Here is a 57,671-nt window from a genome sequence, read left to right as displayed (position 1 = left end):
TCGTTTGTTCAGATGAAAAGGATGAGGTGTATTATGAACAATAGTCATTATTACAAATCTATTTTCCAGATGCAATATGTTCGACGTTGGCAGGAATATTCACCAAGACACCAGGACAATGCAGCCAGTCACAGCTTCCGTTGCGCTGCAATTGCCGTTCTCATTAGCATTATTGAGCAACGTTTGTTAATGAAAGCAATATCTCCTGCGGAATTAATAGGTAAAGCTTTACTTCATGATCTGAACGAGACAGTTACAGGGTCTATTAAATATGTAACAAAAAAAGAGAAGACACTGATTGCACATATCCAAAGACTTGAGAGTGAGGTCAATCAGCAGCTTGTCAGTCATTTATCAAAATCACTTCAATATTCCTTTACACAGTATATCGTCCAAGCCGAAGATGCGAGCTATACTGGAGGACTAGTTCGTGACATTGATTCCTTTGATGCGATGCTGTTTTGCAAGCGCGAAAGCGAGCTGCAGCAAGGAGGGTATTTTACAGCCCGCTACGAAGAGCTGAGAACGCAGCTAGTATCGAGCAGCTATGATTCGGTCCGTTGGCTGTTACATGCCATGGAGCAGGATCAAGGTGTCGCCCAATTTTTAGATTATATACTTAATCTTGATATGATCGAGCGCTGGGGTGGCAGCTTTAATCTCATCCCTGATAACGATGCAACGCATAGCTTCCGTGTAGCAGCTATTGCATTGTTTCATGCTCATCTGGAAAAAGAAAAATATAAGATCGAGGATATCAATTTATACAGTTTGCTCGGCAAATCGATCATGCATGATGTCGTCGAAGGTGTAAGTGGAGATGTTGCATCGCCAATTAAGCACTCCTCTGTCGATGTGAAGGAAGCCTTCGCGCAGTTCGAGGCTCAAGTTGCAAGAGATATGGTCAATGAGCTGCCTAGCTTTATGATCGAGGATATGATGGACTTTTTAGTCTATGCGAAGGACGACACCTACGAGGGACTACTCGTTGACATCGCAGATAAAATCGATGCACTCATTAAAAGCAATCTTGAGATACGTAACAATCCTCATTACGCGTCCAAATACGAGCAGCAGCTTACCCATATTCAACATCGCTATGAGAACCCATCGGTCATTTTCTTCCTTGCCTATATATTGCATGATTTGACCTTTGATCACGTGATGCGGTAATCATTGGTATTAAAGCAGTAAAGGGGACAAAAGCCATTCTAGCTTCTGTCCCCTCCTTGTTCATACATTTACTTTCTACTCTCGCGCAATTCCTTTGCATATTCGGAAACCCTCTGATAGAATGCTTTCCATTGCTTGCTTCCAGTCTTTGGCGGAGCTTCCTCCTGATCAGCATCGACCTGCACTGGCACTGAACTGATCTCTTCACTCGTTGCAGTATTCGCTTGCTCTATTTCCTTCAAGGCGTGCGCGATATGATTCGCTGCATGTTCCTCCTGCTTCTTCACGCGTACGTCACTCCTTCAGCCAATTGTTCCTTAGCGTAAACAAATCCTTTAGCTCATCTGTGCTCAGCTCGGTTATCCATTGATCTGACTGCTGTACAATTTGATCGTTAAGCTGCTGCTTTCCTTCGATCATTTCGTCAATTTTTTCTTCAAGCGTACCTATCGTTATAAATTTATGCACCTGCACTTGTCTTTTCTGACCAATCCGAAATGCACGATCCGTCGCTTGATTTTCTACAGCAGGATTCCACCAGCGATCAAAGTGTATCACATGATTGGCTGCAGTGAGGTTTAAGCCCGTTCCGCCTGCTTTAAGACTTAGTACAAAGGCAACATGAGGGAGCTCCTCATTTTGAAAAGCGGCAATCATATCGTCACGCTTTTGCTTCGGCACCGCTCCATGTAAATAAGGCACCTCTAGCTCGTAGCGCTGAGATAATATCTTTTGAATCTGCTCGCCCATCTCAATGTATTGTGTAAAGATTAGACAGCGCTCCTCCTGCTCGTATATATGGTCAACAATCTCGACAAGTCGCTCTAGTTTACTAGATCGCGTAATCTCCCATTGTCGTTTTGATTGCTTCTGTAATACAAGCGCTGGATGGTCACAGAGCTGCTTCAGCTTCGTTAATGAACCAAGAATTAATCCTCTACGCTGCATTGGCCCTTCTTTCTCCAGCCTATTCAGCAGATCACTAACGATGCCCTCATATAATGAAACCTGCTCTTTCGTTAACGGAATAAAGCTCTTGCTCTCCTGCTTCTCAGGTAATGATAGTGAGATGTTCGGATCCTTCTTCACCCTTCTAAGCATGAACGGCTTAACCCAGCGCTGGAGCGCTTCAATTTTTTTCGCATCCTTGTCACGCTCAATGGGTGCGATAACCGATTTGCGGAATTGATATAAACTGCCGAGATAGCCAGGGTTAATAAAGTCATAAATAGACCACAGCTCAGTTAGTCTATTCTCCATCGGCGTTCCTGTTAAAGCAATGCGATGCTTGGCATGAAGCTTGCGAATAGCGATCGCCTGCTTAGTGTACGCATTTTTTATGTTTTGCGCTTCATCTAAGCACAACGAATCCCAGCTGATTTGCTGTAATTCTTCACTGTCGATTTGTGCTAATGCATACGAGGTAATAACAAGGTCTGCGCCCCTTATCGAATCAAAAAATTGCTCCGCCTTCGGCCTTTTTGATCCATAATGCAATACAACATTCAGATGAGGTGCAAAGCGCTCTAGCTCTCTCTCCCAATTCCCGATGACTGAGGTTGGACAGATAAGCAGAGAAGGTGTATCCATTGCCTGGCCCTTTTCTTTTATTGATGCTAGATAGGCCATATACTGTATCGTCTTCCCCAAGCCCATATCATCAGCAAGCACTGCTCCAAGACCGTAGCTACGTAAAAACAATAGCCAGGATGAGCCTTGCTGCTGATAAGGCCTTAACTCACCTAAAAACAACGATGGCGTTTCCATGAGAGGAACTTCACTAACATTTTGCAGCTGCGATAGCCATCTCTTCAGATGATCATTAAGCTCAATCTCGGTTTCCAGCTCAAATTCTGCATCCTCATCAAGCCAATCCGCATGCTCGCCCCTCAGATGCATTTGAAGCACATCGCTGAACGTTAAACCCTTCTTTCGATGTACCTGCTTTAGCCATTTTTTAACTTGAGCAAGATCCTCTGTGCTTAAATAAACCCATTGGTCAGCAATATGAATAAGCTGACGGTTACTGGCCGCAATATTAAGAAAGTCCTCTTCGCTTAGTTCAGCATCACCAAGCGCAAATCGCCAATCGAATTGTACGATTTGATCAAGTCCGAACATTGGCTCCGCTGCGGAACCAACGGAGTGGCGAACCTTCCCCTTTATCTTCAATCGTCGGCTGCGTATGCCTTCCCACCATGCAGGTAGTATGACCTTGCAGCCGGCTGCTAGAAGCTGTTGGCTCGATGTTTCTAGAAATGTCCATGCCTCTTGTTCAGTCATTGGCTGCTGAAGGACACCGTACTCATCTACTAGTGGCTGCTCTCCCATAACCTCAGCATATCTAAGCCTCTCACGCTGCAGCTTATCTCCAAGTGTGTCCTTCCAATGGCTTGGCACACCAATGATGACTCCGTCTGCCTGCTCCATTAGCCAGCGTTGTTCAAGCTTATTATAGGTGAGGGTATACCACTGCTCGCTATCCGCATCATAGATTGAGGTTCGAAGCACCCAGCTTCCTGACCTGCCAAGCGGTTCATGCAATGCAATGGCAAGCTTATAAGGAAGGGTATCCTCCTTATAGCCGATTGCAGTAAGCCATTCCTCCTCATCTACAACCTTCGTTAGCAGCATGCCATCACCAACCTCATGGAGCAGAGCATTCCAGCTTTGCTTAACATTAGTCTGAACTTCAATTAATTCATTGATGACTAAACTAAACCACTGATTGACTCCCTCGAAGCCATAAGCTTTCGCCGACTCAAGACATTGCTCCCAGCTTTGCTGTTGATCTGGCGTAAATACTGCTCTCCAGCCTGGCTTCTCCGCGCTCCAAGTAGAAGCATCTGGCTCAAATCTTCCATGCTCCAAGCACTCAATCAATAGGTGTGACATATTTTTCAATAGCTGCAAACGCTCACTGTGGCGGAGCTTAACCATTCGCAATGAGCCAGGTGCAGCTAAAAATTCCAATGCTTGTAGAGGGCTAAGCCTTAAAATTGTTCTTCCATTCAGCTTGCTCTCATCGATGTCCGTCCCATACCATGTACGGGCATCCCAGCCGAATAAATAGCTTCTAAGCTGTCCATAAGGAGCTTCGCGCCAGCCATCTACACGTAAGACGACACCATAACCCTCTTCATTTGTACTCCATATCCCATCAATCGATAAAGACTGTAGTCCACTGCTTATTGTCATTACATTAGCTTTCCTTTCAATAGCTCCTCTTGAAATGCTCTCAACCGACTGTACTTTAACTGCATAGCTTCAAAGTACCGGTCCCAGGTCATCTGCTTACCTAATTGCTCATAAAGCGCTTGAAGCTTTTTCATATGTCGAGCAGCCGTTCGATATCCCTGTCTGTTTCTCGTATGAATAGCTGCTTCTACTGCTTGATGGTACATGGGTAGTACGACCTCTGGGGCATGCTTCTCAATGCTCTGCAGCTCATTGCCCTTAAAATCCTCTGGCTTCCTTCCCATATACATCTGTAGATCAGCCCAAGCATCATACTTACCATGAGCGGCATAATGCTCAGCAAGCGCTGAATAGGAATGTGGCAGGAGCATCAGCATGATGGCTTGCCATCGATCATCTTCAGGCTGCAGCTGGCTCGCTTTTCGGCAAAGTGCTAGAAATGGTCCAACCGAGCGCAGATGATTCCCATTAGTGAAATGTTGAAGCAGCATATCCATCCACAGCTGCACCTTATCCCATCGCTGCTCCAGCATTTTGCTTTCAACATACGGATAAATAAGTCTCTGCACTTTCTCAAACTGACATTGCTCTATATAGCTGATCGCTTCTTTATCCTCGCCAGCATACAGCTTGAGCGCTGCAAGTGAACCGTATAGCATATTACGCATATATGGCCCCAGTTCTGCATCAAGTCTACGAATGAATAATGTTATAAATTCATGCTCTTGATCAGCATTGCCGGCAAGCAAGCTTATTAAATGATAGTGTATATAATCCCACTCAATTGTCGGCTTTTCAGACTTCGCCGCACATTCATATACGAAGGCAAGCAGCTGTTTTACCCATGCAAGCTGAAAGGTTTGAAGCTCGCTGCTTTTAATCTCAGTCAGAAGGTCATTTAAATTGGAAATCCATGGCTCTGCAATTCGCTTAAAGGTCATTTCATGGTAATAACGACTAAAGCTGTCAGAAGCCTGCAAAGCACGTTCTCCTAGGTACAATACATACAAGGTAGACGCGCACCAATGCAATTGTTGAACCTCAAAGGGACTATCCTTAGCTAATCCTTTAATCGACGTTAGCGTTTGAGATAAGGGATGGAATGAATGCTTGCACTTTTTCCAGTCATCTCCATACTGCTCGTGCATAAGCCGAAACAGCTCAGCTGGGTTCGTATTCTGGTTGATCAGCAGCTCCGAATCAGATGGTTTAATGAACTTAGACGCTCTTGTAACACCGAGCAATTGAAAATAAGCCTGCTCAGCTAACACTTTCCCATTCTCAAGACCTTTACAGTATTGAAAAAACAAAGCTCCAATGTGCTCACAAAACTCACTATGATGACAGGTACAGCTGCTGTAGCGAATGTTTTCTGAATCAATGACGACAGCATGCAGTTCTATATCTTTTACAATTCCATTAATCATATTTTTTGAGTAAACCGTTATTTTTTGCACGGCTTCAGCCTGGAACAACTGCCACGCACGTTTCACGTTAGCGGCAAATCGCCCCTCCTGACATAGCTCATCAAAGGCAGTTAACAGCTGATTATACATTTGCACGCCTCTTGAGTCACCCCACTTCATATCTCTCCATTCTATCTATTATATCAAAAAAACGGGGCTACTATAATATTTCGGGAATGTTTTTATTTTTCTGCTTGATTAAATACTATTGTGATTAATTTCACTACTAAGATGCTATTGGTGTGATACTGGATACTATATGCAGGCTCATAAAAAAACGAGCACAGGTTATAGAATAAAAACCTGTGCTCGTTCATTCAATTAGTTTGTTTTCAACGGAATTCTAACTTCAAACACGATCGTCTCATCGTCAGGTGCACTCATTTGAATATCGCCCTTATACTGCTTCACAATACTTTCGATAATAGACAAGCCTAGGCCATGATGCTCTCCAAGCTTTGTGCTGAAGCCGCTTTTGAATAGCGGTAGATTTATTTTTTCTTTTGCGTTTTCACAATAGTTGCTAATTTTCAGGTGCAATGTATGCTGCTCTTCCCGTCCATAAAGCGAGATTTTCCGATCGCTCTCTTCGTATTTCAACACCTCATCAAAGGCATTATCAATCAGATTACCGAGAATACGATTAATATCTAACGCTTGTCCCGCTAGCTCCGTCAGCTTAACCGCCTTTACATCGTGCGTAAATTCAATATGATAAGCCTCAGCCTGAGATAGCTTGGATCGAATAAGAGCTGCTACTGCTGGATTGCCAATATTAATATAATCATTAATAAAATGAATTTCACCGGCAATCTCTGCCGCATATTTCTCTACTTCGTCATAATGCTTCAGCTTAATAAGTGAGTGAATCGTTTGTACCTGATTAATAAAATCATGCCGCTGAGAACGTATCGATTGAAACAATGCATTAATTTCTTCAATGTAGGTATCCTGAGCAACTTTTACTGCCTCTTCTCGTAAATTTTTAAAGTAATTCATGACAAGAATAACAGCAGGAAGCATAATGGATGTAATCAATATCGTCATTAAGGCAACACGAACGACACTTTCTCTCAAGCTTTCAGCGATATGCTCGTAGCTTGAAGTGATTACAAGAACGTAGCCTTCCATAGGCTGTCCTTCCTCATCCACCATTGCTAGACGCTCTTCTTCAACTGATACAGGAATAAACATCTTGTACGTGTAGGCTTTAGCAGTTCTCTCTGTACGTGTAATTCGTTCTCCACTATTAAACGCTTTTTTTACATCCAGCTCATCATGCTTAGATTTATAATTATAGCTGCCATATAGCACAGGACGCTGTACAATATGCTTTCGTTCACTCCCATCCTCTTCAATGGTCACTTGATCATTTGGGAATGTGAGCGGATTGACTATACTAATTTCCAAGAGTGATTCATTGGATTGTACGAGATCCTCAAACAATCGGTCGAGGCCAGTTAGCTCATTATACGTATTGACTGCTGTGTAATCTATATAAGGGTCTATCATGTAATTGGTTGTACCATCATAAAAGTAGCCCCATTTGTAAATATTCGTGTAATCCGTGGATGAAACCTCGTAGGGACCAGACCAGAAATTCGGCAATGACGTTCCAAGCCATTCTTCATCAATCGTTTTCATTTCGAATAATTCATGAAAAATACGATGCCAAGGATCCCACGATGCTGTGCTTTTATTAATTTGCTTCGGATCAGATGATTGATATAAGACAATGTCGTTGTTTTCCAGCTTTTTTAATAGTGTAATATGTGATAAGTCCAGTTCCTTAGCGAGTGCTTCAAGCTGCTCAGCTGTAATGTTTTCAACATCTTCATCCAGCGCGTACTTTGCTGCAATAGATGCCGCACGCAGCTCTCGACTGATCTGCTCCTCGAATAAGTCAAGTCCTACCCGTCTCTGCTCTGCAGCCTGTCTAACTTGTGCACTTAAAGAAATTAATTGCTGATCAAGCTCTTGTTGCAGCAGGTAACGAGTAATATAGAAAAATACTACATTGTTAACAACGACGAGTAGGACGATGCTGCTAATTGCAATTAACCATATATTTCTACGCATTGTGTCTCCTTCTGTATATAGCAATTAAACCCGTAAAGAACATAATACCATATTCCTAGTTATGTGGTCTGATAAATTGTTACTATCTTCGTATTATGGCTCAAAAACTACTAATATGACAAGCATATATTCAAAACAACACAAAAAATGAGAGCTTAATTAGCACAAGAATGTGCTAATTAACTCTCAAGCCTTGCATTCACATGGCAAATGATAGGAGTTAGAGAATCTGGCAAGAGCGACTAAATCTTCAGCTCTCCCAACTTAATTAACTCTACAACTGCTTGCGAACGACCTTTCACATTCAACTTTTGCATCACATTTGAGATGTGGTTTCGTACAGTTTTCTCACTAATGAAGAGCTGCTGGGCAATATCTCTTGTAGTTTTATCCTGCACGAGCAACTCAAATACTTCGCGCTCACGATGAGTTAATAGAAACTTGCTTTTATGGTCGTTGTCCCTCAATGTGTTTCAGCCCTCCTTGCCAGGGTGTTATGGTATACCAAGGTCAAGGGATACAGTCAACATATAATATGTCTCATTGAAGGGGATTGTTACCTATATAGAAAAAATAGGCTAGACAAATTACTGACGAAACACCCATTTTTTCGTTCCGATGAACTGAAACACTACAATGCATGCAGTCGCGACAAGCTTACTCGACAGCTCATGCCACTGTAGACCTTCAATGAGCAGCGTAATGAGCAAGCTTGAGAGCAGCAAAGACAACAGATTCCACAGCACAAAGCGTAGGATTACATCAAAAGCATGCTTTTCTCGCTGTTTTGTTCGAAAAGTAATCGCTCGATTCCATATAAAGCTGTTCAGCATCCCGGCAGCATAGGCAGCAATGTTCGCCAGCACATACACTACAGAAAGCTGCAGCAGCAGCCAGTATACGGCAATGTCTACTGCTGTATTCAGCACACCGATGATACTGAACGATAAAAATTGCCGAATCGCTTTATTCGGTTTTGTTTGAGCTTTCTCATTTACCATACCTTGTTCAGTCATCGTTCATCCTCTGATTTACGAGCATGATGCTCACTGTCTAGCTGCTGGCCTACCGCTTCACGCACAATATAAAGTGGACGATTTTTTGTTTCGTCGTAAATTCGACCGATATATTCTCCGATCACACCAAGCAAAATGAGGATGATCCCATTAAACAGCAGGTTTATCGCAACAATACTTGCCCAGCCCGCAGTTGTTGATTCGGTAAAGAGACGCTGATACAGGACGATAAGCAAGTATATAAAGCTGACAAATGAAATCGTAAATCCAATATAGCTAGCGATCCGCAAAGGCTTGTACGAAAACGATGTAATCGCATCAAGCGCGAATTTTAGCATACGCTTAAGCGGATACTTTGTAACACCTGCGTAGCGCTCCTCGCGAACAAATTCTACACTCGTCTGCTTAAACCCAATCCAGCTAATCAGACCTCGCACAAAACGATTTTTCTCTTTAAGCCCCTTCAGTACATCGCAAACCTTCCGATCTATTAAGCGGAAATCACCTGTATCGCTTGGGATATCTACACTTGTTAACGCGCGCAGCGTGCGATAAAACAGCATAGCCGTCGTCTTTTTGAACCAAGTTTCTCCCTTGCGTTTTATTCGTTTACCGTATACAACCTCGTAGCCCTCACGCCATTTGGCAATCATGTCCAGCATAATCTCTGGTGGATCCTGCAAATCAGCATCAATGATAATTATTGCATCGCCCTGGGCATAATCCATCCCTGCAGTAATGGCGATTTGATGACCAAAATTACGTGAAAAGTCGATGAGCACAATTTCCTTATGCTTACGAGACAGTTCTCGAATCATGTCTGCCGAACGATCCTTGCTACCATCGTTTACAAAGATCAGCTCATAGCGATCACCTGTTGAATCCATTACCTCTTTTAGCCGTTTAAATGTCGTTCCGATTACTTCCTCTTCATTGTACATCGGTACGATTACACTAATAAACGCATGTGACATCATTAGACTCCTTCGCTCAAGTTTGTTCTAAAATAACCATGAAGGGAACCAGCGCAGCACATGAACAATATAGTCCTCTGAAGCTGGCATTCCTGAAAGCACAGGATAAAACATAGCAAACAGCACGACAGCTGCAGTAATGTATCCTAAACGCACATTTCGGCTCCATTTAAATTTCTCCTCAAGCAACTTAAATACATACATGATGCTAACAATCATGAACGGAACCATAGCAAAATAATGATATAGGAAAGTTTCGCGGGGTACGAGCATCCATGGTACATATTGCGAGAAGTACGCAATAACTAGCATGATTGCACCTTGATCCTTCCTTCTAATACTTATTACAGTCGTAGCCAGCATTGTAAACAAGCCTGACCACCAAATAAGTGGATTACCAAATGCTGCAATGGTAGAGCGCATTCCTTCCATAGGCGCGGAATCAAGGTAATACCACACCGGCCGCTTCATAAATGGCCACTCCCACCAGGTTGAGGAGAATGGATGTGACGAAACAAGATTGCTATGGTAATTGTACATATTTACTTGATAATCGATTAGCGCTTTCAGCGTGTAGCCGCTCTCCAATGGCTTAAGCACAGGAATATTCGCCAGGGCGTAGATACTAAGCGGAATTGCGATATAAAATAGTAAGCAAATCGTTATCGTAGAAATCGTGTACGGAAAAAATCTAGCACGTATTGCTTGCGCATGAGCGATTACGTTCTCTTCTAGGCTGTTCCTGTTCTGTCCATGAAGCAGTACACCGGCACTTCGAAACTCGAAGTAGCGCTGGAGCAGCGTGATAGCCAGCATCACTGCAAGGCCTGCCCCCCCATAGAACACGATCCATTTGGAGGCGATACCGAAACCAAAAAACAATCCCGCTAAGCCGAGTGGAATAAAGGTTTTGCGTAGCCTATCTCTGTAAAAATTCATGCTCGCATAGCGTTGCATGAAGTAAAACATAAGCATAATGAACAGTACAGCATACACATCAATCGTAGCAATACGCGTCTGCGTAAAATGCATGAAGTCTACGGCATACAGTAGCATTGCCCCCACGGCATACCCGCTTCTTCGCAGAATCGCTTTAGCCATTAGATAAATGATCGGAAGCATAAGCGCACCACATATCGCACCAACGATTCGCCAGCCAAAAGGACTTAAACCAAATAACTGTACACCTAAAGAAATCAATATTTTCCCAAGCGGTGGATGCGTGCTTTCATAGGCTTGTATGCCTTCCACATGCTCGTATGCCGTTCTGGCATGATAAATCTCATCAAAATAGCTGCCAACACTATACGTATGATGGAAAGGCACAATGCTTTGCTCATCAATCAGATGGCTTGCCGCTCCGCGGGCTGCACCTTGAGGCTCATATGCTGTTGATACTTGTACAGGCAGCGGGGTTTGCGAGCCTACCTCGAAAAAGCCCATTTCATGTAAACTAAAACCAAGCTTAACAGGCTGAAGCTTTACATAGCGTGCAGCAACCTGTACATCCGCTTCTTTCCACAAAAATACAGCAACATGATCATGTATTAAGGTTTGCTCGTCGGTCCAGCTTGCCCCGTCGTTTGAAAAAGAATATCGATATTCGCCATCCCCCACACCGCCGAAGGAGATCACTCGCTGAAGCTGCTTGGATTCTCCAAGGTCAAACACGATAGTATCTTCAATGGTCGCCGGCTGCCACACTGTTTTCGGTCCGTTGGTGCTACCAAGGTTAATCAACGATATTATCGTGTAAACAGCCGTCACACTTGCCACGATAATCCAATCCTTACGAGTCATACCGATATTATACCAAGCACGATCCTTCTGCTGCGAATCTGTAGAGCTAGCTGAAAGCACACGCTCCAGAGCATGCTGATGATGCTCTCGCTCATGACGTACGAATAGCTTGAACACCCGCTCCTTCACATAGAGATCGTAACCAACATAGAGCAGCACGAAAGTCATTACAAGATTTGCAACAGAGCATAGAATTGCGACTCCGTCATATGGAATAAAGGTTGTCGTCTTGCTGGCTTCAAGTACGACATATAAATTCAATGTGTTCGTAAATGTAAAGCCATAGCTTAAGTAGAGTAGTCGTCGATCCTCACTCTGTATAAAAGCCATAACGAGCAGAGCGATTGCTGCAAACATATAACGCTCATGCATTTTGGTTACAAACATAAAGACGATAATAAGTAAAGCTGCAGCTATAAAGTACGATGAGGATGATTTTGCTTTACTGCGAATTCCGATAAATGCAGCGTAGGCAACCGCAGCAAAAATAGCAATCATTCCATAGAATCCAAGCGTAGCACCAGCTGCTATATGCTCAGTTGAGACCCAATTAAGGTTAAACAGCATGTATGTATTGAATGCATTCAAAGTGGCGTAGGCATAGGACGATAATGTACCGCGATAGAGGTCTATAAGCTGCCATAGTCCTCCGCCCTTAAGAAATAGAGGCAATGAAAGCAACAAAAACGTACCAAAGCCCCATGCAGCACACGTTATTACCGCTTTCCAGCGCTTTTTATAGAGTAGAACGAGCAGCACAATTGGCATAAAAATAAAGGCTTGCGGCTTAGTTAACGCTGCAAGAGCAAAGATGACGGATGCTTTACCTAGTCTCCCATCTGTATAGAGACCAACACTAATGATAATAAGAAAAGTGAAAATAGAATCTACCTGTCCCCATACGGCGCCATCAAGTAATACGACAGGGTTGAACAGATAAATCATCATTAATCCGAACGAGACTGGGAACGAAAGCTTTTTATTTGCTTGCTTGTATATATAGTAGGATGCACACAGATCAACAATGATCGTTGGAAGCTTGTACAGGATAAGAAATGCTGCACTGCCATATGTTATTCCGAACAGCTTCTGCACTGCAGCAACAATATATAACACGTACAGATAGCCAGGAGGATAATCAAGAAAGAAATCACCATGGTAAAGATTAAGTAATCCTTCATTAAAGGCATAGTTACCCCAATAATGAAACAAGTTCAAATCGTTCACGTAGCCTTCATTGAACGCTGCTAATAATAGCCTTATCAGTAATCCAAGTATTAATGCTCCGCTTAATAGCATTCTTCGTTTCATTAGCCATGCTTGGTCAACCAGCTGTTGATCTCTGAATAGCATGTGATGAACGGTTACTATAAACAAAGAGTAAAGTCCAATGACCATTAACGGAACGAGGATCGAAACATGCGGCTCCGCTTCGGATTCCTGTGCAAAGACAGGCAATGCAATCCATAAACTCATAAGAACGAGAATTGAGGCTGCTATCATTTTGGTGGGCCTGTAGCGCAGCAAAGCAAGGAATGATGGCTTCATGAATATGACTCCTTTTCGCATGTACTTGTTAAACAATAATAATATACCATATATTGTTATCAACTAAGAAAATATAAAGGCGCAGCAACCGTTTATTTCCATTCGTTCAAGCAGTGGTTGCTGCGCCTTTATGATCCGTCCTTCGTGAGCTTTACAGCTTTATTGACGTTGGTATAATACCCGCTTGTCTGCAGGCTTTGTAAATAATGACGACGAGTGGTCCAAGAAAGACTCCGATTACGCCGACAAGCTCCAAGCCTACATATAAGCTTATAAGAACTGACAAGGCGCTAATGCCAACAGAATCTCCCAGCACCTTCGGCTCCACAATTCTTCTGAACACCGTTATTACGATAAATAATAGCAACAGACCGATTCCTGTAAATATATCCCCTACAAAAATGCAGTAGATCGCCCACGGTACTAACACTGAGCCTGTTCCAAGAATAGGCATAATATCGACGATAATAATTAATAGTGCAATAGCCAGCGGATATTTCACTTGCAGTACAAGTAATCCTACTAGAGAAATAATATAAGTAAGCGCACTTAGAATCAATTGCGAGCGTAAAAACCCGAAGATTGAATTTCTAAGACTTTCAAGCACTGAATTAACTTTATCTCTCGATCCTTCATGGAAAAACGATAGCACCGATTGCTTTAGGGTATTCAAGCTAAAGCTAAACATATATACGGCAACGATAAACACAATGAAAAAAATAAACAGGCTCGGTACACTAGATATTACGCCGCCCAGTCTGCCGGATAAACCCATCGCTTGTTTTGTCAGCCAATCGAGCAGCGACATCACATATTGTTCGATCGATTCAACCGATTCAGGCGGAAGGTTTTCATACGTTTTACGCAGCTGAGATAACCAGTCATTAGCAAATACACTTAAATTAGAGAAATAGCGAGGCAGCTTCTCCACGAAAGCAATCACTTCATTGAGCACCTTTAGACCAATTAAAAACATTAGCCCAAGCAAACCGATTGTAAACAGCGTGCAGGTTATAATTGCAGAAACTAGGCGATTTAATCGAAGCCGTTTTATTAGAAATAAATTGACAGGCTCTAAAAATATCGCAACGACGAGAGCCAATAAAAACGGAGCTCCTGCTGTAAAAGACAAATACAGCAAACCAAGTGCAACTGCAACGGAAAGCATTGCGCGAACGGTCAATAGATCACTTCCTCACTATTTATTCTACAATCGCTTGACGTGCTAAGAAATCAACATCTTTATAATACATATCCTTAACTAGCAAATTCGGTCCACAGCAGGCTACTGCTGGACAATGACAATTGACGCTTTGTGCCAACTTATGCATTTGCCACTGATCAAAGATATCATCCAAGTTAGAATCATATATACTTCCGAAGGAAGGCACATCTGAAAAATCAGTTACAAAAACTTCTCCTGTAAATAAATTTACATTCAAACGGTTACGACCATCCGGATCATTGCGCACCGTAACATTTTTTTCGTTAGCCAATCTTGCAAGCAGCTTGCGTTCCTCTGAGTCCGAGCTGCAATGGTAGAATGGAAGCGTCCCAAACAGCATCCATACGCTTTGATCTCTTGTTTCCAGCAATTGCTCAATCGACTTGCGCATTTGCTCCTTAGATAATACAGGCAAATCCTTTGCAAATGAGCTTGGATACATCGGATGCACCTCATGGCGCTGGCAGCCCATCTCCACGATAAGCTCATGAATACGTGAAATTTTGTTATGTGTACGATAATTAATCATAGATTCAGCAGACACAAGCACCCCTGCATCGCTTAACCGCTTTGCATTATCAATCATTCGCTCATACAGCTTCTGTGCAACCTCTAATGGTACAGGATGCCCAGATTTGGCAAATCCAACCTCATGAAAGTCTTTTGCTTCCGTATAATTGAACGAAATATGCATTACATCTAAATACTTCGCTATTTTCTCATATCGTTCAAAAGGAAGCGTCACATTTGAATTGATCTGTGAATAGATCCCTCTGCTTCTCGCATATTGCAACAGCGGGACAATATATTCATCTACCGTTTTTTGCATGAATGTCGGCTCACCACCAGTAATACTAATGGTTGTAAGCTCCTTAACTTCGTCCAAACGCTTCAACATAAGCTCCAGCGGTATCTTTTCTGGCTCCTTAAGCACGAGCGTGTCTCCAACTGCACAATGCTCACAGCGCATATTGCACAGATTAGATACGGTCATTTCAACGCTTGTCAAGCGATGCTTCCCGTATTTTTCTAAGGAGTGTATAGCTTCCCACGGATCATTATTGGGTGATAATGGAATTATTGTTTTTGTCATCATATAATCGCACCTTATTATTCTATTAATACAAGTATATTGTATAGTTCTTCCTACTTAGAATCAATGAAATCAATTTTAGCAACAAGAAAAACCGCCTCGCTAGGCGGTTTCTTTCCAACTCATAAAGCAGCGTCATTCACTTTTACAATCATAGTGCTTAGCTCACGAGACAAATTTATCTCGTAAGGCACTGTCAGATCCTCGCCGATTTCGTTCGTAAGCACACGTACGATCGGCCGTTGCGGATAGCTCGGATCATAGTCAACAACAACTGCCGTTTCTCCTGAGTTAAGCTTTACCGTAATGCCAATAGGATATATAACGACCTTATCTCGGAAATGAGCAAGCATCCACTGCTCATACAATGTACCAGAGCCAGCATATAGATGCTCCATCGCCAAATGAGGGAGCATGGGGCTGCTGTATACTCGACTTGTCGTCATCGCATCGTACGAATCGACAATACCAATCCATCTCGCATGCTCCATAATATCGTTGCCTTTTAATGCTCTTGGATAACCGCTACCATCCAGTCGCTCATGATGCTGCAAAGCGCAGTGCGCTACAGACAATGGCAAATTCGGCTCGTCCTTTAAAATTTCGAAGCCTCTGTTCGTGTGAAGCTTCATCTCCTCATATTCTTCCTTCGTTAATGCATCCGGCTTCTTTAATATATCAACGTCAATCTTTGTTTTTCCAATATCGTGCAGCAATGCACCAAGGCCTAAATGAATGGTTTCTTCGCGAGAATACCCGTAGCTCATCCCTAGTAGCGACGTATAGACGCATACGTTCAGCGAATGCTGGTACAGGTAATGATCTACAATTCCCATATTCATCAGCATAATCATGGCGTCCTTATTACTAGAGAGATCATCAATAATAAGCCCCATCATATCCTTTAGAGGCTTAGCGATAAAAGGTCTCGTCGCCCCTTTATTCGTAGAGACTGGCTCCATCATTAACGAAAAATTTTTACGTATTTCCTTTACTGCAACACGAAAAGTCTCTTCGCTAATTAACGTATCATTATTAATATCTTCTGTGCGAGGATCATGAATATATACGTACTGTACATTACACTCCTCTAATCTGGCAATCAATCTAGCTGTAAGCTCCATATTTTCACCAAGGAGCACAATGCCATCTTCTGTGAAAATTTTTTTCGCCAGCTTCATGCCCGGTTTACATTGTTTGATAGTAAGAAGACGCATCCTTCTGATCCCTTCTGTTTGTTAACTGTACATTAATTTTAACCTGAACTCGAATAATGTCACAACCCTGCTAAATAAATTTAAATAATTTAGGTATTTAGCATCAGATTTTTTGAGCAGGAATGATAGGATCTAACGTTTATTCGCTTCTTATCCATCTTTTTGTTTTACTTTGCTCAATATGCTCAGCGTTGGTTAGCTCTACTTCCATAATATTTCGAATAAACTCTGGCAAATAATAGGTTGCATTTTCAAAATTTGCTAGGCTTGTATAGCCCACTTTAAAAGTAAACATGTCGATACTCGCAACTCGGTACGAGCGTTGCAGCTCTAAAGCTTCTCCATTGACATAAACAGATTGAATTCTGTTAAGCGGCGGTTTATCTAAAGCATATATCACCTCTAAGCCATCGACAGCTAACATTCCAAGCTGCTCTCCACGAAATCCAAAGCCTCTCGGCTTAAAATCCTGATACTCCACTAGCAAAGATTGTTCAAGAGCCTGTATAAGCTCGCTACCTTTTAGCATCAGAACACATGGATTGATTGGTGATGGACAGATCGCATGCAGCTCTCCAGCCGTTACCGGCCCTACCGCCAAGCTGCCTAGAAGCTGCCCCGAGTTTACAATACCAATCTCGGCGTCACACCAGCTCCGCAGACCAATGGCTAGTAAATTTGAAAGAGGTGACTCACGATAATGACTAACCTCAAGCGGTTCCTTGAGTACTTCAATAACACGTGACAGCTTCTTCTGTGCATCTAGTTTTCCTTGCGCAATAATATCCATAATCTGTTCATTCTCTGGATAAGCGGCTGTAGGAATGACTTCACCAGTAATCACTGCTTTTTGAAGCACTTTATTATATGAAATGGTTACCTTACCAACATAGGAACCAAATTTTCCAGCGGCACACATCAGGGTACCATTACGAAGCTCTGGAGGATCAAACAAATGATGCGTGTGTGATCCAAGAATGACATCAATATGCTCGCACTCATCAGCAATACGTTCATCATACTTAATGCCGAGATGTGACATGAGCACAATAACATCGCAAGAAGACCGTATTCGCTCAATCTCTTTTTTTATTTCAATGATCGGTTCCGTCGTTTGCCAACCCATCAATTCATAAAACTGATAGAAGTTTGCTGTTGCAGCAATAAATCCAACGGACAACCCAGCACGTTCGATAATCGTAGAGGAAGAAAGCCATGATGGATTGTCTCCATGAAGCTTATGTAAATTGCAGCAGATTACCTGAAATGAGCTGTCACTATATACCGCATCCAGCTGCTCAGCAGAAAAAGTCAGCCCTTCATTATTACCAAGCGTTACGACATCATAAGCAGTAGCCTCTATAATTGCTTGATGAACAAGTCCATCCGTTCCTTCAGTCTCCATCCTTGCACGATCCATATGATCGCCCAAATCTACAGCTATTACTTGCTCTGGCCCGTACTTAAGTCTTCCCTGTTCAATAATCGTTGCCGTTTTAGCAGCCTGCTCCAATCGACTATGTAGATCGTTACTATGGAAGATAACAACCTCAATAGCAGTGTCATATTCATCATTTATTGACATTGAATCACCTCTCCACCATAGCTTAAGTCCACTCAATTTGTTTCGCTGAGCTGCTAGCCACCGAATTTCGACATACGCCGACTTGTTGGTGTGTGGCTTAGTACGCCATATTTAAGCTATGCAGCCATCTCATGATCTGGCTTTACGTCCATTTCATTATAGGAAAGAAGTGTTTCTGACGCAGCGAATTCCATACCTTCTTCCTGCATGCAGTATAGGCATCGTAAATTACAACTGTTACTGATAGTCGCAAATAATTATGTACTCTGCCAAATGAATCCTTAAGTTGCCGCATGCTGTTACTTCCCTTCTTTGCTACTCTTAAGAATAACATTTTTCCTTCAACTATGGTATGCTAATACTACTTAAGATTACAATTATAAGTAGGTAGATTATGACATACATATGGAAAATTCAACTTTTCGCTGGACTTGCACAGCGTTTTGAAAAACCTAGCATTACACTTGAACTGGCACAAAGCGAGCTTACTGCTAAAGAATTAAAGCAATATTTAATAGAACAATATCCTGAGCAGCAACGTGTTCTAAAGAGCTGCTACGTTGCTGCTAATCAGGCCTATTGCCGTGACGAGCAATCCGTAAAGGCAAGCGACGAGCTGGCGCTTCTGCCACCTGTCTCTGGTGGACAAAGCGAAGCTAGCTCGAAGGCTTCTGAGGAGACTGGGAATACTTCTGACAAATTCGTTATAACAGAGCGACCAATACAAGTCGAAGAAGTAATGAACAAAGTCATCACGCCTGCATGTGGTGCCACGTTGCTTTTTGTTGGAACGACACGTGAATTTACAGAAGGACTGCGTACCGTTTTCCTTGAATATGAGGCTTATATTCCGATGGCTATTAAAACGATGCGGCAGATCGGAGACGAAATCGCCGAGCGCTGGAAGGATGCCGATACTGCGATAACTCATCGGATTGGTCAGGTTGGTCTGGCAGAAATTAGTGTTGTCATTGCTGTCGCAACTGCTAGACGAGCGGATTGCTACGAAGCAAGCCGTTATGCGATTGAACGGTTAAAGCAAATCGTTCCTATCTGGAAGAAGGAAATATGGGAAGATGGCTCAGAATGGAAAGGACATCAGCTTGGTCCTTGGGATCCAACTGCTCCTGTTAAAAACTAAACATGTTAGCCTTCTAAACCACCGAAAACAACATGTTCTGACCACAAATTATGAATAAAAGGAAAGAAGTATATGAAGTTTGATCCGACGCTTCGCTATGCAAAGCAAATAAAAGCATATTCGATTGGCTCCACTGGACAGGACAAGCTTGCTACAGCTTCCTGTGCTGTTATTGGCATGGGTGCACTCGGATCCGCAATAGCCGACCTGCTCGTAAGAGCAGGAATCGGCTATTTGCGCATCATTGATCGTGACTTTGTAGAAATTAGCAATTTACATCGCCAGTCGCTCTATAATGAACAGGATGCCGAGCAGTTTATGCCTAAAGCTATAGCAGCTGCTCATGCTCTGCGCCGTGTAAATTCTTCAATAACTATTGATCCTATTATTGCAGATGTACATGCTGGCAATATTGAGCAGCTTCTTGATGGTATAGATTTCATCGTTGATGGCAGCGACAATTTCACCATTCGCTATCTAATAAATGATTATAGTGTTTCCTATAATAAGCCATGGGTATACGGTGCTGTCGTAGGTACAAGCGGCTCCACAGCAACCTTTATTCCGCAGCATACTCCATGCTTTCGTTGCTTATTCCCTGAGCCACCAGAGCTCGGCGCAGTAGATACATGTGATACAGCTGGAGTACTGGGTCCGATCGTGCATATGATTGCATCCATCCAGGCTGCTGAAATTATGAAGCTAGCGACTGGTCAACAGAAGCAATGCAATTCAGCACTGTTACAGCTGGATTGCTGGAGCCTGCAGCAATTGAGCCTTGATATCTCACATGCAAAAAATGAGCAATGTCCATGCTGCTCCCAAGGTAGTCGAGATTGGCTAAACGAAGCATCTCTTATTCATTCTACTAGCATTTGCGGGCGGCAAACAATACAGCTTACTTTAGCTGAACCATTGCCTTACACATTAGATGAATTCGCTGCTTTATATGAAAAAACCTATGAAACGAAGCGCAATCGCTATCTCGTAAAAATTAAATATTCTGATCAAATCAATCTAATATTGTTCCCTGATCATCGAATTATGATACAAGGGACTGAAGATGTCGAATTTGCAGTAAATATACTGAAGAAATTTGTTGAAATCTAACATTAAATTGGTAATATTAGCAATTAATTATTGAAAGTTAGAATACGGTTTGATAATATAGATCACAAGACTAGTTTGGTTAAAATTACCCTCTTTACCAGTACAAGAAACATAAACAAGCGAGGTGGGCTATGCGTATCCATGTAACAGATATCATCGATAGTGATGTTCTGCGTGAAGATGTTTTTAACAGCTATGGTCTTCATATTTTATCTAAAAACACGGTACTACATAGTAAGGAAATTAGTAAGTTAATTCAGCATTCCATCGAATATATTGAAATACTGGATCGAAGTTCGATCATTAATAGTAGTCTTGAAGATTTAGATATGTTAGAACGCACATTAGAGTCTACAGCTACTCCCAAATGGGTTCCGCATATGAAGCCATTGTATGATTCCGTTGTGCAAAACGTAAAAGAAATGTTCGATAGTGCACGTGAACATAATAAGATCGATACTGATAAAGCAGCTGCCGAGTTTGAGCCTTTAATACAGAATCTAGTGTTGGAACGCGATGTCGTATCGCTGTTGCTGCTATTAAATAACTCTGACAGCTATACTTATCAGCATTCTGTACAGGTTGGCATGCTTTCCTATTACATAGCTAACTGGATTGGACTATCCAATGAGCAATCAACAAAAGTAGGTAATGCGGGTTTCTTGCACGATATCGGTAAATGTAAAATTGATCCGCAAGTGCTTAATAAGCCAGAGAAGCTAACAGCAGAGGAATTCGAGGAAATTAAACGTCATACCCTTTACGGCTATGAAATTATACGCAACTCTACTGGTGATCATGAAACGGCGCTTGGCGCTTTAGATCACCATGAACGAATGAACGGTTCAGGTTATCCACATGGCAAATCAGGTGATGAAATTTCATTGTTCGGTAAAATTATTGCCGTCGCTGATATTTATAGCGCCATGATTTCTTCGCGTGCCTATCAAAAGGAACGTGATCTGCTATTTGTTCTTAAGGAATTATATCGTCTGAGCTTTACCGAATTAGATCCTATCATTACTCACGCATTTATCGCTCATATGATTCCTAACTTTATTGGTAAGCGCGTTCAACTTAACGACGGAAGAACAGGCATGATCGTTATGACTCACCCAACGGAATATTTTAGTCCGCTCATTCAAGTTGACTCCGAGTTTATTGATTTGACACAAGAACGTACACTTGATATAATTCATGTCTACTTCTAACTGTACTGAAAGTGTAAGCAATGACTAATGCCAACACGCATTGTCATTGCTTATTTTTATGCTTTAAATATTTTAGTAATTAAGAAAAAATTATCTAGCCATATGCTAAAGCCTTCAGTATAGTTATAAGTGTTGGCAAAAAGTACTAAATAAAGAGGAGAGAAACATGAATCCAAACACCACACAAACTCATACGTCACAAGTTGATGTAAGCAAGCTAAAAATCATACCGATTTTTATTGCACTTATCGTCGGAGCGTTTGTCTCGTTATTGAATGAGACATTACTTGGTAACGCATTAGCTGTCCTTGTAGAAGATCTACAAGTGAGCTACGCAACCATTCAATGGCTTACAACAGGTTATATGCTTGTCGTGGGTGTGCTTGTACCAGTTACTGCTATTCTGCAACAATGGCTCACATCTCGACAAATGTTTTTAGCATCAATGGTTAGCTTTTTTATAGGTACCGTTATTGCTGCTATAGCGCCAAGCTTTGGAGTTTTACTTATCGGAAGAATTATTCAGGCTTTAGGTACAGGGTTAATGATTCCATTAATGATGAATACGATCCTTGTAATTATTCCACCTGAAAAGCGTGGCGGAGCAATGGGCCTGATAGGGCTTGTTATGACGTTTGCCCCGGCTATTGGACCGACCTTATCAGGTATTATTGTTGATCAGTTGAATTGGCGCTGGTTATTTATAATCGTTATTCCACTGGCTGCAATATCGATTATACTCGGTGCGTTATATATGAAAAACGTAACTGTTGTTACCAAGCCGAAGGTAGATTGGCTATCTATTATCCTATCAACGATTGGTTTCGGCGGTATCGTATACAGCTTTAGTGCTTCAGGGGATTATGGCTGGAGTGATCCTATCGTCTACACCACGATGATTGCTGGTGGATTGTCCCTTCTACTCTTTATCCTACGACAATTGAGAGTGGAAAGCCCTATCCTCGATCTTCGCGCATTCCGTTTTCCTATGTTTTCACTTACCGTTGTCCTGATGTGCGTCGTTATGATGTCTATGTTTTCGACTATGGTTCTGCTGCCGCTATTTTTACAAACAGTATTGCTTGTTACTGCATTCAAATCTGGTCTAATTATGCTGCCTGCTTCCATTCTAAACGGGATTATGGCACCGATAACTGGAAAGTTGTTTGACCGATTCGGTCCTCGCGTCATCATTGTGCCAGGGATCGCTTTGATAGTGTTTGCTATATGGCTATTCACGGGCGTCGGAAGTGACACTACAAGTGCACAAATTATTACTTATCATATTATACTTATGGTTGGTATTGCACTTGCGATGATGCCTAGAGAGTATAAAATATTATGTGTAAATGAATAAATGCAAAAGGAAGACCTTTTCTTGTAGAATTGAGTTACCACACAAAATTCACAGAGAGAGGTCTTCCCTATGAATCATTTTACAACAGATTTAGTCCAAGCTCTAGTTACAAAACAAGATGTGACTGAAATTTTTCGTATTCACCTCGAAAGAGCGATGAATCACTTGTTAACAACCGAGTTAACCGCCTTCCTAGATTACGAAAAGTATGATCGTGCAGGCTTCAATACAGGCAATTCTCGTAACGGCAGCTATACACGTACGCTCCATACGGAATACGGCGATCTGCACCTTCAAATCCCTCGTGATCGTAATGGAGAGTTCAAGCAGCAGACCGTAGCGCCCTACAAGCGATCCAACGACACGTTAGAATCGTTTGTCATTCATATGTTCCAAAAGGGCGTAACCATGACTGAAATCGCTGATCTGATCGAGAAAATGTATGGGCATCATTACACACCACAAACCATATCTAACATGACGCAAGTGATGGTAGAGCATGTTGATGCGTTCCTAAAGCGCCCATTAGCCCAGCGCTATGTCTGTGTCTATTTGGATGCAACCTACATTGCTGTAAAGCGTGAGACTGTTTCGAAAGAAGCCGTTTACCTAGCTGTAGGCATTCGTGAAGACGGTTCTAAGGAGGTGCTTAGCTATGCCATCGCTCCAACTGAGTCTGCCTACGTATGGAAAGAGCTTCTGCAAGACCTTCGAGAAAGAGGCACAGAAGAAGTGCTACTCTTTATTTCTGATGGGTTAAAAGGTATGGTTGATGCCATTTTCGAGGTCTTTCCAAGTGCCAAATACCAAACCTGCTGTGTTCATCTTGCTCGCAATCTTGCTCATAAAGTGCGTGTGTCTGATCGTGCTGAGATCTGTGATGATTTCAAAACAATATACCGCGCAAAGGATGAGCAAGCTGGTCGTGAAGCGCTAGAACGTTTCTGTGATAAGTGGAAAACTGCTTATCCTAAAGCAACGAAAGCTTTAGTGGAGAATCCGTATATCTTCACGTTTTACAGCTTTCCACAGTCGATTTGGAGAAGCATTTACTCTACGAATCTTATTGAATCTTTTAACAAGCAGATCAAGAAATACACGAAACGGAAAGAACAATTTCCTCACGAAGAAGCACTAGAGAAATTTTTAGTTTCACAGTTCGAAGGCTATAACCAACGCTTTGCTACAAGATGTCATATTGGCTTTGACCAAGCTCGTGCAGAACTACAAGCCATGTTCAAAAGCAACACGTAATTCAACTGCTACAAGTAAAGGTTATTTTTATTTACACAAAATTCTTGACGCTACCGATGCCTACTCAAACACATGGTCTGAATCAGCTTACACCAGACTTATATCCACATGGTACAGCAATATTCAGTACTTTAATGCAAGTTGCTGGAGCGATCGGTACAGCATTGTTCATTTCTCGTATGAGTAACAGCGCAGCGGCATTTCTTCAGAACAGTGAGAACCCATTAGATCCAGCACAGCAGCTGCTTGCTTCAATTGAAGGCTTCCGCGCAGCTTTTGCGCTTGGTCTAGTCCTTGGTATTCTAGCATTGCTGCTAGCATTCTTCATTAGAAAAACAGATAGCAAGAAAAGCAATCAACCTGCTGTATCTTCTAACGATCAAGGCTAAGTGATAATACTGCAATCTTATCTATCTGATTCTTGCAATGGAAAGCACCACAATATGAAAAAGGAGCGACTCTCGTAACAAACGAGATCGCTCCTTTTCTTGTTTTCATTAACTACGATTAATGATAATTAGCTTGGTCTCACACATTTCTTCCATTGCATATTTAATCCCTTCGCGCCCGATCCCACTATTTTTCCACCCACCATAGGGCATATGATCTAATCGAAAGGTTGGAATATCATTGATAAGTATTCCGCCTGCTTGTAGCTGATCCCCCGCATGAAGTGCTGCTTCTAGCTGCTTTGTATATATTCCTGCTTGCAAGCCATAGTTGGATTGATTGACTAGCTCAATGGCTTGATCTAAGCTCGATACTCGGTTAATACTTACCAGTGGTGCGAATACCTCTTCCTGCATCACCTTTGCCGTCTCAGGTACACCGACAAGTATCGTAGGCATCATGATTCGATCTTTGGCATATCCGCCAGACATTATTCCTGCACCTTGCTGCAGCGCTTCATGCACCCATGACAAAGAACGCTCAATGGCAGCAGAGTTAATCATAGCCGACACATCAGTGGCTAGATCAAGCGGATCTCCGATAACAAGCTGCTTCGTACAAGCGACAAATTTTTCGATAAACTCATCAAATATATTCTCCATAACATAAATACGCTGCAAGGAGATGCACACCTGTCCTTGATTCGAAAAAGCACCCGCGACGCAGCGAGCTGCAACCTTATCTAGATCAGTATCTTCATCAATAATTACTGCAGAATTAGATCCAAGCTCCAACGTTACACGCTTTAGACGTGCATTGCTGCGAACCTGCTCACCAACAGCTGGACTTCCAGTGAAGGAAATATAATTTACTCGCTCATCTTTTACGATAAACTCTGCAATATCCTTCCCTCTCGAGCAGACAACATGTAATGCACCTGCGGGTAAGCCAGCTTCATGAAACAGATCCGCAATAAGCAAAGCAGACAATGGCGTCTGCTCTGCAGGCTTTAAAATCACACAATTACCAGCAGCAAAAGCAGGACCAAGCTTATGAGCAACAAGATTCATAGGAAAGTTAAAGGGAGTAATAGCGCCAATAACGCCTACAGGCTCTTTTTTTGTAAAGGCGAGTCGCTGCTCTCCACCTGGCACACTATCCGTTGGTATCATCTCGCCATAGAGTCGCTTCGCTTCCTCTGCAGCAAGCTTAAACGTCGTAGCTGTACGATCTACCTCTATATATGCAGCCTTCAGCGGCTTAGCGGACTCCATGGAAATGATTCGAGCAGCTTCTTCTCGACGGGCGACAAGCTGTTGGCTTACACCTTCAAGAATTACACTTCTGTCATAGGCAGTCATTGAACGCATAGTTTCTTTCGCTAATACAGCAAATTGAATAGCCTCATCCACCTGTGCCTGAGAAGCACAAGCAACAGAAGCAATTTTCTCTCCGGTATATGGTGATAAGAGCTCAATATCCCGCTCATGTCCCTCTGTCCATTGTCCATTTATATAAAGCTTCTGCTTCATCATTACCTCCCTGAGCTTGCATTAGGCTGTCTCTTGATCTATTTATGAAATACGCTGTCATAGCTGCATTGAGCTATCGGATTATTTATGTAAACTCCTTGAGTAGTGCTTGATATTCATCCTCGGACATATAGTTCATAATTCCACTTAGTGCCTCTGCCAGATCATTCGAAACCATACGATTTGCACGAAAATGGCCGGCTGCTTCTTGTTTCGATATAAACTCGACGACCACTGTACCTTCTGACTGACCACCTTCATGACGCACCAAATCAATTGTTCTAATTCCCATTAGCTTTAGCTTACTTAAGGCAAATCTATTCAGCTGCCATGGCGCGACATCAATGAATTTACGCTTCGTCGGATCGTAAAAGCGTATTCCTTTAATGTCGCTTTGATAAACAAGAAAACCTACGATTTTCGTCTTTGCATGCAGCTTATGCAGCAGTGCGATTTCCATTTGCTTATCTCCGTGACTAGGAGATTGCGCTTGGACCGAGGATATCGGTTTAGAAGACATAGTCGTTCTATGATCTGAATCTTTATATATTCTAAACCCTTGCTGATATTGATTTCTGTTGTTCATCTATATCCTCCATCCCATCTCTTCAACCTTATTATTTCTAATTCTATCATATGTAATTCAATAGAATGATACAAGGCATAAAATGCTAATCCTGCTTTTTCATTTCTGAACATACATATTTACGACTCGATTGGATAATTTAATGATGTAATTGATAAAGCGTCAACACTTATCATTAAATAAGCTGAGTAAGGAGCACGATCATGTATTTCTATAAAGAGGATCTAATTAACATGATTGTACCAGATAAACCAGACCCTGCCGCGGCTAAAGTATTACAGGAAGCACTTGGTGGTCAGTTTGGTGAGATGCGTACAATGATGCAGTTCTTTTTTCAGAGCTCTAACTTCAGAGGAAAAGAGAAAAAATATCGTGACTTGCTGCGAGCTGTATTTCTCGAAGAGATCGCTCATGTAGAGCTTGTACAAAACACGATAAACCAATTACTTAACGGAGCAGGTGATTCGGGAGTCGGTAACGCAGGTGTCGATGGCGCGCCACTTGATGAGGCTATTAAAAATGCGAATCCTCATCATTTTATTATGGGCGCACAAAGCTCACTGCCTGTTGATGCTGGAGGTAACCCATGGAACGGCTCCTGGGTATACTGTCACGGCAATCTTGTAGCCGATATGCTGAACAACATCGTATTAGAGTCTACGGGAGTACTCCAAAAATCAAGAATATATGAGATGAGCACAAATAAGGCTTTCCGCGAAACGCTAGGATTCCTTATTGTACGGGATAATGCTCATCAGAACGCATTTGCAAAAGCATTGGAAACGCTTGGTGTAGATTGGGGAAAAATATTCCCTGTACCTAACTATGATATTAACAAGTATCCGGAATGCAGAAAGTTTGTTGATATGGGCTTCCACAATGCATTATTTGATTTCCGTCTAGATCAGCATATGCTCGGAGATATTTTTAACGGACAATCCCCTAGTCGCAATGGTGGGAATTTACAAGTTATGCAGCCACCAGTTGGTTTCCCTGTTCCTCAAATGCCAGAGATGCCAAACGAGCATGCACCAGGGCTATATGATTTAAATAACTAACCATAACATTGTAATAAAGGAGACAACCAATATGGGTATTTTAAGTGGTAATCCAAAAGAACAACCATTACACTACGGAGAGGTTTATACACTATGGATGACCTCTTGGGCTGCTAAGGGTGCAGTTTCCTGCTATCACTTGTACCTCAATCATGCCGGGGACGAGGATTTGAAGAAAATCATTCATGATTTGCTTGATCAATCCAAGCTCGAGATTAAAGAGACCGATGCCATCCTACTTGAAAATGGCATTGCACCACCGCCTACGATGCCAGAACGTCCTTCCGTTGAGCTAGACGATATTCCAATCGGTGCACGCTTTACTGATCCTGAGATCGGAGCTAAGATTGCAGTCGAAACCTCTGCATCGCTAGCTGCGTGCAGTGCTGCGATGGGACAATCGATTCGTGAAGACATTGGTGCATTGTATGGTAAGTACCATGTAACGATGACAGCATTAGGCTTGCGTATTCTAGAAATGAATAAGAACAAGGGCTGGCTACTTCCTCCTCCACTGCATGTGCAAGGCAGTGAAGATGCATCCAAGTAATTTTAATACGCCCTAGCCTGAAAAGGAGAGAAACAGATGTACTGTTCCTCTCCTTTTTGTTCATCGTTGTAACTAAAAATGAATTCAAGAAGCTTAACTCCAAGCCATTACTTCACTATATCTAATAAGCCTTCTAGATGATTAACTTCATAAGTAGGTTTAATCGAAGAGAGATTTTCTACAGCATTAGGATTGAACCAACAGGTGTCAATCCCGTAGTTTAATCCTCCTTGCATATCAGAAGTTAATGAGTCCCCTACCATTAGCACTTTTGCTTTGTTAGTAATCTTCATTTTCTCAAAAGCAACATCAAAGATTCCTGCTTGCGGCTTTTGGAATCCAGTAGCTTCGGATATTAATATATGTTCAAACCGTCCTACTAATGGCGATTTATTAATTCTTGAAATCTGTACATCAGTAAAACCATTTGTAATAGCAGCTAATCGTTTATGTGAAAGCTCTTTAATGACTTTCTCAGCGCCTTGAACGAGATGTGTTTGTTCTCCAAGAAACTTTAAGTAATCTTGATTAAATGTAACGTCATCTAATTCAAGCTCATGTTCTACAAATAATCTTCTAAACCTCTCAGAGCCTAACTTTGAAAGGCTTATTAACCCGTTTTCTAGGTCCCTCCACAGCACCTTACTAATACTACGGTAACTTTTCTCATATTGCTCAATGTCATTGAGCTTGTATTGCTCAAACACCTTACTAAAGGCTGCTTGCTGTGCACTCCTAAAATCGAAAAGGGTATCATCTAGATCAAAAAATATAATATCATAGCTTTTCATTTTATCCCCACAACTTTCTAAGCTTATGCAAAAACAGAAGGAGACGAACTTTGAAGTTCGTCTCCCACATTTAAGCTATTATCGTTACTTATTAACCGATAGAGCCTTCCATCTCGAATTTGATGAGACGGTTCATCTCAACTGCATATTCCATAGGAAGCTCCTTTGTGAATGGCTCGATAAAGCCCATAACGATCATTTGCGTCGCTTCATCTTCAGTAAGTCCACGGCTCATCAGGTAGAATAGCTGATCTTCAGAAACCTTGGATACAGTAGCTTCATGCTCCAATATAATGTTGTCATTTAAGATTTCATTATATGGAATTGTATCGGAAGTAGATTCATTATCAAGAATCAACGTATCACATTTGATGTTTGATTTTGCTCCGTCGGAATTACGTCCAAAGTGAGCAAGTCCACGATACGATACTTTACCGCCATGCTTCGAGATCGATTTAGATACGATAGTAGAGCTTGTATCTGGAGCTAGGTGAGTCATTTTCGCACCTGCATCCTGTAATTGACCTTTACCAGCAACAGCGATGGATAGAACCGTACCTTTCGCACCACGACCGCGAAGGACAACGGCTGGATATTTCATCGTAAGCTTAGAGCCGATGTTTCCATCTACCCATTCCATCGATGCATTCTCGTCAGCAACCGCACGCTTCGTTACAAGGTTGTAGATGTTTGGTGCCCAGTTCTGAATCGTTGTATAACGAATTTTTGAATCCTTCAAGCAGATAATCTCAACGACTGCAGAGTGCAAGGAATTCGTGCTATATACAGGAGCTGTACAGCCCTCTACATAGTGCACAGATGCGCCTTCATCTGCAATAATAAGCGTACGCTCGAACTGACCCATGTTTTCAGAGTTAATACGGAAATACGCCTGCAACGGAATTTCACATTGTACACCCTTAGGTACGTAGATGAAGCTTCCGCCAGACCAAACTGCTGAGTTTAGTGCAGCGAATTTATTGTCGCTTGGAGGAACAATCGTTCCAAAATATTGTTTGAAAATTTCAGGATGCTCACGTAGCGCAGTGTCCGTATCCGTGAAGATAACGCCCTGCTTCTCAAGATCCTCTTGCATGCTGTGGTATACAACCTCAGATTCGTACTGAGCGGATACACCAGCTAGAAACTTTTGCTCTGCTTCAGGAATACCTAGCTTATCAAACGTTTCTTTAATTTCTTGAGGAACTTCCTCCCACGTTTTCCCTTGCTTTTCAGAAGGTTTAACGTAGTATTGAATATCGTTGAAATCTAGCTCACTCAAATCTCCGCCCCATGTTGGCATCGGCATTTTGTTAAATTGCTCAAGAGATTTCAAACGGAACTCGAGCATCCATTCTGGCTCGTTCTTCATCGAAGAAATCGTGCGTACAACTTCTTCCGTAAGACCTTTACCTGATTGGAAAATCGCTTTATGCTCATCACGGAAGCCATATTTGTACTCACCTAAATCCGGCATCGACTTTGCCATGATCTGTCACACTCCTTTTTTGACTGCCTTATTTATACGTTAATGCTTTTGCGGCTCTATCCCTTTTTTCAAGGCGTTCCACGCAAGTGTAGCACATTTAATGCGTGCTGGAAATTTGTTAACACCTGATAGAGCTTCAATATCCTCTAGTTCGTCAAACTCAACTTCTTCACCCTGCATAAGCGAGGAGAAACGTTCTGCGAGTGATAGCGCCTCTTCAAACGTGCGTCCCTTAACCGCCTCCGTCATCATTGACGCAGAGCTCATGCTGATTGAGCAGCCTTCGCCTGTAAAACGAGCATTTGTAACGACACCATTTTCCACCTGCAGCTGCAGCGAGATGCGGTCACCGCAGGTTGGGTTATTAAGCTGGACCGATACGGACTCGTCTTCCAGTTCCCCACGATTACGAGGGTTTTTATAATGATCCATGATGACACGTCGATACAAATCATTCAATTCCATAGCCGAAGAACTCCTTTGTTTGAATAAGTGCATCGGCTAACTGATCAATTTCATCCGTTGTATTATATATATAAAAGCTTGCTCTTGCCGTTGCAGATACATTCAACCAACGCATTAACGGCTGGCAGCAATGATGCCCTGCACGAATGGCAATACCTTTTGTATCTAATACGGTAGCAACATCATGTGGATGCACATCTTCAAGATTAAAAGTAACTAAACCTGCACGTTCTTTCTTTGGACCATAGATCGTCAAGCCGTCTATCGAGGACAATACTTCAGAAGCATAGACTGCTAAATGCTTTACATGCTCCTCGATTGCGTCCATTCCAATCTCCTCAAGAAAATCGATAGCTGCACCTAGACCAACGGCACCTGCAATAATCGGAGTTCCCCCTTCAAAACGATAAGGAACATCTTTCCATGTAGATTCATACAATTCTACAAAGTCGATCATTTCACCGCCGAATTCAATCGGCTCCATATTTTGAAGCAGCTCCATGCGTCCGTATAACGCGCCAATGCCCGTAGGACCGCACATCTTATGCCCTGAGAATGCATAGAAGTCAATGTCCAGCTCCTGCACATCGATCTTCAAATGAGGAGTGCTCTGCGCTCCGTCCACGACCATTATTGCACCATTGCGATGAGCAATTTCGGTAATGGCCTTGATCGGATTCATAATACCGAGCACATTGGATACATACGTCATTGAAACGACCTTTGTCTTCGGTGTAATAACTGACTCTGCATCTGCAAGATCAATCGTTCCATCCGGTTGAAGCGGAATATATTTCAATGTCGCACCCGTTGCCTTTGCTACCTGCTGCCAAGGAATGAGATTACTGTGATGCTCCATAGGAGTAATCACGATCTCGTCACCTTCACGGCATACTTCACGCGCATAGCTTGATGCAACAAGATTTAACGCTGTTGTCGTACCTCTTGTGAACACAATTTGCTCTGGAGATGGCGCATTAATAAATCTGGCTACCTTCTCACGAGCTCCCTCATATGCGTCAGTTGCACGAGATCCTAAGGAATGGACACCTCGATGCACATTAGCATGGTCAAGCTCATAATAGTTTCTCACCGCATCAATGACGGAACGCGGCTTCTGAGAAGATGCCGCGCTGTCAAGATAAACAAGCGGGTGCCCATTTATCTCTTGATGCAATATCGGAAATTGTTCCCGTATCGCATTTATATTCATCCCTCAAGCTTCCTTTCAAGAAGTCGATTCAACTGGTCTCGAACAGCTTCTACTGGCACCTCAGAAACGACAGGCGCCAAGAATCCGTGAATGATTAAACGTTCAGCGTCTGGTTTTGTAATACCACGAGACATTAGATAGTAAACCTGCTCAGGGTTAACCTGACCAACACTCGCCGCGTGACCTGCAGTTACATCATCCTCATCGATAAGTAGAATTGGATTGGCGTCACCGCGTGCTTTAGAGCTAAGCATCAATACTTTCTCAGCTTGAACACCGTTAGCTTTCGTTGCTCCGTGTTCAATCTTAGTAACACCATTGATGATCGCAGAAGCTGAATCACGCATAACCGCACGTGTAATCATATTACTGTCTGAGCTCTTACCAAAATGAACGGCTTGTGTTGTAAGACTCATTTGTTGTTTATGTTGGCCAACACTGATAACTTTTGTATCCGAAGTTGAGCCATGACCAACTAGGACAGACTTCGTATCAGATACGGTGTTTCCATCATTCAAGTCACCGATGATCCATTCGATACGGCCATCACGGTCAACAACCGCACGGCGAAGCGATAGATCAACTCCACTTTCACCTAGAGAGTGAACGGAACCAAAGCGTACTTGTGCGCCTGGCTTAACAAACACTTCAACAAGTGAAGGATGTGTAAACGCCTCTGTTACAGCATCTTTAACGGTTACTGTAGAATCTACATACGTAACACGGCTATTATCCTCAGCAACAATCAAAATATGCGGAGCAAACGTTGCTTCAGCTTTATCATTATAAAGAACTGCCTGTAGAGGAAGTTCAACCTCGACGTTTTTAGGAACGTATACAAATACTCCGCCGTTCCATAGTGCAGCGTTTAGTGCTGTTAATTTATCCTCATCAAACTTAATTGCTTGGAACAAATACTTCTCGACAAGCTCGCTATGCTCTTTAACCGCTGTTTCAAGGTCCGTAAAAATAACACCTTTGTCAGCTAGCTCACTAGAAAGCTTTGACCATACAGCACCAGTATTCTTTTGCACTAGCAAGTTTTCAGTACCTTCAGCAATGAGCTCTTGAACTGTTTGTGGAAGCTCACTAATGGAGCTTACTACTGCTGTTGCTTCATATTGACCAACCGCCGTTAAATTCCAGCGTTCAATTTTAACCTTTTCAGGCTTTGGCCACGGCAGTGTTGCTGTTAGCTCAGCTGCTTGACCACGTAGCGCTACAAGCCAATTTGGCTCACCTTTACTTCTCGCTAGCGCCTCCGTAGATTGACGATCGGTCGGAGTTGTTAATTGTGTACTCATTTACTATTGCCTCCTTCTCCGATTAGGCCTGGCCAACCGTTTCATCAGTAATACCTAGTTCTTCTTTAACCCAATCATAGCCTTCTTTTTCAAGACGTTGTGCAAGCTCAGGGCCACCAGATTTAACGATGCGACCTTGCATCATTACGTGTACATGGTCAGGTGTAATATAGTCAAGTAGACGTTGATAGTGCGTAATAATTAGGAATCCGCGTTCCTCTGAGCGCATAGCGTTAACACCTTCAGCTACAATACGCAATGCGTCGATGTCTAGACCAGAGTCAATCTCGTCAAGAATAACGAGCTTAGGATCTAGAAGCATCATTTGAAGAATTTCATTACGTTTCTTCTCACCACCAGAGAAGCCTTCGTTCAAGTAACGATGTGCAAACTCAGGGTTCATCTCAAGCTCTTTCATCTTACCTTCCATTTGACGGATGAATTTGATAAGAGAAATTTCATTGCCTTCCTCACGGCGTGCATTAATCGCAGAGCGTAGGAAGTCAGAGTTTGTTACACCAGGAATTTCAGATGGATACTGCATCGCAAGGAACATGCCTGCACGAGCGCGCTCATCCACTTCCATCTCAAGTACGTCTTCTCCGTCAAGTGATACGGAACCGCCTGTAACTTCGTACTTAGGGTGACCCATTAGTGCAGAGGCTAACGTAGATTTACCTGTTCCGTTCGGCCCCATGATGGCATGGATCTCGCCGCCTTTTATTTCAAGGTTAATTCCTTTAAGAATTTCTTTTCCTTCGATTTCGGCTTTTAGGCCATCGATGACAAATTTCGTCGACATAATATACTATCCCTCCACGGTTATCTACATCTTTATATGTTGATTCTCAATGATTCTCAATAATTATTATAATTTAGTTTTAGTTATAAATCAATCATAAACGACTTTATTGCAGCTTTTACAAGCTTTTCACCGTTATTTATGTCAATGCAAGCTTCAGTTCTTTATATTTAATGGAAAATTGCTCATCCGTCAGTACTGGCTCATATTGCAGCTCTGGAAGTGATTCCTCAATGTTTACCCAAGATCTGCATCCACGATATGCGTCCTGCATTGCCGTAGTTACTGGCTCCATTAAACGGTAAACCCGCAGCACAATTAAATGCAATGGCTCGGTTTTCTTCCATTTAAGTCTTTCCTCCGCAAACTGAGCTGTCCAAATATGAAGATTAGAGACTGCCTTTAGCTTGTCCATATCATGGATTAAAATATCCTCCACTGCTTCTGCGTAGCCCTCAAGCTTCATCTCCGATTGATCTGGTGACCAACCCTTCATCGTATCTGGAATGCGCCCTTGATATGCGGGCTTTAACAGATGCTCCTTTTGGTGCTCATATGCCGGCATCAGATAGAACTGATGGGAGCTTAACGCAAAGTGCTTTGTTTCCTCGCTTATGCCACCCTTACGAAGTACAAAGATCAGTTCTCCTTTTAATAAGGAATCAACTGTAACTGCCCATTCTTTAAATGCGACTGGATTCGCTTGTTGAATCATCCCATCATCTCCTTCACATTTTCGCATTGTCCCGGTTGCAATATGTGAAATACATATTATTCCGATAAATTTTAATGGAATTGGTAAATTTGATATTCCATGCGATGTCATAATCTATTATACTATACTTTATGGTGTAAGAACGATAATGATTTGGAGGTGGACGATATGTCAACATATCATCCTTTGACGGAACAAGAGGCCATAGAAATTGCACGCAATCTAGACCAGTTTTTTCCTAGCAACGCCTCTTTAAGCTGCAAGGAAATCGGAGACGGTAATCTGAATCTTGTTTTTCATATAATAGATTCAACAAGTGGTAAAAGCTTAATTATGAAGCAGGCTCTCCCTTATGCAAAAGTCGTTGGAGATTCATGGCCGCTAACCTTAGATCGTGCTCGTATTGAGAGTGAAAAGCTAATTCTCGAAGGCAAGCTAGCACCAGGCTTAGTGCCGCAAGTTTACAAATATGATCCAGAGCTCTCTCTTACGATTATGGAGGATCTGAGCGATCACATGATTATGCGCAAGGGGTTAATCGAAGGTAACGAATATCCACACTTCGCTGATCATATCTCTACCTTTTTAGCAAACACGTTATTCTACACTTCGGATCTTGGGATGAACCAGCAGGATAAGAAGCTGCAAGTAAAAAACTTTATTAATCCTGATCTATGTAAAATTACTGAAGATCTTATCTTCGATGATCCGTACACCGTTTCATCTAACAACAATTATGAACCTGCGATCGAGGACGCAGCCGCTGCACTTCGCGCAAACGATGACCTGCATCTAGAAATAGCGATATTGCGCGAAAAGTTTTTAACACAGGCTCAAGCGCTGCTACACGGCGATCTGCACACAGGCAGTATATTTATTAAAGAGAATTCTACGAAAGTCATCGACCCAGAATTCGCATATTACGGACCAATGGGATATGATATTGGTGCGGTTTTTGCAAATCTTCTATTGAATTATGCTGGACAAGAGTATTGGATGAAGGATGCAGCTGCCCGCGAAGCTTTCCGCAACAATCTACTTCAGACGATTATTTCGATTTGGAACCAATTCAACGATAAGTTCCTAGCTTTATGGGAAACGCATGGCGTGGACAGAATGGCTAATGAAGCCAAGGGCTATAAGGAATACTATATGAAGAAGGTTCTTCAGGATACGGTTGGCTATACTGGCGCAAAAATGGTGCGTCGAATTGTAGGACTTGCTCATGTAGTAGACATCGATGGTATTGAAGATGCTGCGATCCGTAATTCTGCACAACGATTAGCACTAGCAATAGGTACAGAGCTTATTGTTCGTAATCGATCCATCGATACGATTGAAGAGCTTATAGAGCTTGTTAAAAAACAACTAGAGAGATAGATCTCAAGGAGAAAGGAATTAGATAAATGAATGAAACCTATGTAGGCTTGGAATCCGTTAAGTGGAGCAATGGACAAATTGACCTGCTCGACCAACGTTTGCTTCCTGAAGAAATTGTATATTTACCGCTAGTAACGAAAGAGGATGTATGGGAAGCGATACGTCATCTTAAAGTTCGAGGAGCACCCGCTATTGGGATCGCTGCCGCTTACGGCGTTGTCGTGGCGAGCCAAGCAGCTGAAAGCTTAGAGCAGTGGAAACAGCTTGTTGTCGAGTCTGCAGAATATCTTGCAACTTCTCGTCCAACGGCTGTAAACCTGTTCTGGGCACTAGATCGCATGAAAGCTGCTGCTGAGCAAATTGTGGTGCAAGGCTTCTCACTAGAGGACAGCAAAAAAGCACTTGAGGCCGAAGCGATTGCTATTCAACAGCAGGATGAAGAGACAAACCGCGCAATTGGTGAATATGCACTTTCCTTGTTCAAGGAAGATATGGGTGTTCTAACACACTGTAATGCAGGTGGACTAGCGACGGCAAAATACGGAACCGCACTAGCACCATTCTATCTAGCGAAAGAGCGCGGCATGAAGCTTCGTGTATTCGCAGATGAGACACGTCCAGTTCTACAAGGTGCACGCCTAACAGCGTTCGAGCTTCATCAAGCAGGCATCGATGTTACGCTTATCTGTGACAATATGGCTGGTATGGTCATGTCTAAAGGTTGGGTTGATGCAGTCATTGTTGGGACCGATCGCGTAGCGGCAAATGGTGACGTAGCTAATAAGATTGGAACATACAGCGTTGCTGTGCTTGCAAAAGCTCATGGTATTCCATTCTATGTTGCATGCCCGCTTTCTACGATTGACCTTAACACGCCTACAGGTGCGGAAATTCCGATTGAAGAGCGTCCAGATGAGGAAATTACTGAAGGCTTTGGCAAGCGTACTGCGCCGCAAGGCGTTAAAGTATTCAACCCTGCCTTCGATATTACGCCTAATGAATATGTTGCAGGGATTATTACGGAAAAAGGCATTGTTACAGCTCCTTACGAAGAAAACCTACGTAAGCTGTTCGAGCAATAACACCATATGATATGCGGAGATGCCAAGCTTATATGAGCTTGGCATCTTTTTCATGCTTCAACCATCGCGGACGTTACTGTATCAAGCTATCTTCTGATAGTTATGCGTAATAACCACTCCGCTCTCACTAAATCATTCGCTCTAAAGCGTCTATCCCTTTCATACCTACATGAATGCCTAGTCGCTCAGCTTCTTCTGTTACCGACTCGAGCGGTGCATGCATAAGCTCATCCAGCGTTCTTACCCCCACTGCTCTGCCTGCAATAATTTTGCGATCCTTAAGCTTACTATTCAGCAGAGCTACATCAAGCGCTCCGCACATAATATACCCTTTATCCGACGATATCGATAATAGTGATGTTTTAGGCAGCTTCACCTCTGTTCCAATAACTGTGGCACCACTTGGTAAAGAGAACGGTATCATTTTAATCATCTGCTGTTCACCTCATATCGAATGTTATATACTTATACACGATATGCATAAACAGAGTGATTGTGTACCAGTGTTCACAATGTCAGTTATACAAATAGCTTTTTATAAGCGCAAAAGGATGTCATTCTTTCGAATGACACCCTTTCTTGTTTACTTATTTTTGATATGACAGCAGTATGGTTAGAGTTTACTTCTCATAGATAATGTAGCTATCATCCCATAAGATGTAGCCTGTGCCATCTGAGCCAGCTTCGGCTTTAAAATTAAACGTAAACTTCGTCTCACCATTAGCGACAACGGTTATATCTGATTTCGTAGAATCATTTGCGATATCACCAATTGCGTAGGTCTGTTTATCGGTAGTTCGTATGGAATATTCAGCACCGCCATCTTTTTTCGTATCCTTATAGCCGAGCGTTAGCTTTAATTCTTTTACGCCTTTAGGAAACTCTAGCGTAACCGAATAGCCTGCACTATTCACGCCTTTTACAATATAAGCCGCATCATACTGAACGCCGCCAACAAGCAGAACTTCTTCATCTCTCGTAATTCCAGCGGTGTAGCCTGCAGTCATCTTTACATTTTTCTCAGAGAACTTCTCTTGAACTTCTCTAACTACCTTTTCCTTCAATTCAACGAGCTGCTTCTCTTGGTTCCACACAACTTCCATACCCGTTGCCTCAGCAACAGATCTTAATGGTAAGTATGTTGTGTTGTTATATGTAATAGGCGCAAGTTTTTTTCCTTTTGAATCGACTGGAGTCCATGAACTACCCTTTAATTTAAAAGTAATCGCGTGATTCAAATTCGCTTGAATCTTCTCAAAGTTTGACGCTGCATACGTTGCACCTGATGCCACAAGCAGCATGGTCGCAATAATACCTGTCTTCACCAATTTTTTCTTCATTATGATTCCTCCTTATGGTTTGCTTTCGCTTCTCGAATTCACACGGTTCTGATTATAACGTTAAAACATATGAAAAGACCAAGAATTTTACAAAAATGAGCATTTTATACTATTATTTAAATAATTTCATGCTTTGCATTGGGGCTTTAGAAATAGATTTTTTCATGGTATAGTAGGAATATCTTAATACGCGGGGGAAATGAATGAGATGAGCAAATCATCGTATGTTTACAATGTACAGCTATTGATAGAGGATGAGCATCATGCGTCCGCGTTAGCTCAGTTACTAAATAAATTAAACGCAGCAAACTTCATTGATTATAAAATCTTATCCGGCATCGAGCTCGGACAAGAATTAGATGCCAGAATAGCTAATGCAGGTTCCAAGGCTACAATTCCTATCCAGCAGCAAGATACAAATGGTAAAGCTGTTTCCAGCCCCACAAAATCTACTGCTACAAATGATTCTGACAAGAAAAAAGATTCTAAAGAGGATTCCTACTCTCACAGCTTAGATATATTCCATCAATTTAAGAGTAAAAATAAGCTTATACGTCTAATTGTTAATCGTGGATTGGGGATAAAATCAAGCATTCCTTGTCGTGTCATTAACGTCAGTGAACAGGAATCGATCATTACGGTGTACCATGTTGATGAAAAACAAGTTTATACATTTAGACTGAACGAAATCGAGGACTATATCGAGTCTTAGAATTACACTATTTATTCTTAGATTACTAAAAAATAGAGGCTGAACCGATTGTATCAATATCGGCTCAGCCTCTTTTAATTTAAGCAGAATATAATAGCTTTTGGAATTGTTCACTTGGAACGGGAGGACTTTTTAGATAGCCCTGCATCTCATCACATTGAAGTGATCGTAAAAACTCAAGCTGTTCATTCGTTTCAACACCTTCAGCAATAACCTGTAAATTGAGCTTATGGGCCATTGCGATGATCGCTGATACAATCTCAGCATGACTTTTTTCTTTTAAGATATCCATCACAAATGAACGGTCTATCTTCAAACGATTGATTGGAAGTGATTTTAGATAATGGAATGAGCTATAGCCTGTCCCAAAATCATCCACACTAATACCAACCCCTAAATTACTAATTGCCACTAATGTGCGGTTCATCTCATTAATATCTATACTCATAGATTCTGTAATTTCAATATCTAAATATTCAGGAGGCAAGCCGCTTTCCTCTAGTATTTTTGAGATTTGCAGCGACATATCATTTCTAACAAATTGCCTAATGGAGAGGTTAACAGCTACTGGTACTATCGGCAGCCCAGCATCTAGCCACTCCTTGTTTTGACGACACGCCTCACGTATAACCCATTCACCAATCGGGACAATTAGACCGCTCTCTTCCGCTAGCGGAATAAAGTGGAGAGGCGATAACAGCCCTTTTGTCGGATGATTCCACCGAATGAGTGCTTCCACACCTACGATTTTACCCTGCACCACATCATATTGAGGCTGATAGTATAATTCAAACTCATGCTTTTGAATAGCCCGGTGAATTTCATGCTGAAGCTTCAATCGCTCATAGGATGAATTATTCCATTCCTCGGAATAGATTAATATCGGGTCGCTAGCTGTTTCTTTCACTTTTACAAGTGCCATATCTGCTTTTTTGAATAAGGAATAGCCATCGTCATCCGGATCAATATTGACTGCTATCCCCATACTTGCGCTCATATGTACAGGAACACCCTTTATATCATATGGCTCGCTAATAGCATCCAAAATATGCTGCGCTCGTTCCAATAGCTGGTCAATATGCTCTAAATGATTAAGCAGCAATGCAAAGGAATCTCCCTCCATTCTTGCAACAAAATCATGCTCAGACAGCAATCGATTCAGACGATCGGCCATCTGAAGCAGCATAAGATCTGCATACTCACGACCAAAGGAGGCATTAATTAGCTTGAAATTATCAAGATCAATATAACAAACACCAAGCATAAAATGGTCTTCCTTCGCTCGTAGAAGCCATTCATCAAAGCGAATTTGAAACAAGGTGCGGTTAGGTAGCCCTGTCATATCGTCATAATAGGCCATATAGCGAATTCTTTCTAGATTCCGCTTATGATCGCTTAGATCATGACTGATTAATAACGATCCGATTACCCTGCCGTCCTTAATGACTGGCTCACAGCTGACGTGGAGCTCAAGTGGAAAGGACGAACGATGCAGCGCATGTATGTTTATAGATTCGATTTTTCCGGCACGAACTTGCTCTAATGAGCTAGCTAGTGCTTCTTGACTAGATTGCTCTATCATATCCATAATAGGCACGCCGAGGAGCTCTTGACGCTCTTCATAGCCAAGCATATTGGCAGTTGTATCATTTAGCTCGACAATTTTCCCCTCATGGTTAATTAGAGCGAGTGCTACCGCATCAGATTGAAACAATGTATCTACGATTGATTCATGAATGTTTTTTGTAGATGCAATCTTTCTAGAACGTAGTAACAGTACTATAGCAGTAATAACTAGAAGTAATCCAACAGTGCCTAGAATAACGCGGTACATAAATGATTGTACGATAAATAACGCAATTAACATCCAAGCAAGGGATAAGACGATAAGAAAACCTGCTACAATCGTAGGCCCAAAACCATACATTTGATTTCGCTTGAACAACTCTAATCCCTCGATTCATCATGCCAAAGATTTTAATCCACGATTAAAAATGTCACCTTAAACACAATTATAATCGAAATATGTCATTTGTCATAGAAAAAAATGTTATCTTGCTTTAAATTTTAAGACACCGCTGCAAACCATGATCCAGCCACCGATCATTAATACACCGCCAATTGGGGTAATCGCACCTAGAATGGTTATTCCTGTCAATGCCATAATGTATAAACTTCCACTAAAGATGCAGGTTCCAATCGTAATTAGGAGGGCACCGATTGACAGACTCTTCCCTTCTGTCACGATCGTAGAAGCTAAAGCAATTAACATTATTCCTAGTGAGCTGTACATTTGATATCTTACGCCTGTCTCGAAATTTTGCAGCATGCGTTCCGATACCAGTTCTTTAAGCCCATGTGCTCCAAAAGCCCCAAGCGCTATCGCCAGTGCAGCACCAAGCACACCAATTGCAAAGTACTTTCTAAACATAGTCATCCATCCTTTGTTTGTAGTATAATTAGAAAAAATCTATTGAAGGAGTAATCATGGAACATTCACATTCATCAAAACCAAATACACCAGATATTATTTCAGAACCAAAGCCGTCTAAGCCTCTTAAAGTTAAAGGGCGCTATACACCAAAATCAGCTCCTTCCGCTGAACAAACGAACGGTGATTTTATGACTGGATATCAAGCAGCTCCCGGACAATCGTCTTATGCTTCTGCTAATCCTTATAATGAACAAGGACAGGGTGGCTATCCGTCATCCCAAGAGCCAAGCGGTAAGCTTAAGCATTCCGGACTAGGCATTGCAAGCTTTATCCTTTCCATGCTCGCTTTACTTTCAACCGTTATTGGCTTTATCGTAATCTTTGCCAGCATCTTCGATATGAATGAGCAGGATATTTTACTTCTGCAAGACCCTGCTTATATCGAAGGCATTATAAATGGCTCTGAGTTCCCGCCCTTCTTCGTTTCTATTTTAATCGGCGGCCTACTAATGATGGGTACAGCAGTCCTATCTTTTATTGGTTTAATATTAGGTTTTATAAGCCTATTTATTAAGCAGCGCAAAAAAGTCTTTGGCATTCTTGGCACGATATTTAATGCCTTTCTATGCTTGGGAGGAATCATTCTACTGCTGCTGTCGTTCATTGGCGCATTTGCAGTATAATATAAGCAAATTGACACAGCTCGCGTTGTCGTTAACTCGACACTGAGCTGTGTCTTTTTATATATTTGAACCGTTTAGCTAGGTTACTTAATGATAAAGCTTGCCTTTGAGTAACCATCTGCTGTTTTATTAACTTCTAGGCAGGCAGGCAACGCATTTTTCAGCTCCTGAACGTGGGAGATAACACCGATCATTCGACCGGCACGCTGCAGATCAACTAATGTTTGGATCGCCTTCTGCAAAGACTCCTCATCCAATGAACCGAAGCCTTCATCAATAAACATCATCTCGATCGATACTCCGCCCTGATGAGACTGAATGACGTCTGTCATGCCTAAGGCTAAGCATAGTGCTGCATTGAACTTCTCACCGCCAGACAAAGTCTTTACATCACGAACTTGCCCTGTATACGCATCATATACATCCAGCCCTAAGCCACTTTGCTTTCCGTGTGTTTCCAGTCGATCACTTCTACGCAGCTCAAACTGACCATTAGAAAGCTTACTAAGCCGTAAATTCGCCATCACAAGAATTTGCTCTAAATAATCGATAAGAATATACCGTTCAAACGACAGCTTTAAAGGATTATCACCTTTCATCGTCGTAAACAAGTCACTTAGCAGGCTCAGCTGGGCCTCAAGCTCCTGAAGCTGACCACTATAGCTTTGAATGCGTTCGATGAAACGCTGTAAATCTGCAAAGCAGCGCTTATGCTCTGCCTCGTCGGCCAATAGCTGCTCAAAAGTTTGCTGACTGCTTTCGTATTGCGTCTGGAGTGACTCGATCTCCATATATTCGAGTTTACCTGCCAGCTCCTGTTGTAGCAGCTCTAGCTCATTGTTAAGACGAGAAAGCTGCTGCTCATATTGCTCTACTGCAGTTCTTAGCTGCTTAAGCTGATCCATTGTTAGCTTCGCGCTCATGTAATGAGCTTGATCCGCAAATCCAGACTCCTCAAGCTGCGTCTGCAGACTTTGCAAGCTCTCCTCCAGCTCTTTCTGCACTCGATCAACGAGCTGCTGCTGACTCTCAATCTGCGCAAGGACCGTTGTGTGCTGCGTAACAACGGCTTGGTACCGATCACTCGCTGCCTTCCACTGTGCTTGCAGCAGCGAAACTTGCTGGCGCAGCTCGTCCAGCTTCTGCTCAAGCCTACGGTTATCCTGCAGCTGCTCGGGCACCCGCTCGGCAAGCTGCTTTATCGTCGCTTCGATGGTCGTTTGTTGAATGGTGACCTGCTGCAGCTCAGTGACGAGACGATCACGTTCTAGCTCAAGCTTATGCAGGCTCTGCTCTAGCAGCACAAGCTCCTGCTTTTGCTTCATCGTCTGTTCCATAGTCAACTGTAGTTCAGCAGACTGATCCTTTACCGATTTCCATTGTTCTCGTAGCTTCTTCTGAGCATCTTGCAGCTTACTGAATACGAGATTGAAATCATCATACGGTGCGAATGGCTCCAGCTCACTTTCACTTGCAGGGGATTCCGACTTATCCAGCGACTCCAATGATTCCAATGAGTCTAATGAATCCAGTAGCTCAAGCTGCTTCAGCTGAGCTATAAGCATATGACGCTTTGCGCTGCATTCCGCTTCGATTCGCTGCTGAACCTGAAGCTTCTGCATATGGACAGCCTTAGCCTGCTCTAGCTGTTCCTTTGAAGGTAGCTGCACGAGCTGATTGGCTTTATTCGGATGCTGCTCACTTCCGCATACGGGACAAGGTTGTCCGTCATGCAGATGCATCGCTAGCTGACTAGCCTGACCATTCAGCCATTGCTGCTCTAGCTCTTCCAATGCTGTGAAGGCATGCTTAACGGCAGCTGATGCTTCGCCAATTTGCTGCTCTAGCTCTAGCAGTGCCGCAGTTTCCGTGACAATAGTGCTGATTTCTGTTCCTTGCTTTTGAATACTCTTCAGCTGTGCTTGCAGCTCGGCATATCGCACAGCGTCCTGCTCACGAGCCTCAAGCAGCTCTGTCAGCTCAAGCTTTCGTGCTTTCGCCTGCTGAAGCTTCAGCGCTTGCTCCGCTTGCTCTCGTTTTACGTGCTCTACACGCTGCTTTGTCTCGATCTCCTGCTCAGCAAGCTGCTTAAGCTGCTTAACTAGCGGAGCCAAGCCTTCTAATTCATGCAGTTCTAGCTGCTGCGCCGTACGCTTAGGTTCAAGCTGCTGCTGTGCCTCCCATTCCTGCTGAGCCTCTTGCAGCTCGGCATTCAGCTGGAGCTTACGCTCTAATAATTGTCGTAATCGCTCGGTACCTTCATCAGCCTGCTGCTGGGCACGCAGCCAGCGGCTCTCAAAGGGCTCGACGAATCTTGCCTTTTCACCTTCAGCAAGCTTTTTCTTCATCGCCTCAATCTCAGCTGCCCGCTCCTGAAGCAAGCCATGCTCAGCTTGCTTTGAATGCAGCTGCGTAAGCTTACCGTTGTGCTGCTGTGCTTCTTGTAGTGCTTTGCGAGCTGAAGACAGCCTTTCTGCTTGTTCTATCTTTTTTTGATCGATCTCTTGCTGGAGCTGCTCATATGCAGCCTTTTCTTCTTGTAAGGCCATCAATACTTGATAGCTGTTTTGCTGCTCCTGCTTGTACACTTCCTCCAGCTGACTACCTTCTCTTAGCGGCAGCTGCTCGGCAATTGACTGCAGCAGCGAACGCTGAGCATGCTGCTGATCACGAAGCTGCTCCTGCAGCTGCTTCGTTTGCTGACCGACGAGCTGCTCCAGCCGCTCGAATTTCTCTGTGCGAAAAATTTTACGCAATATTTCTTCTTTATTATCTGTGCTCGAGGTGAGGAGTTTTCGGAATTCCCCCTGTGGGAGCATCACAATTTGGATAAACTGATCCTTCGTTAAACCAATTATTTCTGTAATGCGTTGATCAACATCTCGAATAACGAAGCGATCAGCTGCCGGGACTTCCCCTTGATCCGTTAGCTCAAACAGCTCGATTTTTTCACCGGTTTCACTTTTATTGTTACCTTTTCTATGCTTCATCTGTCTAAAAATGCGATAGGTTTTGTCACGAACTGCAAATGTCAACTCGACAGATGTATGCGTCGCTTCATCAGCAAAATGACTCCGCAGCATACGAGTTTCCGCTCGGTCCTCACCGCTAGCAGCGCCATACAGCGCAAAGCATATTGCATCAAATATCGTCGTTTTACCAGCTCCAGTATTTCCAGAGATGACGAATAGTCGATGATCCCCTAAATCGCGAAAATCAATAACTTCTCGCTCACGATAGGGTCCAAAAGCTGTCAGTATTAGCTCTAATGGTCTCATACTACTCCCCACTCTCCTTCACAAGCTGCTCATAGGCACTAGCGAACAGCTTTTCCTTATCAGCAGACAGCTCCACGCCCCGTACTTCCTCATAGAATGCTCGAAACAGCTCAAGCGGCTTTAGCTCCTGCTTCGTAACGACAGAAGCTCGCTCCTCTCCTTCTATGGCATTAGCATGTCGATGCGCTACACGCTCCACATGCATCGCATTAGGATAAACCGCACGAATTTTCTCCATCGGAAATAATACTGGATTCTCATCTGTTAAGGTTACGTACACATAATCATCATTGCGTTCATGACGCTCAATCTCATCCATTGTCCCAACAACGCGTCTCATATCCCTTCTTGCAGGAAGTGCAGCCTTTTCAATGCTAATATTTGTTTTCCCAAGCTCGACGATGAGATAGCCCTTGTTATGCTTTTCCTCTGATATTGAATACTTAAGCGGAGAACCAGAATAACGAACGTGCTCGAGACCAACATGGTGCGCCTGATGCAGATGCCCAAGTGCTACATAATCAAAGGCTTCAAGCAGCTGTGCACTTACATATTCTGCTCCACCGATAGACAAAGGTCGTTCTGCGTCACTCGTATTCTCTGATGCTTCACCATATGCCGTTACGAATGCATGTCCAACGAGAACGTGTCGGGCATTCGGATCCCAGCGTTCAACAATATGCTGAACGATCGCCTCCATCGCCTCTTGGTGGCTGCGAATATCATCTTGCCCTTGCAAATATCTGACGATAGAAGGGTCAGCATACGGAATTAAATAAAAATGAACCTCTCCGTCAGCATCTTGCATTACGACGGGTTCGATTGGGAATCTTAGCTGGCCGCTCATATAAAGCTGGTTACGCTCCATCAGCTTTACTGCAAAATCAATCCGATCTGGACTGTCGTGATTTCCTGCTATTGCAAGCACTGGCACCTCAAGCTCCAGTACAATTCGCTCTAATGTTTTATTCAGCAGCTCGACTGCTTCTGTTGGAGGGATCGCTCTATCGTACAGGTCACCAGCGATAATTACCGCATCAGGTTTTTCCCTCTCTATTGCTTCTATAAAATGATCAAGCACTGCAGCTTGATCTTCCGTCATATATACACCTTGAACGAGCTTTCCTAAATGCCAGTCTGCTGTATGAAATAGTTTCATCATGACACCCCTTCTAATCATTTTTCATAATTTCATATTTCTCTTATCATTTAAGTTTACCATCCCGCCTATAACACTTCTACTATCGGATATGAACCTATTGTTTCATTTTTGTTTCATTCATCTATCAATTTGACTATAAAGATTGTTACTAGTGGAAGTATAAAAACGATCATGATATGATTGCATTGAACTGTAGGAAAGCATTTACATCATTAGGCTTCATAGTGGACACTGACATAGCTTTACTCAGCCTATCTCAAGAGCGCTAAGCTAAATTGGCTAATACAATCTAATGCAATAATATGTCATTCCAAACGATATAACTATTATGAATGTTATGCTGATGCGTAGATGTACACGCGATCAATCGTACAAGCAGCATGGCACTGAAGCAGACTGCTGTGATCGCTGCATAAACAATTCACTACAGTAATCAATCTCATGGTGTAATTGCAACTATTGATGTGAAGGAGCGCTGCTCATATGAGTAAAAAGCAATTGTTCAACAATGACTGGTCTTTCTCGAAGCAACCACTAGATACTGGCCTTGAGGCTGCGCTGGCAGCAGATAACTGGATGGCGGTAACACTGCCGCATGACTGGCTGATCTACGATAGCAACAACCTGTACGAAAACGGTGAAGGCTGGTATCGTAAAACGCTTTATATGGACAAGCTGTCACAAGAAACGATCACTTCCTTGTATTTTGAAGGCGTCTATATGGATAGCACGTTATATGTTAATGGACAAGCGGTCGGAGAGTGGAAATACGGCTATTCTAGCTTTGAGATGGATATTACATCTTATCTTATCCAAGGGAATAATGAGATTCTCGTTAAAGTCGTTCACCAATCTCCGAATTCTCGCTGGTATTCCGGTGCCGGGATTTATCGTTCTGTCTGGCTTATTGAAAAGCCTGTAACCCATCTGCCAACGCACGGTGTATATATAGCGACAAAACAGCTAGACGACAGCTGGCTTGTTGATATTGATACAGAGGTTTACTTTGACACGGCAGTAAGCAAGGACTCTGCCTACCGTATTGATCAGCAGCTGCTTGATGCAGATGGAAAACTCGTTGCACAGCTAAGCACACCGCTTACTGCTGCAGCAGGGGAAACCATTACTGCTAAGTCTGAGCTTCAAGTAGCAAGCCCTAAGCTATGGAGCATCGGGGCTGGAAATCTATATACACTATCAACCTCCTTGTATCGTGACGAGCAGCTGCTGCAAACGGATTCTGAGAAGTTTGGCTTCCGTACGTTGCACTTTACAACAAACGATGGCTTTTTCTTAAATGGCGAGTATGTCAAAATTTACGGTGTATGCCAGCATCATGATTTGGGTGCACTCGGCGCTGCGGTTAATCGTAAAGCGATGAGACGACAAATAGAGCTGTTAATCGAGATGGGTGTCAATGCGATTAGAACAGCACACAATATGCCTGCGGTTGAGCTGATGGAGCTTGCCGATGAGATGGGCGTACTTATTTGCTCAGAAGCATTCGATATGTGGGAACGACCGAAGACGCCTTATGACTATGCACGCTTCTATCCAGACTGGTGGCAAAAGGATATAAACAGCTGGGTTCGACGCGACCGCAATCATCCAAGCCTTATTATGTGGAGTATTGGAAATGAGATCTATGATACACATGCAAGCGAACGAGGCCAAGAGCTTACGCGTGAGCTAATGGAGCTAGTAGAGCAGCTGGATTATAAGCGTAATGCTGTCGTAACGATCGGCTCTAACTTTATGCCGTGGGAAAATGCACAAAAATGCGCTGATATCGTAAAAGTCGCTGGCTACAATTATGGTGAGAAATACTACGATCAGCACCATGAGGAGCATCCTGACTGGATCATCTACGGCAGTGAGACAGCTTCTGTTGTGCAAAGTCGCGGTATTTACCATTTCCCACTTGCTCAGGCTGTGCTTGCTGATGACGATGAACAATGCTCTGCACTAGGCAATAGCTCGACAAGCTGGGGAGCGAAAAATACGGAGGCCTGCATTATAGCAGACCGCGATGCGACCTATTCATTAGGTCAATTCATATGGACTGGCTTTGATTATATCGGAGAGCCAACGCCATATCATACGAAAAATTCATACTTCGGACAGCTTGATACTGCCGGATTTAAAAAGGATTCCTTCTATATCTATCAGGCTGAATGGACTGACTATCGCGTAAGTCCAATGGTTCATATATTCCCTTATTGGGACTTTTCTGAAGGGCAACTGATTGATGTTCGCGTTTGCTCTAATGCACCGAAGATTGAGCTGTTTTTCAACGATCAATCTCAAGGAATTGTTCATATCGATCATAAGCACGGGCAGAAGCTGCTTGGCGAATGGCAAATCCCTTATCAGAAGGGTGTATTAAAGGCAGTTGCTTACAACGAGTATGATGAGGTTATTGCGACGGATACACAAGCCTCCTTCGGGGATGCTGTGAAGCTAGTTCAGCAGACCAATGAACAAACACTAGCTGCAACAGGCTCTGACTTAGCCTTTATTGAGATAAGTACAGTCGATGAGCACGGATTACCTGTTCAGAATGCGAACAATCGCGTTCATGTTACCATTGACGGACCTGGTCGACTTGTTGGACTAGATAATGGTGACAGCACAGACTACGACTCCTACAAAGGTACAAACCGTAGATTGTTTAGTGGGAAGCTGCTCGCAATTGTAGCAAGCACACTAGAGCCTGGTGAGATTACTGTTACAGTAGCATCTAGAGGACTTGAAGCAAGTAAGCTTACGTTGGTAAGCAAGCCTGCTCCGCAGCAATCTGCAGAACAGCAAGTAGATACACTCTATGCGTACGCGGAAGCCTTTGAGCATGATTTCTCGAAAAGCAGCATTCAGCTGGAGCAAGACGAAGTTCCAGTACGTAAAATCGAGATCATCGCTCCTCAAGGAACAACGATGAATCCTGAGCTGCGCTCACTTCCTGTCGAGATCAAGCTGCATCCTCACAATGCAACGTATGAGGATGTAGAATGGCGTCTAGCCAATGCAGCAGGTGTTGATGCCAATATGGCAAGGCTTGATGTTAATGGCGCTCATGCGACGATACATGCGCTTGGCGATGGTGAATTATATATTCGCTGCGGCATCAAGAACGGAAAAGATAAGCTGCAGCATTACTCCCTGCTCGAGTTCTCGATTAGCGGTACTGGACAGGCGTTTATTACACCTTATGAATTCGTCTCTGCTGGCTACTACAGTGATCGCAGTACGAATCTTACGATGGGTAATGAGCGTGGTGTCGCAACTGCTCGTGATAGCGAGAGCATTATCTGCTTTGAGAAAATTGATTTTGGTAGCTTTGGCTCTGATGAAGTAACGTTGCCTATCTTCTCGCTAGATAGTGATCCATTCACGATGGAGCTGTGGGAAGGCTATCCTACAGATGAAGGGGCAACACATCTTGGTACGTTAAGCTATGACAAGCCGACGAAATGGAATGTTTATCAGGAAGAAACCTATAAGCTGAATAAGCGACTTAAAGGAATAACTACATTATCACTTGTTCTTAATCGAAAAATTCATCTTAAAGGCTTCCAGTTCACCAAGCTTGAGAAAGCATACCAGCAGCTTCGTGCACTAGATTACGATCAGCTATATGGTGACTCCTTTACGATTACAGAGCATGCCATTGAGAATATAGGAAATAACGTCTCTATCATTTTTGATGATATGAACTTTGTAGAAGGTGCAAGCAAGCTTACGATATGTGGACACTCTCCAATCGACAAAAATACAATTACGATCATCATGAGCGGTGACCAGGGCGACAGCAAGCAAATGGTTGAATTCACTCATTCAGATGATTATATTACGCGTACCTATGAGCTTCAGCCGGTAGAAGGAAAGCAAAAGATTATGTTCGTGTTCCTGCCAGGCAGTCAATTCGACCTGAAGTGGTTCAAATTTGAAGCGTAATATCAATAGATATTACTTTTGCATAGTCTTAATAAACATGCAGGCAGCTGTTATAATCAGCTGCCTGCATGTTTTAGTTTCGGTACACTTGCAATAGTATGAAATCTCTAGTGTATTTCACCTTTGATTTTGTTCAAATAGCCTCTCATTTCGTTTTCTTCGTATTGATTGTAGTTATATCTACTGTTGTCCGCAACGTGAACGGCAGCGATATGGAATAAGTCACAGGCAGTGTAAACCGATGTCCAGAGATTGTCGCAATTAGCATCAGAGTAAGTTTTTAAGTACATTTTATATAAATGAGCAGGGAGGTAATTCTTGAAGTATTTACCGAACTTTCCGGCAGAGACTGAAAAGTCGTTATTTACGCCAATATACCACTCCAGCATTTTGTTAAGCATATCCCTTACATATTCATTAAACATTTTCATGGCGTATGGCAGTTCATTCCTAGCTATACCTTTACCAACATTGTTTAAGCACCACCAGAACTCATTACAGCAATCTGCAAAGAGTTTTTCAGTCGGATGCTTAATATGCCAGTGTTTGTCACTAGGAGTTGGTAGCTGTGGTAGATAGTTGTCCTTGTCCAAAAGAGTAATAGCAGGTTCTCCGTCATCTATATAAGGTGTATATTCTATGCTGAGGTCAATACGATTCCCATCTTCAAATATCATTAAGTATATAAAATGACCGTCACCAGTGTTGGGGAGTAAAGTCATGTTTTCAGGCATCTGCATCATAACCGGTTTACCAAAGTGCTCATTAATCCATTCAATATTATTGTAAAATGGCTTTACATCCTTTACAAAATAGGTAATGTCATAATCTTGGTATTTATCTCTTGGCACACTTGGGTTCGCCCGAGAACCAAGCATCAGGACTGCCCTAATACGTTCATCTTTCTTAGCAACACTAATTATCAGATCCATCATTTCCTGCTCACTTCGCATAACTACTCCTCCCTTGTGGCAACTCCGAAATTATTATTCGATAAGTACGCTCCTACTCCTTTACTATGTTAGTTCTAATTATATTAAAATTTCCAGATAATTTGTTAACTTCAAGATCTACTGACAAGCTGTAGTTTTGCCTTCAAGCGAACAATATTATCATGAGCGACCCTCATTCCGTAGGAATGTTCGAGCGAATGATAATATTGTGAGCATCCGAATGTTCGAGTAAATCATATGTTGTAATCATTCTAATCATCATACATGCTTCTTTCACGCATACAATGAATACATAAAAGACGTAAAAGAGGTGACCTCGTATGAAGCAGCTACCGTTATTTGTCGTTTCACGAGAAGACTGGTCATTGCACCGTAAAGGCTATAATGATCAAGCTAGACATCAAGAGCGTGTGCGAGAAGCTATCAAGAACAATTTACCTGATCTTGTATCCGATGAAAGCATTATATTGTCAGATGGACGGAAAACCGTTAAAGTTCCAATTAAAAGCTTAGATGAGGCACGTTTTATTTATAATTACAATAAAAAGAAGCATGTTGGTCAAGGTGATGGAGATTCACAGGTTGGTGATGTACTTGGTGTAGATCCACAAGCAGCTAAAAAGCCTGGAAAAGGTCAGGATGCCGGAGATCAACCAGGAGAGGACGTATACGATACTGAGATTAGCATCGATGAGCTGGAGGATATGCTTTTTGAAGAAATGGAGCTACCAAACCTAGAGGAAAAGCAAAAGGACCAGCTGCAAACCTCAGAGGTTGTGTTTCATGATATACGTAAAAAAGGCATCATGTCGAATATCGACAAAAAAAGAACCCTGCTTGAAAATCTAAGGCGGAATGCCAATGCAGGTAAAAAAGGAATTGGCGGGATCTCTCCGGATGACCTAAGATATAAAACTTGGACAGAAATTGTTAAGCCACAATCGAATGCAGTCATTTTTGCTCTTATGGATACATCCGGTTCAATGGGGGCTTTTGAAAAATACTGCGCTAGAAGCTTTTTCTTTTGGATGTCGAGATTTTTACGCAGAAAATATGAGCATGTTGAAATCATATATGTTGCCCATCATACAGAAGCTAAGGAAGTCTCCGAAGAAGATTTCTTTTCGCGCGGAGAAAGCGGCGGAACGATATGTTCCTCAGCATATCAAAAAGCACTAGACCTCATTGATGAGCGTTACCCTATACAGCTGTGGAATATTTACCCCTTCCACTTTTCGGACGGTGACAATCTTACATCAGATAATGAGCGGTGTGTACGCCTAATCGAGAAGCTTATGCAGCGCAGCAATATGTTTGGCTACGGTGAGGTTAATCAATATAATCGAAACAGTACGTTAATGAGTGCATATAAGCATATCTCTAATAAGAAGTTTAAACACTTCATAATTCGTGAAAAGGGCGAAGTCTATAAAGCACTCACTCATTTCTTTGCGAAACAGCCTGCGCAACCATAAAAAAGATGCCAGTAAAGCTAACGTGTTAATTGAGCAGCGTTAAGATTTACTGGCATCTTTAATTTAAAATGTAAACGGTAGAAGCTGCTCCGCCATAAGTGTATCCAAGCTCTCGAATTCATATCCCTTTGCTCGAGCGTCATCGATAACTCTAGGAAGTGCAGCTGCATTATCACTTGATACAGAGTGGATAAGCATAATGCTGCCAGGATGCAGCTGCTTCATGATTTGCTGATAAGCGTATTCTCCACCCTTCTGATTGTTAACCTCCCAATCCTTGTAAGCAAGTGACCAAAAAACACTCGTATACCCTTCTTCCCGACTTACAGCGAGTACACGATCGCTAAAAATTCCACGTGGTGGTCTTAAATATTGCATTGATTTCTGACTGGAAATTGCAGCCACTCCATCCCTAACTTTTGCAAGCTCCTGTCTAATCTGATCATTACTCATCGTTGTCATATCCGGGTGACTCCACGAGTGATTACCAATAATATGGCCTTCATCAACCATTCTTTTTATTAAGTCCGGCTGATCCTGTATATAGTGGCCAGTTACAAAAAAAGTAGCTGGGACATTTTTTTCTCTAAGCGTATCCAATATTGGAGCTGTAAAACCATTTTCATATCCATTATCAAAGGTTAGATACAACACCTTCTTTGTTGTGTTTCCTAAAAATAGTGCATCATTTTTTTGTATAATGTTTGAAAAGCCTTCTTGCTCGATCGATGGCAGATTTCCACCAATGCTGCGCTTAAAGCCAAAATGGAAGGGCTTTTCTGTTTTAGCCGCTGCGTTAACATCCCAATCAATCAGAACAACAACCATCATAGCTGCAGCAAGCAATATGCTCATCAGCTTTATTGTATACTTCACCTTCATTCCTCCAATTGCCCTATTTGTTGTTAGCATGCCCAAATAAGGATAAAAGATTCATGGGAGGATCGAATTTACTCTATCGTTTACAGACAGCGACGAATAGACTAGTAATTCGAAGTATGAATTTAAAACAAAAAAACTTTGCAGTGATCTGCAAAGTTAATATGTAATGATGGTCGGGATGACACGATTTGAACATGCGACCCCTTGGTCCCAAACCAAGTGCTCTACCAAGCTGAGCTACATCCCGATGTATGGAGCGGAAGACGGGAATCGAACCCGCGACCCTCGCCTTGGCAAGGCGATGCTCTACCGCTGAGCCACTTCCGCAAAAATGGTGCCGCCTAGAGGACTTGAACCCCCAACCTACTGATTACAAGTCAGTTGCTCTACCAATTGAGCTAAAGCGGCAATTTGGTGACCCGTAGGGGATTCGAACCCCTGTTACCTCCGTGAAAGGGAGGTGTCTTAACCCCTTGACCAACGGGCCTTGCTTTATGTAATTCTATCAATTTCACTGCTTTTATTTCAGCGACAAGAGATATAATATCATCTCTAAACTATTAAATCAAGTCTTTTTTTAATAGTTTTTTTAGCGAAGAAAAGCATGGCGGAGAAGGTGGGATTCGAACCCACGCACCACTTACGCAGTCTAACCCCTTAGCAGAGGGTCCCCTTGAGCCACTTGGGTACTTCTCCATGAATGGCTCCCCGAACAGGACTCGAACCTGTGACAACTCGATTAACAGTCGAGTGCTCTACCAACTGAGCTATCAGGGAACAAATGCTCAAAATATATTTGAGCTTTTCAAGGTTTGAACCTTGAAAACTGGATATGAAAGTTGTGAATCTCCAAAGGTAAATCAAGCAGAAGCGTAATGCTTCCGATGTGACTTATGAACCTTCGCTTGCGCTCCGTATTCAAAGTCTGTAGGATAAGCCCTCGACCGATTAGTACTGGTCAGCTCCATGCATTGCTGCACTTCCACCCCCAGCCTATCAACCTCGTCGTCTTCAAGGGGTCTTACTAATTGGGAAATCTCATCTTGAGGGGGGCTTCACGCTTAGATGCTTTCAGCGCTTATCCCTTCCGTACTTGGCTACCCAGCTATGCTTCTGGCGAAACAACTGGTACACCAGCGGTACGTCCATCCCGGTCCTCTCGTACTAAGGACAGCTCCTCTCAAATTTCCTACGCCCGCGACAGATAGGGACCGAACTGTCTCACGACGTTCTGAACCCAGCTCGCGTACCGCTTTAATGGGCGAACAGCCCAACCCTTGGGACCTACTTCAGCCCCAGGATGCGATGAGCCGACATCGAGGTGCCAAACCTCCCCGTCGATGTGGACTCTTGGGGGAGATAAGCCTGTTATCCCCAGGGTAGCTTTTATCCGTTGAGCGATGGCCCTTCCATGCGGTACCACCGGATCACTAAGCCCGACTTTCGTCCCTGCTCGACTTGTAGGTCTCGCAGTCAAGCTCCCTTATGCCTTTACACTCTTCGAATGATTTCCAACCATTCTGAGGGAACCTTTGGGCGCCTCCGTTACTTTTTAGGAGGCGACCGCCCCAGTCAAACTGCCCGCCTGACACGGTCCCTTCACCAGATTCATGGTGACAGGTTAGAACTCCGATACGATCAGGGTGGTATCCCAACGGCGCCTCCACACATGCTGGCGCACATGCTTCATAGGCTCCCACCTATCCTGTACAGATCGTACCAAAGTCCAATATCAAGCTACAGTAAAGCTCCATGGGGTCTTTCCGTCTTGTCGCGGGTAACCTGCATCTTCACAGGTATTAAAATTTCACCGGATCTCTCGTTGAGACAGCGCCCAATTCGTTACGCCATTCGTGCGGGTCAGAATTTACCTGACAAGGAATTTCGCTACCTTAGGACCGTTATAGTTACGGCCGCCGTTTACTGGGGCTTCGGTTCATAGCTTCGGGTTACCCCTAACCACTCCCCTTAACCTTCCAGCACCGGGCAGGCGTCAGCCCGTATACTTCGTCTTACGACTTCGCACAGACCTGTGTTTTTGCTAAACAGTCGATTGGGCCTTTTCACTGCGGCCCCCTCGGGCGATTAACCCTACCGGGGCACCCCTTCTCCCTAAGTTACGGGGTCATTTTGCCGAGTTCCTTAACGAGAGTTCTTCCGCGCGCCTTAGCATGCTCTGCTCGCCTACCTGTGTCGGTTTGCGGTACGGGCACCTAGATCTCACTAGAGGCTTTTCTTGACAGCCGGAGCTCATGACCTTCGCTACTGTAATTTTCACTCCCCATCACAGCCCAGCCTTATAGCCAGCGGATTTTCCTACTGACAAGCCTCACTGCTTGGACGGACTATTCCATCAGTCCGCGTCACTACCCTTCTGTGTCACCCCATTGCTCAAACAACCTTCGGTGGTACAGGAATTTCAACCTGTTGTCCTTCCACTACGCCTTTCGGCCTCGCGTTAGGTCCCGACTTACCCTGAGTGGACGAGCCTTCCTCAGGAACCCTTAGGCTTACGGCGGACAAGATTCTCACTTGTCTTTTCGTTACTCATACCGGCATTCTCACTTGAATACAGTCCACCAGTCCTTACGGTCTGACTTCAATCCATATTCAACGCTCCCCTACCCAAGTCGCAGTCTTCACTTCCCCTTCGATGATTACGTGCTTAGCCCAAGGAAGCATTTAGTCGAAATCTTTTAACAACCTTTCGGTTGATTTCGACAAATTCCTCGTTGCTAATCACTCATTCAAAGAAGTAGTGAAGACTACGACATGCCATAGCTTCGGTGGTGTGTTTAGCCCCGTTACATTTTCGGCGCAGAGTCACTCGACCAGTGAGCTATTACGCACTCTTTAAATGGTGGCTGCTTCTAAGCCAACATCCTGGTTGTCTGTGCAACTCCACATCCTTTCCCACTTAACACACACTTGGGGACCTTAGCTGATGATCTGGGCTGTTTCCCTCTTGACAATGGATCTTAGCACTCACTGTCT

Annotated in this window: 42 protein-coding genes, 6 tRNA genes, 1 rRNA gene and 4 pseudogenes (1 of these 53 only partly in view); 15 read left to right on the top strand and 38 right to left on the bottom strand. The window is 43.0% G+C overall.

The window, feature by feature from the left end; genetic code table 11:
• Positions 1 to 33 precede the first annotated feature (33 nt).
• Positions 34 to 1,173, top strand: a complete 1,140-nt coding sequence (locus NSQ99_RS20660) for a YfbR-like 5'-deoxynucleotidase (protein WP_340838924.1) — start codon at positions 34 to 36, stop codon at positions 1,171 to 1,173.
• A 68-nt stretch (positions 1,174 to 1,241) separates the two neighbouring features.
• Here the strand turns inward: NSQ99_RS20660 and NSQ99_RS20655 are convergent, their stop codons facing one another.
• The 13 genes and pseudogenes from NSQ99_RS20655 to NSQ99_RS20595 form a co-directional block, all read right to left on the bottom strand.
• Complete coding sequence (locus NSQ99_RS20655; protein ID WP_340838923.1) at positions 1,242 to 1,460, bottom strand: hypothetical protein; 219 nt, start codon at positions 1,458 to 1,460, stop codon at positions 1,242 to 1,244.
• 7 nt (positions 1,461 to 1,467) lie between these two features.
• Positions 1,468 to 4,371: a DEAD/DEAH box helicase gene (locus NSQ99_RS20650; RefSeq protein ID WP_340838922.1), complete on the bottom strand. Its 2,904-nt coding sequence runs from the start codon at positions 4,369 to 4,371 to the stop codon at positions 1,468 to 1,470.
• On the bottom strand, positions 4,371 to 5,927 hold the full coding sequence (locus NSQ99_RS20645) for a hypothetical protein (RefSeq protein WP_340838921.1): 1,557 nt from the start codon (positions 5,925 to 5,927) through the stop codon (positions 4,371 to 4,373). Before NSQ99_RS20645 ends, NSQ99_RS20650 begins: the two co-directional genes overlap by 1 nt.
• Positions 5,928 to 6,158: 231 nt before the next feature.
• A complete protein-coding gene (locus NSQ99_RS20640) occupies positions 6,159 to 7,916 on the bottom strand; it encodes a sensor histidine kinase (RefSeq protein ID WP_340838920.1) in 1,758 nt (585 codons plus the stop codon).
• A 242-nt stretch (positions 7,917 to 8,158) separates the two neighbouring features.
• Positions 8,159 to 8,383, bottom strand: coding sequence for a helix-turn-helix domain-containing protein (locus NSQ99_RS20635; protein ID WP_251670273.1), 225 nt, complete (start codon positions 8,381 to 8,383; stop codon positions 8,159 to 8,161).
• 120 nt (positions 8,384 to 8,503) lie between these two features.
• The gene (locus NSQ99_RS20630; protein ID WP_251670271.1) at positions 8,504 to 8,932 is read right to left on the bottom strand and encodes a GtrA family protein; all 429 of its coding nucleotides are present in this window, start codon (positions 8,930 to 8,932) and stop codon (positions 8,504 to 8,506) included.
• A complete protein-coding gene (locus tag NSQ99_RS20625; RefSeq protein WP_432806955.1) occupies positions 8,929 to 9,909 on the bottom strand; it encodes a glycosyltransferase family 2 protein in 981 nt (326 codons plus the stop codon). The genes NSQ99_RS20630 and NSQ99_RS20625 overlap by 4 nt, the downstream gene beginning before the upstream one ends.
• Positions 9,910 to 9,933: 24 nt before the next feature.
• Complete coding sequence (locus NSQ99_RS20620; protein ID WP_340838919.1) at positions 9,934 to 13,254, bottom strand: phospholipid carrier-dependent glycosyltransferase; 3,321 nt, start codon at positions 13,252 to 13,254, stop codon at positions 9,934 to 9,936.
• A 151-nt stretch (positions 13,255 to 13,405) separates the two neighbouring features.
• Positions 13,406 to 14,437 (bottom strand): sporulation integral membrane protein YtvI, encoded by a 1,032-nt coding sequence (gene ytvI / locus NSQ99_RS20615; protein WP_251670267.1) that lies wholly within the window; start codon positions 14,435 to 14,437, stop codon positions 13,406 to 13,408.
• Between the two features lie 19 nt (positions 14,438 to 14,456).
• Positions 14,457 to 15,575 (bottom strand): radical SAM/CxCxxxxC motif protein YfkAB, encoded by a 1,119-nt coding sequence (yfkAB, locus tag NSQ99_RS20610; protein WP_251670265.1) that lies wholly within the window; start codon positions 15,573 to 15,575, stop codon positions 14,457 to 14,459.
• A gap of 119 nt (positions 15,576 to 15,694) precedes the next feature.
• A complete protein-coding gene (locus NSQ99_RS20605) occupies positions 15,695 to 16,753 on the bottom strand; it encodes an HD-GYP domain-containing protein (protein WP_340838918.1) in 1,059 nt (352 codons plus the stop codon).
• A gap of 175 nt (positions 16,754 to 16,928) precedes the next feature.
• Complete coding sequence (locus NSQ99_RS20600) at positions 16,929 to 18,374, bottom strand: bifunctional metallophosphatase/5'-nucleotidase (protein WP_340838917.1); 1,446 nt, start codon at positions 18,372 to 18,374, stop codon at positions 16,929 to 16,931.
• A 149-nt stretch (positions 18,375 to 18,523) separates the two neighbouring features.
• Positions 18,524 to 18,669, bottom strand: a pseudogene (locus NSQ99_RS20595) (GTP 3',8-cyclase MoaA); the annotation flags it as partial.
• Between the two features lie 99 nt (positions 18,670 to 18,768).
• Between NSQ99_RS20595 and NSQ99_RS20590 the strand changes: the two are divergent.
• From NSQ99_RS20590 to NSQ99_RS20565, 6 genes and pseudogenes are all read left to right on the top strand, one after another.
• Positions 18,769 to 19,515 carry a molybdenum cofactor biosynthesis protein MoaE gene (locus NSQ99_RS20590; RefSeq protein ID WP_340838916.1) on the top strand — a complete coding sequence of 249 codons (747 nt, stop codon included), beginning with the start codon at positions 18,769 to 18,771 and terminating at the stop codon, positions 19,513 to 19,515.
• A gap of 72 nt (positions 19,516 to 19,587) precedes the next feature.
• Positions 19,588 to 20,625, top strand: coding sequence for a ThiF family adenylyltransferase (locus tag NSQ99_RS20585; RefSeq protein ID WP_340838915.1), 1,038 nt, complete (start codon positions 19,588 to 19,590; stop codon positions 20,623 to 20,625).
• Positions 20,626 to 20,756: 131 nt separating this feature from the next.
• Complete coding sequence (locus tag NSQ99_RS20580; RefSeq protein ID WP_251670258.1) at positions 20,757 to 21,836, top strand: HD-GYP domain-containing protein; 1,080 nt, start codon at positions 20,757 to 20,759, stop codon at positions 21,834 to 21,836.
• A 166-nt stretch (positions 21,837 to 22,002) separates the two neighbouring features.
• Positions 22,003 to 23,169 (top strand): annotated as a pseudogene (locus NSQ99_RS20575) (DHA2 family efflux MFS transporter permease subunit); the annotation flags it as partial.
• 93 nt (positions 23,170 to 23,262) lie between these two features.
• Positions 23,263 to 24,447: an IS256 family transposase gene (locus NSQ99_RS20570; protein WP_210178541.1), complete on the top strand. Its 1,185-nt coding sequence runs from the start codon at positions 23,263 to 23,265 to the stop codon at positions 24,445 to 24,447.
• Positions 24,448 to 24,503: 56 nt separating this feature from the next.
• A complete protein-coding gene (locus tag NSQ99_RS20565) occupies positions 24,504 to 24,836 on the top strand; it encodes a lincomycin resistance protein LmrB (RefSeq protein ID WP_445670563.1) in 333 nt (110 codons plus the stop codon).
• 108 nt (positions 24,837 to 24,944) lie between these two features.
• On the opposite strand, the gene NSQ99_RS20560 is transcribed toward NSQ99_RS20565, so the two are convergent.
• Together NSQ99_RS20560 and NSQ99_RS20555 are read right to left on the bottom strand one after the other, a co-directional pair.
• Positions 24,945 to 26,369: an aldehyde dehydrogenase family protein gene (locus NSQ99_RS20560; RefSeq protein WP_251670254.1), complete on the bottom strand. Its 1,425-nt coding sequence runs from the start codon at positions 26,367 to 26,369 to the stop codon at positions 24,945 to 24,947.
• A gap of 85 nt (positions 26,370 to 26,454) precedes the next feature.
• The gene (locus tag NSQ99_RS20555; protein ID WP_251670252.1) at positions 26,455 to 26,955 is read right to left on the bottom strand and encodes a hypothetical protein; all 501 of its coding nucleotides are present in this window, start codon (positions 26,953 to 26,955) and stop codon (positions 26,455 to 26,457) included.
• Between the two features lie 203 nt (positions 26,956 to 27,158).
• Here NSQ99_RS20555 and NSQ99_RS20550 point away from each other — a divergent pair, with 203 nt between their 5' ends.
• Together NSQ99_RS20550 and NSQ99_RS20545 are read left to right on the top strand one after the other, a co-directional pair.
• Entirely contained in the window at positions 27,159 to 28,013 is an 855-nt protein-coding gene (locus NSQ99_RS20550) for a manganese catalase family protein (protein WP_340838914.1), read from the top strand.
• Between the two features lie 31 nt (positions 28,014 to 28,044).
• Positions 28,045 to 28,563: a DUF3231 family protein gene (locus NSQ99_RS20545; protein ID WP_340838913.1), complete on the top strand. Its 519-nt coding sequence runs from the start codon at positions 28,045 to 28,047 to the stop codon at positions 28,561 to 28,563.
• Between the two features lie 107 nt (positions 28,564 to 28,670).
• On the opposite strand, the gene NSQ99_RS20540 is transcribed toward NSQ99_RS20545, so the two are convergent.
• The 7 genes from NSQ99_RS20540 to NSQ99_RS20510 all read right to left on the bottom strand — a co-directional run bounded on the left by NSQ99_RS20540 (position 28,671) and on the right by NSQ99_RS20510 (position 35,342).
• On the bottom strand, positions 28,671 to 29,354 hold the full coding sequence (locus NSQ99_RS20540) for a YjjG family noncanonical pyrimidine nucleotidase (protein WP_340838912.1): 684 nt from the start codon (positions 29,352 to 29,354) through the stop codon (positions 28,671 to 28,673).
• Positions 29,355 to 29,445: 91 nt separating this feature from the next.
• Complete coding sequence (sufB, locus tag NSQ99_RS20535) at positions 29,446 to 30,843, bottom strand: Fe-S cluster assembly protein SufB (RefSeq protein WP_251670245.1); 1,398 nt, start codon at positions 30,841 to 30,843, stop codon at positions 29,446 to 29,448.
• A gap of 39 nt (positions 30,844 to 30,882) precedes the next feature.
• The gene (gene sufU, locus NSQ99_RS20530) at positions 30,883 to 31,308 is read right to left on the bottom strand and encodes a Fe-S cluster assembly sulfur transfer protein SufU (protein ID WP_251670243.1); all 426 of its coding nucleotides are present in this window, start codon (positions 31,306 to 31,308) and stop codon (positions 30,883 to 30,885) included.
• Positions 31,295 to 32,521: a cysteine desulfurase gene (locus tag NSQ99_RS20525; protein ID WP_251670241.1), complete on the bottom strand. Its 1,227-nt coding sequence runs from the start codon at positions 32,519 to 32,521 to the stop codon at positions 31,295 to 31,297. The genes sufU and NSQ99_RS20525 overlap by 14 nt, the downstream gene beginning before the upstream one ends.
• Positions 32,518 to 33,825 (bottom strand): Fe-S cluster assembly protein SufD, encoded by a 1,308-nt coding sequence (sufD, locus tag NSQ99_RS20520; protein ID WP_340838911.1) that lies wholly within the window; start codon positions 33,823 to 33,825, stop codon positions 32,518 to 32,520. Before sufD ends, NSQ99_RS20525 begins: the two co-directional genes overlap by 4 nt.
• Positions 33,826 to 33,847: 22 nt before the next feature.
• The gene (gene sufC / locus NSQ99_RS20515) at positions 33,848 to 34,627 is read right to left on the bottom strand and encodes a Fe-S cluster assembly ATPase SufC (RefSeq protein ID WP_251670237.1); all 780 of its coding nucleotides are present in this window, start codon (positions 34,625 to 34,627) and stop codon (positions 33,848 to 33,850) included.
• Between the two features lie 139 nt (positions 34,628 to 34,766).
• Entirely contained in the window at positions 34,767 to 35,342 is a 576-nt protein-coding gene (locus tag NSQ99_RS20510) for a DUF1802 family protein (RefSeq protein ID WP_340838910.1), read from the bottom strand.
• Positions 35,343 to 35,510: 168 nt separating this feature from the next.
• Between NSQ99_RS20510 and mtnK the strand changes: the two genes are divergently transcribed.
• Together mtnK and mtnA are read left to right on the top strand one after the other, a co-directional pair.
• Positions 35,511 to 36,722: an S-methyl-5-thioribose kinase gene (mtnK, locus tag NSQ99_RS20505; protein WP_340838909.1), complete on the top strand. Its 1,212-nt coding sequence runs from the start codon at positions 35,511 to 35,513 to the stop codon at positions 36,720 to 36,722.
• A 26-nt stretch (positions 36,723 to 36,748) separates the two neighbouring features.
• Positions 36,749 to 37,804: an S-methyl-5-thioribose-1-phosphate isomerase gene (mtnA, locus tag NSQ99_RS20500; RefSeq protein WP_340838908.1), complete on the top strand. Its 1,056-nt coding sequence runs from the start codon at positions 36,749 to 36,751 to the stop codon at positions 37,802 to 37,804.
• A 127-nt stretch (positions 37,805 to 37,931) separates the two neighbouring features.
• Here the strand turns inward: mtnA and NSQ99_RS20495 are convergent, their stop codons facing one another.
• Entirely contained in the window at positions 37,932 to 38,237 is a 306-nt protein-coding gene (locus tag NSQ99_RS20495) for a YunC family protein (protein WP_251670232.1), read from the bottom strand.
• 187 nt (positions 38,238 to 38,424) lie between these two features.
• Positions 38,425 to 39,144 carry a stalk domain-containing protein gene (locus tag NSQ99_RS20490; protein ID WP_340838907.1) on the bottom strand — a complete coding sequence of 240 codons (720 nt, stop codon included), beginning with the start codon at positions 39,142 to 39,144 and terminating at the stop codon, positions 38,425 to 38,427.
• Between the two features lie 208 nt (positions 39,145 to 39,352).
• Between NSQ99_RS20490 and NSQ99_RS20485 the strand changes: the two genes are divergently transcribed.
• On the top strand, positions 39,353 to 39,856 hold the full coding sequence (locus NSQ99_RS20485; RefSeq protein WP_251670227.1) for a hypothetical protein: 504 nt from the start codon (positions 39,353 to 39,355) through the stop codon (positions 39,854 to 39,856).
• 79 nt (positions 39,857 to 39,935) lie between these two features.
• On the opposite strand, the gene NSQ99_RS20480 is transcribed toward NSQ99_RS20485, so the two are convergent.
• Positions 39,936 to 41,783: a putative bifunctional diguanylate cyclase/phosphodiesterase gene (locus tag NSQ99_RS20480; protein WP_340838906.1), complete on the bottom strand. Its 1,848-nt coding sequence runs from the start codon at positions 41,781 to 41,783 to the stop codon at positions 39,936 to 39,938.
• A gap of 123 nt (positions 41,784 to 41,906) precedes the next feature.
• A complete protein-coding gene (locus NSQ99_RS20475; protein WP_251670220.1) occupies positions 41,907 to 42,287 on the bottom strand; it encodes a DUF423 domain-containing protein in 381 nt (126 codons plus the stop codon).
• 56 nt (positions 42,288 to 42,343) lie between these two features.
• Here NSQ99_RS20475 and NSQ99_RS20470 point away from each other — a divergent pair, with 56 nt between their 5' ends.
• Positions 42,344 to 42,973, top strand: a complete 630-nt coding sequence (locus tag NSQ99_RS20470; RefSeq protein ID WP_251670219.1) for a hypothetical protein — start codon at positions 42,344 to 42,346, stop codon at positions 42,971 to 42,973.
• An 83-nt stretch (positions 42,974 to 43,056) separates the two neighbouring features.
• Here the strand turns inward: NSQ99_RS20470 and NSQ99_RS23290 are convergent.
• The 3 genes and pseudogenes from NSQ99_RS23290 to NSQ99_RS20460 all read right to left on the bottom strand — a co-directional run.
• Positions 43,057 to 43,593: pseudogene (locus tag NSQ99_RS23290) on the bottom strand (SbcC/MukB-like Walker B domain-containing protein); the annotation flags it as partial.
• A gap of 1,058 nt (positions 43,594 to 44,651) precedes the next feature.
• Positions 44,652 to 46,251, bottom strand: a pseudogene (locus tag NSQ99_RS23285) (AAA family ATPase); the annotation flags it as partial.
• Between the two features lies 1 nt (position 46,252).
• Entirely contained in the window at positions 46,253 to 47,410 is a 1,158-nt protein-coding gene (locus NSQ99_RS20460) for an exonuclease SbcCD subunit D (RefSeq protein ID WP_340839217.1), read from the bottom strand.
• Between the two features lie 486 nt (positions 47,411 to 47,896).
• Here NSQ99_RS20460 and NSQ99_RS20455 point away from each other — a divergent pair, with 486 nt between their 5' ends.
• Positions 47,897 to 51,367 (top strand): sugar-binding domain-containing protein, encoded by a 3,471-nt coding sequence (locus NSQ99_RS20455; RefSeq protein WP_340838904.1) that lies wholly within the window; start codon positions 47,897 to 47,899, stop codon positions 51,365 to 51,367.
• Positions 51,368 to 51,474: 107 nt separating this feature from the next.
• Here the strand turns inward: NSQ99_RS20455 and NSQ99_RS20450 are convergent, their stop codons facing one another.
• Complete coding sequence (locus NSQ99_RS20450; RefSeq protein WP_340838903.1) at positions 51,475 to 52,320, bottom strand: aminoglycoside 6-adenylyltransferase; 846 nt, start codon at positions 52,318 to 52,320, stop codon at positions 51,475 to 51,477.
• Between the two features lie 320 nt (positions 52,321 to 52,640).
• Here NSQ99_RS20450 and yhbH point away from each other — a divergent pair, with 320 nt between their 5' ends.
• Positions 52,641 to 53,795, top strand: coding sequence for a sporulation protein YhbH (gene yhbH, locus NSQ99_RS20445; protein WP_340838902.1), 1,155 nt, complete (start codon positions 52,641 to 52,643; stop codon positions 53,793 to 53,795).
• 63 nt (positions 53,796 to 53,858) lie between these two features.
• On the opposite strand, the gene pdaA is transcribed toward yhbH, so the two are convergent.
• The 8 genes from pdaA to NSQ99_RS20405 form a co-directional block, all read right to left on the bottom strand.
• The gene (pdaA, locus tag NSQ99_RS20440; protein ID WP_445670572.1) at positions 53,859 to 54,626 is read right to left on the bottom strand and encodes a delta-lactam-biosynthetic de-N-acetylase; all 768 of its coding nucleotides are present in this window, start codon (positions 54,624 to 54,626) and stop codon (positions 53,859 to 53,861) included.
• Between the two features lie 221 nt (positions 54,627 to 54,847).
• A tRNA-Pro gene (locus NSQ99_RS20435) sits at positions 54,848 to 54,924 on the bottom strand.
• Positions 54,925 to 54,929: 5 nt separating this feature from the next.
• Positions 54,930 to 55,004 (bottom strand) — tRNA-Gly (locus NSQ99_RS20430).
• Between the two features lie 5 nt (positions 55,005 to 55,009).
• A tRNA-Thr gene (locus NSQ99_RS20425) sits at positions 55,010 to 55,085 on the bottom strand.
• Between the two features lie 4 nt (positions 55,086 to 55,089).
• Positions 55,090 to 55,164 (bottom strand) — tRNA-Glu (locus tag NSQ99_RS20420).
• Between the two features lie 118 nt (positions 55,165 to 55,282).
• A tRNA-Ser gene (locus NSQ99_RS20415) sits at positions 55,283 to 55,373 on the bottom strand.
• Positions 55,374 to 55,378: 5 nt separating this feature from the next.
• A tRNA-Asn gene (locus NSQ99_RS20410) sits at positions 55,379 to 55,454 on the bottom strand.
• A 151-nt stretch (positions 55,455 to 55,605) separates the two neighbouring features.
• Positions 55,606 to 57,671 (bottom strand): 23S ribosomal RNA (locus tag NSQ99_RS20405) (it continues 993 nt past the right edge of the window).

Source organism: Paenibacillus sp. FSL W7-1287, from assembly GCF_038004245.1.
GTDB classification, from domain to species: Bacteria; Bacillota; Bacilli; order Paenibacillales; family Paenibacillaceae; genus Pristimantibacillus; species Pristimantibacillus camelliae.
This window is presented reverse-complemented; position numbering and strand designations above follow the sequence as displayed.

Bases quoted from the DNA above. Each gene is read 5' to 3' on its own strand.
- NSQ99_RS20460 (WP_340839217.1), bottom strand. From the start codon at position 47,410: ATGAAACTATTTCATACAGCAGACTGGCATTTAGGAAAGCTCGTTCAA.
- NSQ99_RS20580 (WP_251670258.1), top strand. From the start codon at position 20,757: ATGCGTATCCATGTAACAGATATCATCGATAGTGATGTTCTGCGTGAA.
- NSQ99_RS20630 (WP_251670271.1), bottom strand. From the start codon at position 8,932: ATGACTGAACAAGGTATGGTAAATGAGAAAGCTCAAACAAAACCGAAT.
- NSQ99_RS20640 (WP_340838920.1), bottom strand. From the start codon at position 7,916: ATGCGTAGAAATATATGGTTAATTGCAATTAGCAGCATCGTCCTACTC.
- sufC (WP_251670237.1), bottom strand. From the start codon at position 34,627: ATGTCGACGAAATTTGTCATCGATGGCCTAAAAGCCGAAATCGAAGGA.
- NSQ99_RS20525 (WP_251670241.1), bottom strand. From the start codon at position 32,521: ATGAATATAAATGCGATACGGGAACAATTTCCGATATTGCATCAAGAG.
- NSQ99_RS20600 (WP_340838917.1), bottom strand. From the start codon at position 18,374: ATGTCAATAAATGATGAATATGACACTGCTATTGAGGTTGTTATCTTC.
- NSQ99_RS20550 (WP_340838914.1), top strand. From the start codon at position 27,159: ATGTATTTCTATAAAGAGGATCTAATTAACATGATTGTACCAGATAAA.
- NSQ99_RS20555 (WP_251670252.1), bottom strand. From the start codon at position 26,955: ATGAACAACAGAAATCAATATCAGCAAGGGTTTAGAATATATAAAGAT.
- yhbH (WP_340838902.1), top strand. From the start codon at position 52,641: ATGAAGCAGCTACCGTTATTTGTCGTTTCACGAGAAGACTGGTCATTG.
- sufD (WP_340838911.1), bottom strand. From the start codon at position 33,825: ATGAGTACACAATTAACAACTCCGACCGATCGTCAATCTACGGAGGCG.
- pdaA (WP_445670572.1), bottom strand. From the start codon at position 54,626: ATGATGGTTGTTGTTCTGATTGATTGGGATGTTAACGCAGCGGCTAAA.
- NSQ99_RS20450 (WP_340838903.1), bottom strand. From the start codon at position 52,320: ATGCGAAGTGAGCAGGAAATGATGGATCTGATAATTAGTGTTGCTAAG.
- mtnK (WP_340838909.1), top strand. From the start codon at position 35,511: ATGTCAACATATCATCCTTTGACGGAACAAGAGGCCATAGAAATTGCA.
- NSQ99_RS20570 (WP_210178541.1), top strand. From the start codon at position 23,263: ATGAATCATTTTACAACAGATTTAGTCCAAGCTCTAGTTACAAAACAA.
- sufB (WP_251670245.1), bottom strand. From the start codon at position 30,843: ATGGCAAAGTCGATGCCGGATTTAGGTGAGTACAAATATGGCTTCCGT.
- NSQ99_RS20645 (WP_340838921.1), bottom strand. From the start codon at position 5,927: ATGTATAATCAGCTGTTAACTGCCTTTGATGAGCTATGTCAGGAGGGG.
- NSQ99_RS20560 (WP_251670254.1), bottom strand. From the start codon at position 26,369: ATGAAGCAGAAGCTTTATATAAATGGACAATGGACAGAGGGACATGAG.
- NSQ99_RS20585 (WP_340838915.1), top strand. From the start codon at position 19,588: ATGAAGTTTGATCCGACGCTTCGCTATGCAAAGCAAATAAAAGCATAT.
- NSQ99_RS20485 (WP_251670227.1), top strand. From the start codon at position 39,353: ATGAGCAAATCATCGTATGTTTACAATGTACAGCTATTGATAGAGGAT.
- NSQ99_RS20625 (WP_432806955.1), bottom strand. From the start codon at position 9,909: ATGATGTCACATGCGTTTATTAGTGTAATCGTACCGATGTACAATGAA.
- NSQ99_RS20470 (WP_251670219.1), top strand. From the start codon at position 42,344: ATGGAACATTCACATTCATCAAAACCAAATACACCAGATATTATTTCA.
- NSQ99_RS20565 (WP_445670563.1), top strand. From the start codon at position 24,504: ATGCCTACTCAAACACATGGTCTGAATCAGCTTACACCAGACTTATAT.
- NSQ99_RS20510 (WP_340838910.1), bottom strand. From the start codon at position 35,342: ATGATTCAACAAGCGAATCCAGTCGCATTTAAAGAATGGGCAGTTACA.
- NSQ99_RS20495 (WP_251670232.1), bottom strand. From the start codon at position 38,237: ATGATTAAAATGATACCGTTCTCTTTACCAAGTGGTGCCACAGTTATT.
- NSQ99_RS20605 (WP_340838918.1), bottom strand. From the start codon at position 16,753: ATGAAGCTGGCGAAAAAAATTTTCACAGAAGATGGCATTGTGCTCCTT.
- NSQ99_RS20475 (WP_251670220.1), bottom strand. From the start codon at position 42,287: ATGTTTAGAAAGTACTTTGCAATTGGTGTGCTTGGTGCTGCACTGGCG.
- NSQ99_RS20540 (WP_340838912.1), bottom strand. From the start codon at position 29,354: ATGAAAAGCTATGATATTATATTTTTTGATCTAGATGATACCCTTTTC.
- NSQ99_RS20650 (WP_340838922.1), bottom strand. From the start codon at position 4,371: ATGACAATAAGCAGTGGACTACAGTCTTTATCGATTGATGGGATATGG.
- NSQ99_RS20490 (WP_340838907.1), bottom strand. From the start codon at position 39,144: ATGAAGAAAAAATTGGTGAAGACAGGTATTATTGCGACCATGCTGCTT.
- sufU (WP_251670243.1), bottom strand. From the start codon at position 31,308: ATGGAATTGAATGATTTGTATCGACGTGTCATCATGGATCATTATAAA.
- NSQ99_RS20660 (WP_340838924.1), top strand. From the start codon at position 34: ATGAACAATAGTCATTATTACAAATCTATTTTCCAGATGCAATATGTT.
- mtnA (WP_340838908.1), top strand. From the start codon at position 36,749: ATGAATGAAACCTATGTAGGCTTGGAATCCGTTAAGTGGAGCAATGGA.
- NSQ99_RS20620 (WP_340838919.1), bottom strand. From the start codon at position 13,254: ATGAAGCCATCATTCCTTGCTTTGCTGCGCTACAGGCCCACCAAAATG.
- NSQ99_RS20590 (WP_340838916.1), top strand. From the start codon at position 18,769: ATGACATACATATGGAAAATTCAACTTTTCGCTGGACTTGCACAGCGT.
- NSQ99_RS20455 (WP_340838904.1), top strand. From the start codon at position 47,897: ATGAGTAAAAAGCAATTGTTCAACAATGACTGGTCTTTCTCGAAGCAA.
- NSQ99_RS20545 (WP_340838913.1), top strand. From the start codon at position 28,045: ATGGGTATTTTAAGTGGTAATCCAAAAGAACAACCATTACACTACGGA.
- NSQ99_RS20480 (WP_340838906.1), bottom strand. From the start codon at position 41,783: ATGTATGGTTTTGGGCCTACGATTGTAGCAGGTTTTCTTATCGTCTTA.
- yfkAB (WP_251670265.1), bottom strand. From the start codon at position 15,575: ATGATGACAAAAACAATAATTCCATTATCACCCAATAATGATCCGTGG.